Here is a 57,671-nt window from a genome sequence, read left to right as displayed (position 1 = left end):
GACTCCATCGGCGACAACATGCTCGGTCACCGCAACACGATCCCCGTCACGGTCGACGAGATGGTGGTGGCCACCCGCTCGGTGGCGCGGGCCACGAAGCGCGCGCTCGTCGTCGCCGACCTGCCGTTCGGCTCCTACGAGGCCTCACCGGCGCAGGCGCACGCCACGTCGGTTCGCCTGCTCAAGGAGGGCGGCGCGAACGCCGTCAAGCTCGAGGGCGGCCGGCACGTGACCGAGCAGGTCCGGCTCCTCACCCGCAGCGGCATCCCCGTCGTGGGGCACCTGGGCCTCACGCCGCAGGCCGAGAACATCCTCGGCGGCAAGCGGGTGCAGGGTCGCGGCGAGGACGCGGCCGACGCGCTGCTCGCCGACGCCGTCGCGCTGGCCGACGCGGGCGCCGTCGCCCTCGTGCTCGAGATGGTCCCCGCGCCGCTGGCCGCCCGCGTCACGGCGCGCCTGGCGATCCCCACGATCGGGATCGGCGCGGGCGCCGGCTGCGACGGCCAGGTGCTCGTCTGGCTCGACATGGCCGGTATGGCGGACTGGGCGCCGCGCTTCTCGCGGCGCTTCGGCGAGGTGGGCGTCGCGCTGGCCGAGGCGACCCGCGCCTACGGTGCCGCGGTGCGCAACGGCTCGTTCCCCGGGCCCGAGCACACGTACGGCGAGTAGGCGAGCTCGCCGTCGGGCCCTACTCGTCCGACCCGGCCCAGCGCCGATCCTCGGCGTCCCACGACTGCGACCGCTTGCGCGCGGTCTCGAGCGCCGCGGACGCCTCGGCCTCGGTGCGGTAGGGACCCATGCGCTGCGTCCAGGCGGACACCAGGCCCTTCTCGACCTCGCCGGACGTGAGGTTGTAGTAGTAGCCGTTCTCGGTCAGGTCCGCGTCGTCGCGGGGTGCGTCCTGGGTCATCGATCCTCCTAGACTTCCCATGCTCGCACGACGGCGTCGCTGTCGTCATGCCCGCACACCGCTCGGTCAGGAACCCACAGGAGGGCCCGTCCCATGTCCAAGAAGCAGTCGCTCGCCTTCGGCATCGACATCGGAGGGTCGGGCATCAAGGGCGCGCCTGTGAACCTGCACTCCGGCGAGTTCGCCGAGGACCGGCTCCGGATCGAGACCCCGCAGCCCTCGACGCCCGAGGCCGTCGCGCGCGTGCTCGGGGAGCTGGTGGGCTCGTTCGACCTGCCCAGGAACGCGCCGATCGGCCTCACGTTCCCCGCCATCATCAAGCGCGGCGTCGCGTACTCCGCGGCGAATGTGGACAAGTCCTGGATCGGCACGGACGTCGCCGAGGTGGCGCGTGGGGCCACCGGGCACCCGACGCTCGTCGCGAACGACGCCGACGCCGCCGGCTTCGCGGAGGTCGCCTACGGCGCCGCCAAGGACGTCAAGGGCCTCGTGCTCGTCGTGACGCTGGGTACCGGGATCGGCACCGCGATGATCTACGACGGCGTGCTCGTGCCGAACGCCGAGCTCGGCCACCTCGAGATCGACGGCCACGACGCCGAGACGCAGGCCTCCTCCGGCGTCCGCGAGCGCGAGGGCTGGACGTTCGAGGAGTGGGCGCCCCGCCTGCAGCGGTACTTCTCCCACCTGGAGTTCCTGTTCTCCCCCGACCTGTTCGTGGTGGGCGGCGGCGTGAGCAAGAAGCACAGCCAGTTCCTGCCACTGCTGGACCTGCAGACCCGCATCGTGCCGGCCAAGCTGCGCAACGCGGCGGGCATCGTGGGCGCGGCCGCGCTCGCCGCGCGGTCCGCGTCGTAGCGCGGCCGTGACGAGCGACGGCGCGCAGCCCGACCTCGCAGGCGGCGCGCAGCCCGACCTCGCAGGCGGCGCGCAGCCCGACGGCGAGCAGCACCTCGCCGCCTGGCGTGCGGCCTACGCGCTGGAGCAGTGGTACTTCCTCGCGCGCGGGTACGGCGACCAGGTGACGCCGTTCGCGCTGGAGCAGGACGGCCGCGGGTTCATCTGCGTGTTCACGACGCCGCAGGCCGCGTCCGAGTTCGGCGTCGCCTCGGGCCTCGACGAGACCGAGGCGGGCCGCCTGCTCGCGATCCCGCCGGGTGACGCGACCGAGTACCTGCTGGAGTTCGTCGCGGACGGGGTGCACGCCGTCGCCCTCGATCCGGGCACCCAGGACGAGGCCGTGCTGCTCGCGGCACTGCCGCACGTGCGGCAGCTCGTCCAGGACGAGGGCGCAGCCTGAACCAGGCTTTACATCCGCCCGGCTGCGTGCATACGGTTGACCATTCACCCGGAAGGAGACCCCATGGGTATCGACGACAAGTTCGAGGCCAAGGCCCAGGACGCGAGCGGCAACGTCAAGGAGACCATCGGCAAGGCGACCGATGACGAGCAGCTCGAGGCCGAGGGCAAGTCCGACCAGCTCAAGGCGTCCGTCAAGGAGGCCGGCGAGGACATCAAGGACGCCGCGTCGAACGTGGCGGACAAGGTGAAGCACGCCTTCGACAAGCACTGATCCACACCACGACCCGGGTGCCCCGGTCGCCCCAGCGGCGACCGGGGCACTCGTGCGTCCGGGCGGGTCTGCCGGGGCGGCCGTGACGGTGCGCCCGCGACTCGGCCGGAGCCCGCCGTGGGCAGGTATCACGAGCCGGGCCGCCGTCTCCCCTTCGGATAACCGGGCGCATCCGGCGCCGGGACCCGAGGGAGGCAGTCGTGACCACCACGTCCACACCCAGCCGTCGCCGCCGGGTCCGCGCCGCCGCGGCGTCCGACGGAGCCCAGCCGCCCGTCTTCTCACCCCGGACCCGCACGCTCGTCTACGTCGTGGGGCTCGCCGTCACCGTCGGGTCGGTCCTCGTGATGACCCTCGCCGGGGTCTGGTTCCCGGACGTCGCGGACAAGCTCATCGCGACCGCTGGCGGCATCGGCACCGCGTTCGGGGCACTCGCCTCCGCAATGGGGGTCGCCTACCGCCCGGCGAGCCTCGTGATCAGCGAGGCGAAGGCGGAGGACTGACGTCCGCTCGCCGTCGGGCGCTGGCCTACACTCGGGTGCGGATGAGCCGGCCAGGCGGCCGCGTCCCCCGAGCGCCTCGGCGTGCGGGGGCCGAGGAACGTCCGGGCTCCACAGGGCAGGGTGGTGGGTAACGCCCACCCGGGGTGACCCGCGGGACAGTGCCACAGAGAACAGACCGCCCGTCGCGCCCCTCGGGGCACGACGGGTAAGGGTGAAACGGTGAGGTAAGAGCTCACCAGCGCACCGGGTGACCGGTGCGGCTCGGTAAACCCCACCCGGAGCAAGGCCAGACAGGGAGCGAGCTGCCCGCTCGACGCTCCCGGGTAGGCCGCTGGAGGCGTGCGGCGACGTACGCCCGAGATGGATGGTCGCCACCCGCCGTCGGGCGACCGACGGCGGGGACAGAACCCGGCGTACCGGCCGGCTCATCCCCCGGCCCGACTAGACTCTCGGGGTGCTCCTGGTCCTCCCGCCCTCCCGCGGTCAGACGCCCGGACCCGACGGCGCACCTCCCCTCGACCTCGACGGCCTCGCCCTGCCCGCGCTCACCGCGCCACGACGGACCCTGCTCGACGCGCTCGCGGGCGGTCCGCACGACGTCGCCGGCTCCTCCACGGCGCCAGCCGCTGCCGTCCTCACCGGGGTCCTCTTCGCCGCCGCGGAGCTCCCGGTGCTGCTGCGCTCGCGCGGCGCGGCGGCCGCCCGGACCCGCGAGAGCGTCCTCGTGGCGTCGCCGCTGCTCGGCGTCGTGCGTCCGCAGGACCGGGTGCCGGCCAGCCGGCTCGCCATGGGCGCCGTTCCGGGGATCGGTGGCCTCGGCCCGTTCTGGCGCCCGCACCTGGAGGCGGCGCTCTTCCCGCTCGCCGCCGGTCGGCTCGTGGTCGACACGCGGTCGTCGGAGTTCGTGCCGCTGTGGCGCCCGCCGCTGGATGCGACGTGGGTTGCGGTCAAGGTGGAGCAGCAGGGCGCCGACGGGTCTCGCCGGGTGGTGAGCCACTTCGCCAAGCACTGGCGAGGCGTTCTCGTGCACCACCTGCTTACCCGCCGCGGCGCCGAACCGACAGAACTGCGTTCACTGGTGCGTGCGGCCCGGGGGCTGGTCGCCTCGGGTGCGGTGCTCGCCGTCGAGCACGACGGCGCCGCTCGCCCCGGTCAGCCCTCGATCCTCACGCTTGTCGTCGCCTGAGCCGCCGGCGCGCCGTCGGAGCGGCGCCCGAGCACCCCAGCGCATGCTCAGGCCGGCGAACCGGCGAGCGGTGCGGGCTCAGTCGTCCAGCCGGACGAGGATGTAGCCGTCCTCCTCGGAGCGCACCACCTCGTCCGCGCTGGCGGACCTGATCGCCGAGACTTCCGAGAGGGACAGGTCCAGCCGCAGCGGCTCGGTCGTCGAGCCGCGCAGGCCCAGCACCGCGAGGCCGGAGTTCTGCTTCCGGACCTTCTCGTAGAGAGCGAGCAGCCCGGCGTCGATCCCCTCGACGGCGACCGCGCGTCGCCCGGCGATCTCGTCGTGCTGCCGGTCCAGCTCGGCCAGCGCGGCGTCGCGCTCGGCGGTGGTGCGCTCGACGTCGGCGCGCAGCGCCTCGGCCTGCGCGTCCACGGCGGCCAGCGCGCTCTCGGCAGACTCGAGCCGCTCCATCACCTCGATCTCGACGTCCTCGAGAACGCTCTGACGCCGGGCCAGCGCCTCGAGCTCGGCGATCACGGCGACCGAGTCCTTCGCCCCGAACTGCCCGGCGTCGAGCCTGGCCTGGTCGCGCGTGCGTCGCGTGCGCACCTGCTCGACGTCGCCCTCGGCCTTCGCGACCTCGCGGCGCAGGTCCTTCACCTCGGTCTCGGCCAGGAGGCGGGACCGGCTCAGGTCACCCGCGCGGGCGTCGAGCTCGGCGAGCGCGGCGATCGAGGGGTGGGACCGGCGGGCGTGCGCGAGCTTGGCGAGCTGCGTGTCGAGCGCCTGGACGTCCAGGAGCCGGCGCTGGTCGAGTCGGGGGGCAGTGGTCACGCGGGCCTCTCAGGTCGATCGGTCGCCTCGGCCGCCGCGGTGGCGGCCGGATCGGCGCCCACGGACGCGGCCCAGGCATCGGTGCGGGCCGTGCTGACGTGGACCTCCAACCTAGCGCCCCGCGCCTCGGCATCCGCCCGCAGCTGGTCGGCGAGGCCCGGCAGCCACACCCACTCGCTCGCCCAGTGGGCGGCGTCGAGCAGGTACGGCTTCTCGGCGTGCGCGCGGAAGTCCGTGGCCGGGTGGTGGCGCAGGTCGGCGGTGAGGTAGACGTCGACACCGGCCTCGCGCGCCGCTGACAGGAACGAGTCGCCGCTGCCGCCGCACACCGCCACCGTCCGCACGAGCGCGTCGCGGTCCCCCGCGATCCGCACGCCCTGCGCCGTGGCGGGCAGCGCCGCCGCAACCCGGCGCGCGAAGGCGTCCAGCGTCAGCGGCTCGGCGAGCTCGCCCACCCGCCCGGTGCCGGAGCCCGGCAGCGCCGCGGGGTGCGTCGCCGGCACCAGCGGTCGGAGGGTCGCGGGATCGAGCCCGACGGCGAGCGCCAGCGCCTCGGACACCCCACCCGGGGCGTCGTCGGCGTTCGTGTGGGCCGCGTACAGCGCGCAGCCCCCGCGGACGAGGCCGGTGAGCACGCGACCCTTCGCGGTCGTCTCCGCGATCGTCGTGACCCCGCGCAGCAGCAGCGGGTGGTGGACGAGCAGCAGGTCGGCGTCGAGCTCGACGGCCTCGGCCGCGGTGAGCTCGGTGGCCTCGACGGCGAGCAGGACGCGGTGCACCTCACGCGCCGGGTCGCCGACGAGGAGGCCGACGGCGTCCCACTCGGCCGCCGTCGACGGCGGGTAGCGGTCCTCGAGGTCGGACAGGAGATCACTGAGCAGCACGCTGCGAGCCTACGACGGCGTGGCCTGCGCAGGGCGGCATCGGCACAGCTGGCCTGGGCGAGCGACCGACCGGCGAGTACCGTGACGCACGCGCGGCGTCCTCGCTCGTCCGGGCGGAGGCAGCGGATCGCGCTCGAGGGAGCTCCCATGGACGGCGCGACGAACGGTTCGGACCGGATCTCCGCCGTCGAGTTCCACCGGCGCGACGGCGTGGCGGACTGGCGAGTCACCGGCACCGGTCCGCAGGCCGTGTTCCGCGCCACGTCCCTCGTCCACGCGGCGGGCCTCGTGGGTCCGATCGTCGCGGCAGCCGAGCGGTCGGGCGTGCGTCCCGACATCGACGTGCGGCCCGAAGGGGTCGTCGTACGGATCCCGTCCGGCGACGAGAACACGATCGCGGCGGCCGTGGTCGAGTTCGCTGCCGCGGTCTCGCGAGCGGCCGCCGAGCTCGACCTCGCGCCGGATCCGGCGCGGGTCCAGACGATCAACGTGTACGTGGCCCAGCACTCCGGCGCCGACTCACGGCCGTTCTTCCAGGCCGCGCTCGGCTACGACCCGCTGGGCGACACCGACGCCGTCGACCCGCTGCGCTGCGGTCCCCAGCTGGCGTTCAACCCGATCACCGGCGACGCGCCCGGCCGGGGGCGGACTCATCTCGACGTGTTCGTGCCCGCCGACCAGGCGCAGGCGCGCGTGGCGGCGGCACTCGCCGCCGGTGGCCGGATGGCCGATGACTCCTACGCGCCCGCGTGGTGGTCGCTGGCGTCCCCGGAGAACCACGGGGTCGACATCGCGGGGTGGCCCGACACGTCGGAGTGACTCGCCGGCACGAGCCGACCGCTCGTCAGCGAACGCGCGCAAGCGAACGCGCGTCGGGCTCCGCGCCTCAGACGTTGAAACCGATGGCCCGCAGCTGCTCGCGGCCGGACTCGGTGATCTTGTCCGGGCCCCACGGCGGCATCCACACCCAGTTGATCCGCAGTGCGGTGAGCAGGCCGTCGACGGCCTGGGCCGCCTGGTCCTCGATCACGTCCGTGAGCGGACACGCCGCGGAGGTGAGCGTCATGTCCACGGTCGCGGACCCGTCGGGGTCGATGATCACGCCGTAGATCAGCCCGAGGTCGACGACGTTGATGCCGAGCTCGGGGTCGATGACGTCGCGCAGCGCCTCCTCGACGTCGGCGACGTTCGGCACGGTGACGGGCGCTGCGGGCGGGGCCGGCGCAGCGGCCACGTTCTGGTTGGTGCTGGTACTGGACTCGGTGGTCACGGGACTGTCCTCCTACGCGGTGGGGCCGGTGAGGGCCAAGGCGACGGCGTCGCGCAGGGCCATCCAGCCCAGCAGCGCGCACTTGATCCGGGCGGGGAAACGGGCGACGCCGACGAACACCGCGGCGTCCCCCAGAGTCTCCTCCTGCTCCAGCGGCAGCGGGGCGCCGCGGTTGCTCATGAGCGCGCGGAAGGTCTCCGACAGCGCGTCGGCGTCGCGCACCGAGCCCTTCTCCACGAGGTCGGTCAGGACGGACAGCGACGCGCGCGAGATCGAGCAGCCGACCCCGTCCCACGAGACGTGCTCGATGACGGGCGATCCGCCGTCGGGCGCGTCCGCGAGCTGCACGCGCAGCCTCACCTCGTCGCCGCACGTGGGGTTCACCTGGAACGACTCCCCCACCATTGCGGCGCCCGGGTCGGCGTCGAGGAGGCCCTCGCCGTGCCGCTCGCGCGCGTGGTCGAGGATGACCTGCTGGTAGAGCTGCTCGAGACCGCTCATGACGTGGCCAGGCCGAAGTAGGCGCGCACGCCCGCGAGCGCGTCGAGGAACACGTCGAGCTCCGCGGTCGTGGTCGCGACGCCCACCGAGGCGCGCGTCGAGGACGCGACGCCGAGCCGCCGGTGGATGGGCTGGGCGCAGTGGTGACCGACGCGCACGGCCACGCCGGCCGCGTCGAGCACCTGGCCGACGTCGTGCGGGTGCACGCCGTCGACCTCGAAGGCCACGACGCCGAGCCGGTCAACCGCCTGCGTCGGCCCGAGCAACCGCACGTGCGGCACCTGGGCGATCCCGGCGAGCAGGTGCGCGGTGAGCTCCTGCTCGTGCGCGGCGACGGCGTCCATCCCCAGGTCGGAGAGGAACTGGGCCGCGGCGCGCAGGCCGACGGTCTGCGCCACCATCTGGGTGCCCGCCTCGAACCGCTGCGGCGGTGGCAGGTAGGTGGCCTCGGTCATCGTCACGACCTCGACCATCGAGCCGCCGGTCGTCACGGGCGGCAGCGCCTCGAGCAGCGCACGCCGCCCGTACAGCACGCCGATCCCGGTCGGGCCGAGCATCTTGTGGCCGGAGAACGCCGCGAAGTCGACGTCGAGCGCGTGCAGGTCGACCCCGAGGTGCGGCACCGACTGGCACGCGTCGAGCACGACGAGGGCCCCGACGGCGTGCGCGCGGTCCACGACGGCGGCGACGTCGGTCACGGCACCGGTCACGTTCGACGCGTGCGTCACGGCAACGAGCCGGGTGCGCTCGCCCACCACGGTGCCGAGCGCGTCGAGGTCCAGTCGGCCCTCGTCGGTCGCGGGCAGCGGCCGGATCACGGCGCCGGTGCGGGCGGCGAGCTCCTGCCACGGCACGAGGTTGGCGTGGTGCTCCAGCTCGGAGACCACGATCTCGTCCCCCGGCGCGAGCGCGAACCGCTGCGCGGCGACCCCGCCCCGCCCTGCCGTCGCGTTCGACATGGCGTACGCGACGAGGTTGATCGCCGCCGTCGCGTTGGACGTCCAGACGATCTCGTCGTCGTCGGCCCCCACGAAGTCGGCGACGACGCGGCGCGCGTCCTCGAACAGCTCGGTGGCCTCGGCCGCCAGGGTGTGCGCTCCACGGTGCACCGCGGCGTTGGCGGTGAGATAGAAGTCCTGCTCGGCGTCGATGACGCACTCGGGCTTCTGCGACGTCGCCCCCCAGTCGAGGTAGACGAGGTCGTGGCCGTTCACCTGCCGGGTGAGCAGCGGGAAGTCGGCGCGCACGCGCGCGAGCTCAGCCGCGCGCTCGCGCGCGGACGTCGCGACGTCGGGGTTCGCCGTCGTGGTCGTCATGTCGTCTCCTTCCCGCTGATCGAGGCTCGGTCGCCTCAGAGCGCCGAGGCGAGGAAGCGGTCGTAGCCCTCCTCCTCGAGGCGCTCGGCGAGCTCCGGGCCACCCTCCTCGGCCACCCGGCCGTTGACGAACACGTGCACGAAGTCGGGGTGGATGTAGCGCAGGATGCGCGTGTAGTGGGTGATGAGCAGCACGCCAACCTCGCTGGAGCCCTTGAGGCGGTTGACGCCCTCGGACACGATGCGCAGCGCGTCGACGTCGAGGCCGGAGTCGGTCTCGTCGAGCACGGCGAAGGCGGGTCGCAGCAGCTCCATCTGGAGGATCTCGTGGCGCTTCTTCTCACCGCCGGAGAAGCCCTCGTTGACGTTGCGCTGCGCGAACTCGGGGTCCATCCGCAGCTTGTCCATCGCGGTCTTGACCTCACCGGTCCACGTGCGCAGCGCGGGCGCCTTACCGTCGATCGCCGTCTTCGCGGTGCGCAGGAAGTTCGCGACCGTGACGCCCGGCACCTCGACGGGGTACTGCATCGCGAGGAAGAGCCCCGCGCGGGCGCGCTCGTCGACGCTCATGTCGAGCACGTTCTCGCCGTCGAGCAGGATCTCGCCGTCGGTGACCTGGTACTTCGGGTGACCGGCGATGGAGTAGGCGAGCGTGGACTTGCCGGAGCCGTTCGGGCCCATGATCGCGTGGGTCTCACCGCTGTTCACGGTGAGGTCGACGCCGCGCAGGATCGGCTTGGGGCCGTCGTTCGTCTCGACGCTGACGTGCAGGTTCTTGATCTCGAGGGTGGCCATGGCCTTCTCTCTCAGGTGCGGTGGGTTCGGGAGGTCTCGGGTCGACCGGGCGCGTGCGGCCGGTCAGGTGCGGACGGGCGAGTCGACGTCCACGAGGACGATCTCGCCGTCGATGGTGACGGGGTAGGTCGTGACGGGCTGGCTCGCCGGCGGGCCGAGCGGCCGCCCGGTCGTGACGTCGAACCGGGAGCCGTGCTTCCAGCACTCGACGCTGCACACGCCGCGCTCGGTGAGGACGTCGCCGTCGCCCAGCGACGCGCGCCCGTGCGAGCACTCGTCGTCCAGGGCGTACACCGAGCCGTCCTGCGCGCGCACGAGCGCCAGGAGCAGGTCGGACCCGTCGGCGGCGGTGACCGAGACGGTCATCGCGCTGCCGGGGGCGAGGTCGTCGAGGAACGCCGCGCTCTGCGCCGTCACGGGGTGCTCACAGGCCGGTCTCCTCGAGCTCGTGCTCGATCGCCTCGACGAGGCGCTGCTCGACGGCGGGCACGCGGATCTGCTGGATGAGCTCGGCGAAGAAGCCGCGCACCACGAGCCGGCGTGCGGTCTCCTCGGGGATGCCGCGCGCGCGCAGGTAGAAGAGCTGCTCGTCGTCGAAGCGTCCGGTCGCGCTCGCGTGACCGGCGCCCTCGATCTCACCCGTCTCGATCTCGAGGTTCGGCACCGAGTCGGCGCGGGCGCCCTCGGTGAGCACGAGGTTGCGGTTGAGCTCGTAGGTGTCGGTGCCCTCGGCCTCCTTGCGGATCAGCACGTCGCCGATCCACACGCTGCGCGCCCCGGCTCCCTGGAGCGCACCCTTGTAGGTGACCCGCGAGCGGCACCGCGGCGCCGCGTGGTCCACGAACAGCTGGTGCTCGAGGTGCTGACCGGAGTCGGCGAAGTAGAGCCCGAAGAGCTCCACGTCCCCGCCCTCGGCCGCGAACGCCGCGGAGGTGTTGAGACGCACCGCGGTGCCGCCGAGGCTGACCACGGTGCCGCGCAGCCGCGCGTCCCGGCCCAGCCGCGCCACGACCTCGCCCGCGTGCACCGCGCCGGCGTCCCAGCGCTGGAGCAGCACGAGGTCGAGGTGGGCGTTGGCGGCGATGTCGACCGAGACGAACTCGGAGTACGTCGCCGTGCCGACACGGTCGATGACGAGCGTGACCTGCGCGCCCTCGCCGACCTCGACGAGGAGGTGACCGCGCACGTCGTCGCCGCGCCCGGTCAGGGTGATCTCGACGGGCTCGGTGACCTCGGCGTTGCGGGCCACGGCCAGGCGCATCGCGCCGCCGGAGTGCCGGACGGCGAGCGCGCTCGCGCGGTCGCCGGGGGCGCGCACCGAGCGCTCACGCGCCGTCTGCGCGTCGACCTCGTCCAGCGTCACGCCGTCGGGCAGCGTCGGCACGGTCCACTCGAGGTGACCGTCCGCGGCGACGTCGCGCAGCACGGGCGCGAGGTGGTCGACGGGCGAGAACCGCCACTCCTCCTCCGAGCCGGTGATCTCGCCGAACGCCTCGACGTCGAACGTCGCCAGGCGAGCGGCGCGCGACGCCTCGGGAACGGCCGGGCCGCCGTGGGTGTGCGAGGCGTCGGCCGTGGCGCGCGTGTGGTCGGTGGACATGACATCGGTGGTCGTCATCAGCCGACGGCCCCTTCCATCTGCAGCTCGATGAGGCGGTTGAGCTCGAGGGCGTACTCCATCGGGAGCTCGCGCGCGATGGGCTCGACGAACCCGCGCACGATCATCGCCATGGCCTCGGTCTCCTCCATGCCCCGGGACATGAGGTAGAACAGCTGGTCCTCACTCACCTTGGACACCGTCGCCTCGTGACCCATGTGCACGTCGTCCACGCGGACGTCGACGTACGGGTAGGTGTCCGAGCGGGACTCGGTGTCGACCAGCAGCGCGTCGCACAGCACGTTCGACTTGCTCGCCTCGGCCCCCTCGAGCACCTGGACCAGGCCGCGGTAGGACGCGCGGCCGCCGCCGCGGGCGACCGACTTCGACACGATCGAGGACGACGTGTGCGGCGCCATGTGCACCATCTTCGAGCCGGTGTCCTGGTGCTGGTCGGTGCCGGCGAACGCGATCGAGAGCGTCTCGCCACGGGCGTGCTCGCCCATGAGGTAGACGGCCGGGTACTTCATCGTCACCTTGGACCCGATGTTGCCGTCGATCCACTCCATGGTGGCGCCCTGCTCGGCCGTCGCGCGCTTGGTCACGAGGTTGTACACGTTGTTCGACCAGTTCTGGATCGTCGTGTAGCGCACCCGCGCGTCCTTCTTCACGATGATCTCCACCACGGCGGAGTGCAGCGAGTCGCTGGAGTAGATCGGCGCGGTGCAGCCCTCGACGTAGTGCACGTAGGAGCCCTCGTCGGCGATGATCAGCGTCCGCTCGAACTGGCCCATGTTCTCGGTGTTGATCCGGAAGTAGGCCTGGAGCGGGATCTCGACGTGCACGCCCTTGGGGACGTAGACGAACGAGCCGCCCGACCACACCGCGGTGTTGAGCGCGGCGAACTTGTTGTCCCCGGTCGGGATCACCGAGCCGAAGTACTCCTCGAAGATCTCCGGGTGCTCACGAAGTCCCGTGTCGGTGTCGAGGAAGATCACGCCCTGCTTCTCGAGCTCGGCGTTGATCTGGTGGTAGACGACCTCGGACTCGTACTGCGCGGCGACCCCGGCGACGAGGCGCTGCTTCTCCGCCTCGGGGATGCCGAGCCGGTCGTACGTGTTCTTGATGTCCTCGGGCAGCTCGTCCCAGGAGGCGGCCTGCTTCTCGGTGGAGCGCACGAAGTACTTGATGTTGTCGAAGTCGATGCCCGACAGGTCGGCACCCCACTGCGGCATCGGCTTGCGCCCGAACAGCGTGAGGCCGCGCAGACGGCGCTGCAGCATCCACTCCGGTTCGTTCTTGAGCCGCGAGATCTGGCGGACCACGTCCTCGTTCAGGCCGCGGCGCGCGGTGGCGCCGGCGACGTCCCGGTCGTGCCAGCCGTAGCCGTAGTTGCCGATCGACGCGATCGTCTCTTCCTGGGTCATCGGCTGGGCGGTGCCGTTCGGCACGATGCCCACGTCCGTGGTCGGAGTCGTCATGCGGTTCCTTCCTCGTGGTGGCTGGTGCGCGACTGCGCCGGTCGGGGCGTCGCGGAGTGGGTGGTGGGGGCGGACGTGTCCGGGGTCGGCGCCTCCGGGGCCGCGCGGGTGGCAACCGTCGGCACGGGGATCGCCGTCGTGCAGGCGTGCCCGCCCGCGGCGATCGTGGCCAGGCGCTGCACGTGCACGCCGAGCAGCCGCGCGATGAGGCGGGTCTCGGCGTCGCAGAGCTCGGGGAACTCGGCCGCGGCCGTCCGCACCGGGCAGTGACCCTGGCACAGCTGCAGCAGCGTGAGGCCGCCGCGCGAGGTCGACCGGGTCGACGCGGCGTAGCCGTCCGCGGACATCGCGTCCGCGAGTGCGGCGGCTCGCGCGGCGACGTCGGGACCGGCGGCCTCGACGACGGGGCGGTAGGCGCGCTCGATCTCGACGAGCCGCTCCTGCGCGAAGGACGCGACGCCGTCGCGCCCGAGGTGCGCCGCGATGTGGGACAGCGCCTGCGCGGCGAGCGCGCCGGAGCCGTCGGGCAGGTGCAGCTGTGCGGCCGCCGTCGCGACGTACTCGCGCGGCGGGCGTCCGCGCCCGCGGGGCACGTTCCCGACGGCGGGACGCTCGGCGATCTCGCCGGCCGCCACGAGCGCGGTGAGGTGACGGCGGACGCCCGCGGGGGTGAGGTCGACGATCGCCGCGATCCCCGCGGCGTCGATCGGGCCGTGCTCGACGACGAGCGTGCGCACGCGGTCGCGCGTACCGGCGTCGTCTGCTTCGGGGTGCGTCGCCGCGTCGGTCAGCGCGCCGCGGGTGACCACACCGTGCGGGCCGGCACCGGTCGTGGTGAGCGGGAGCGGGGACGCCGCACGAGGTGAGGACACGACGACCACCTCCAGCGACGACGGGCACGACGGGGCCGTGAAAACCCCCGGACTTTGGTAACAGTGTCATGCGGTAAATCCATTCCCGCTAGCAAGGCCAGCCTCACCACACCGCAGGCTGAGGCGGGTCACGTGCGCCGGTCGCGCCGCACAGGTCGCCGAACGCCGCGGCGCGCCCCACCGGCCGCCCTCACGCGAGAGGCCACCAGCAGCCGCCGGAAGGCGGCCCTGCGCCGCAGGGGGCACCACGGGTCTCGCCGCCAGGACGCCACTAGGATCGACAACCGTGCCCGCACCCGCCGCCCTCGAGGTGACCGATCTCGTCGTCACCTACGACGGCCGCCGCGTGGTGGACGACCTCACGTTCCAGGCCGAGGCGGGTCGCATCACGGCGGTCCTCGGACCGAACGGCGCCGGCAAGACCACCACGATCGAGTGCGCCGAGGGCCTGCGGCGCCCCGCCTCCGGCACGATCCGGGTGCTCGGTCACGCCCCCGGGTCGACGCAGGCACGCGCGAGGACGGGCGTGATGCTGCAGGACGGCGGGCTTCCGATGGCGCGCAGCGTCCGCGACGTGCTCGCACTGGCGTGCGCCGTCCGACCGGGGGCGCGCTCGCCCCGCGAGCTCGTCGACCTGCTCGACCTCGCCGCCGTGGAGCGCACGCCCGTCCGACGCCTGTCCGGGGGGCAGCGCCAGCGGCTCGCGTTCGCCGTCGCGATCGCCGCCCGTCCCGACCTCGCCTTCCTCGACGAGCCGAGCGCGGGCCTGGACCCGCACGCCCGGCGCGACGTGTGGTCGCTGGTGCGCGACCTGCGGGAGTCGGGCACCGCCGTCGTGCTCACGACCCATCTCCTGCAGGAGGCCGAGGAGCTCGCGGACGTCGTGCACGTCCTGGACCGCGGTCGGCTCGTCGCGGCCGGCACGCCGCAGGACCTCGTGGCGCGGTACGCGGCGACGGACACCCTGCAGATCACGTTCGCCCGGCGCCCGGCGCCCGGCGAGCTGGCGGCGCTCGGCCGCGCGGCGGCCGCCGGCGCCGTCGAGCGCGACGGCGACGCCGTGCTCGTGCGCGACCTGGGGTCCGACGGCCCGCACGTCACCGCCCGGGTCGCCGCGTGGTGCGCCGACGCCGGACTGGCGATCCTCACGCTGCGCGCCGGGGGCGGCACGCTCGAGCACGCCTACCTCGCGCTCACCGGCCGCCACGAGCTCGACGACGCCGGCTCCCCCGGGCGCCCGGGCGCCGGCGCCTCGGACGGGAGCGCGGCATGACCGCGACCCGTCGCGTCCTCGCCTACGCGCGGTTCGAGGCGATCGGCATCCTGCGCAACGGCGAGCAGCTTCTCGTCGCCGTCGTGCTGCCGGCGCTCGCGCTGCTCGGGCTCGGCGTGGCCACCGTCGTGTCGCTGCCGCTGGACGGCACGAACCGCATCGACCTCATCGCCCCGGGCGTCCTCGCTCTGGCGATCATGTCCTCCTCGTTCACGTCGCAGGCCATCGCGACCGCGTTCGACCGCCGATGGGGCGTGCTGCGCCAGCTGTCCACCACTCCGCTGGGTCCGCGCGGGATCGTGCTCGGCAAGGTGCTCGCGGTGCTCGCGGTGCAGGTGCTGCAGGTCGTCGCGCTGTCCGGCCTCGCCGTCGCCGTCGGCTGGCGTCCGGACCTCGGCGGGCTCGGCGCCGCGCTGCTCACCTGGGTGCTCGGCTCGATCTGCTTCACCTCGCTCGGGCTCCTCGTGGCGGCGCGGCTGCGCGCCGAGGCGGTGCTCGCCGTCGCGAACCTGCTCTGGCTCGCGCTGGCAGCGATCGGCGGCCTCGTCCTGCCCGCCGACGGCGACACGCGGTTCGCCGTGCCGCTCGCCTCGTGGCTGCCCTCGGGCGCGCTCGGCGATGCGATGCGCGCGGCCCTGGTCGACGGCGCGTTCGCCGAGGTCGCCCTCGTCGTGCTGGCGGCGTGGACGGTCACGTGCCTCGCCGCGGCGGCGCGCTGGTTCCGCCCGACCGAGTAGCGCCGGACCGGGCGCCGTGACCGAATCGTTATAGAACGGGATCGGCGTCATTCCTGGCCCGCCGCCCCCGTCGGCGGTGACCGACGAAACCGCCCCGTCACCACCCCTTCACACACCGTGCACGTGGTGACTTATCGTGCGGATCGTGTCCGCTCCGGGCACGACGTCGTGCCCTGATCCCTCGACGCCCTCACCACAAGTGAATCTGGAGGATCGTGTGACCTCACCTCGCACGTCCCGGCGCTGGCTCCCCTCCGTCGCCGCCGCCGCAGTCGCTGCCCTCGTCGCCGGAACCGCTGTCGGCGCGGCCGCCGACCCCACCGCCCTCCCGAGCGCGGGCGCCGTCGAGCGCCCCGACGCCGGCACCCTCGAGAAGAACCAGCTGCTCACCGACTCCGGCACGGTGACGGCATTCGTTCAGCTCGACCTTCCGACCACGCGCGACGTCGCGCCCACCGCCACGCCGAACGCGAGCCAGCAGCGCCAGGCCGACGGCGCCGCGGACGAGATCGCCTCGACCGCCGGCGACGTCGTGGCCGACATCGACGGCGACGTCGAGGAGCTGTACACCACGGTGAACGGGCTCGCCGGCGTGGCGGTCCGCGCCGACGCGGGCGCGCTCGCCGCGCTCGCCGACCGGGACGACGTCGTCTCGATCCGCCCGATCACGTCGATGGAGATCACGAGCAACGGCGGCAGCGACGTGTTCACGCGCACCGCGCAGGTCTGGCAGGACCTCGGAGTCACGGGCGAGGGCCAGACGATCGCCGTGATCGACACCGGCATCGACTACTCGCACGCCTCCTTCAACCCCGACAGCGACCTCGCCTACCCGGCCGACCTCGCGAGCGCGGGCGACTTCTTCACGCGTGACGTGACGTGGCCGCAGGGCAAGGTGATCGGCGGGTGGGACTTCGTCGGCCGCGCCTACACGGGTGGCTACACCGACACCCCGGCCGCGCCGGACCCCAACCCCATGGACGAGAGCCCGGCGGTGTGCACCGACGTGCCGGCCAGCGTCCCGATCGGCGACGGCCACGGCTCCCACGTCGCCGGCACGGCGGCCGGTTACGGCGTGTCCGCGGACGGCACCACGTTCCAGGGCGACTACACCGCGCTGAGCGGCGAGGACCTCCTCGGCATGCAGGTGGGCCCCGGCTCGGCGCCCGCGGCCGACCTCGTGGCGCTCAAGGTGTTCGGCTGCGCGGGCTCGACCGAGTACGTCGGCGCCGCGCTCGACTGGCTGCTCGACCCGACGAACGAGGTGGCCGCCAAGGTCACGGTCGTCAACCTGAGCGTCGGCTCCACCTGGTCGCCCGCGGACGACCCGGAGAACGAGCTCGTCAACCAGCTCGTCGACGCCGGCAAGGTCGTCGTCATCTCCTCGGGCAACTCCGGCGACGTGTTCGACATCGGCGGCTCGCCGGGCAACGCCAACGGCGCCCTCACCGTGGCGAACTCGGTCGGCAACCAGTTCGACCTCGCGGCCGCGAAGATCCGCACCGGAAGCGCCGACGCACCCGACGAGCTCTACGCCGGGCAGTACTCCATCGCGTACCTGTTCCCGAACGGTCCCGTCGGCCCGTCCGAGATCACGACGCTCACGCCGGGGACGCTCGCCTACAACTCCGGCTGCGTGGCCTACACGGACCAGGACAAGGCGAAGGTCGCGGGCAAGACCGTGGTCGTCGCCTGGGACGACGCGGCAGCCGTGCCCTGCGGCTCGGCAGCCCGGACTGACAACGCCGCCGCCGCCGGGGCGGCCGGGATCGTGTTCACCGGTCGCAGCGAGGTCTTCTCCGCCGGTCTGACCGGCGCCGTGACGATCCCGACGTTCCAGCTCACCGGTCCGGGGACCGAGGACCTCCTCACGTACGACCCCGCCACCGGCGTCATCGCGCTGAACGAGCCGACGTGGATCACCTACGACGACACGCTCGGCCTCTCCGTCACCGCCCCGTCGGTCGCGGACACGCTCAACGACTCCTCCTCGCGTGGCGTGCACGGCTCGCTCGGCGTCGCCAAGCCCGACGTCGCGGCGCCCGGCACCACGATCTCGTCGGTCGCCGTCGGCTCCGGCAACGGCTCGAGCATCAAGAGCGGCACGTCGATGGCGGCGCCGCACACGACGGGCATCGCGGCGCTCACGCGCGCGGCGCACCCGGACTGGTCCGCGGCCGAGGTCAAGGCCGCGGTCATGAACGGCGCGAACCACGACGTCACCCTCGACGGTGACGTGTTCGGACCCCAGCGCGTCGGTTCCGGACGCGTGGACGCCGCGAACGCCGTCGGCACGTCGGTCGTCGCGTACTCCGCCGACAACCCGACCGGGGTGTCGCTGAGCTACGGGGTCATCGAGGCGACCGGTCCGGTCTCGCTCACGAAGAAGGTGGAGATCGCGAACAGCGGTGCGTCCGCCGTCACGCTCGGGGTGGCGTACGTGCCGCAGACCGAGGTCGCGGGCATCACCTACACCGTCTCCGCCAGCTCCGTGACGGTCCCCGCGGGCGGCACGGCCACGGTCGACGTGACGCTGTCCATCCCGGACCCGAAGGCCCTGGCCAAGACGGCTGACCCGACGCTGCTGGCCGACCAGGGCCTCGGCCTCCAGCGCGAGTTCCTCGCCACGCCGCAGGGCTGGCTGGAGCTGACCGGCGCGCCGGACGTGGACGGTGCGCTCCGCGTGCCGGTCTCGGCCGTCACCAAGCCGGCGTCGGCGCTCTCGGCGTCGCGCGTCGTGTTCTCCAGCGCCCTGTCCAACGACGCGACGCTCGAGCTCACGGGCACCGGCGTGAACCAGGACGGCTACCTCTCCCTGGTGGCGCCGTTCCAGCTCGGCGCGACGTCGCCCGCGATCGAGGGTGACCTCACGCCGAGCCTGCGCGCGGCCGACCTCGCCGCCGTGGGTGTCGCGCCGTTCTCCTACCAGGCCACCGACGACTACCTCGCGTTCGGCGTGCAGACGCAGGGCCCGTGGGCGACGCTCGGCGGCTCGAACAAGATCGCGATCGAGATCGACACGGGCGGCGCCAACAGCCCGTACACGGTCGGAGTGCAGAAGTACCAGGTCGGCTCCGACTACGTCGACACGACCGTCGTGGGCGTCTGGGACAAGAACGGGAAGAACACGGGCCTGGAGCTGCTCAACAACCTCGACGGGTCGATCGACAGCAACACCTACGACTCCACCGTCGCGGTGCTCCCGGTCTCGCTCGCCTCGATCGGGCTCACCGACGGCGCGACGGCCACGTTCACGTACACCGTCCAGGGCACGTCGTGGCTCGCCAGCGACGTGGTCGACGAGATCGCCGACGTCACGTACGACGGCGCGACCAACCTCCGGTTCGGCGGTGGCCAGGGTCCGGTCTTCGTGGGCGCACCGGTCACGGGGATCTCCGTGCACCGGCCCGTCGCGACGATCACGCCCGCCGCGACGGCCCAGGGCAAGGTCGACGTCGCCGACACCGGGGTGGACGTGCTGCTGCTGTCGCTGCACAACAAGGTCGGCAGCCAGGCGACCGCGCTCGACGTCGTGGACGTCCTCCCGGCACCCCCGGTCGACAAGGTGAAGCCAGAGGTCACCCTGGTCTCGCCCGCCTCGGCCGGGCCGTTCAAGGCGCTCGACCTGCGGGTCGACGCGACCGACGCAGGTGGCCTCAAGAAGATCGTGGCCAACGTCTACCGGGACGGCAAGCTCGTCAAGAGCACGCAGACCGCGTTCAACGGCGAGACCTCCGGCAGTCACACCGCGACCGTGCAGCTGCCCTCGGGCAAGTACACGGTGAAGTACAACGCGCAGGACCTGGCGGGCAACACCTCCCAGACGAAGACCTTCTCGTTCACGATCGACTCCACCAAGCCGACTGTGTCCGTGAAGGGCTGGCCGTACACGTTCGGCTCGCGCGGGGTGTACAGCCTCGTGAGCTTCAAGCTGTACGACGCCGGCAAGATCGACAAGGTCTCCGTCAACGGGGTCGTCAAGGACCTCAGCAACAACACGTGGTCGGACCTCAACTTCGTCCGTCCGGGTGCGTTCGGGGCGATCCGCGGCACCAACACGCTCGTCGTGTACGACGTGGCCGGGAACACGACCACGGTGACCTTCCGCCTGCGGTGACCGACGGCGGTGGTGCGGTCCGCCGCACCACCGCCGGGCTCCGCGGGTCACCCCCGCACGGCACGACGGCGGGCGTCCGGTTCTCCGGACGCCCGCCGTCGTGCGTCGGCGCCCGCCGTCGTGCGTCATCGGGCGTCGTCGGGCTCGTGCGATCGCGGGTCCGGCGGCGCGTCGCCACGTAGGCTGGTGCGGTGCCCAGCCCGACCCCCGCAGCGCCCGTCAGCCCGCCGTCTTCGCCGCCGACGACCTCCTGGCGCGAGCGTCTCACCCCGCGGGTGACGCGTGTCCTCGCGACGGCGAACCTCGTCTGCCAGATCGGCATCATCCTCACCGGGGGGGTCGTCCGGCTCACCGGGTCGGGCCTGGGCTGCTCCACCTGGCCGCAGTGCGAGCCGGGCGAGTTCAGCCCGGTCCTGCACCCCGAGGCCACCTACCACCCGTTCGTCGAGTTCGGGAACCGCACGCTGACCGGTGTGCTCCTCGTGGTCGCCCTGCTGCTGGCGGCCGCCGTGTGGAACGCGCCGGCGCTGCGGACCCGGAGCCGGTCGCTGCGGCTGCTCGCGCTCACGCCGCTGCTCGGCGTGCTGGCCCAGGCGCTCATCGGCGGCATCACGGTCCTGCTGCACCTGCACCCCGGCGTCGTCGGCTTCCACTTCCTCGTCTCCGCCGTCCTGGTCTGGGCGTCCACGGTGCTCGTGGTGCGCCTGCGCGAGGGCGACGACGCCCCGGAGCCGGTGCTCAAGCCGTCGGGCACGAGCGGACGCTGGTTGCGCGCGGTGCCGGCCGTGTTCGCGGTGCTCACGCTCGCCGTCGTGGTCCTCGGCATCCTCACCACGGGTTCGGGCCCGCACTCCGGCGACGACGAGGTCGGTTACCGCTTCGCGCTCGACCCGGTCGTGCTGGCCAAGGCGCACGCCTGGACGGTCTGGCTGTTCGTCGCGGCCCTGGTCGCCACCCTCGTGGTCGTCACCCGCGCCGTCGCCGGCGGGCGCACCGACAACGCCGCCCCGGACCCGGGCTCGGCACTCGACACGGCTCGTGCGCGCGCCCTGCGCCAGTGGTGGGTCCTGCTCGCCGTGACGCTCCTGCAGGGCGCGATCGGGTACGCGCAGTACTTCACCGGGCTTCCGGTCCCGCTGGTCGCGCTGCACCTGCTCGGCTCGGCGCTTCTCGTGTCCGCGACGACCTTCGCGGTGCTCGCGCTCCGCGTGCGGAGCTGACCGTGCCGCACCACGGCGAGGACCCGCGCACCCGGTCGGACCGCCCGTGGGCCGACCCGGCGCGCCCCGTCGAGGAGCGCGTCGCGGCACTGCTGGACGCGATGACCCTGCCCGAGCTCGTCGGCCAGCTGCACCAGCCCGCGAACGTCGACCTCGAGCGCGACGCCGCGCTCCTCGCGGCCGGCGCGATCGGCTCGACGCTGCACGCCAGCGGCGCCACGGCAGGCAACGTGCGCGACGGCGGGGTCAGCCGTGACCGCGTCGACGACCTGCAGCGCGCCGCGATCGAGTCCTCCCGGCTCGGGATCCCGCTGCTGATCGCGCGCGACGTGATCCACGGGCACCGGACGGTGGCGCCGATCCCGCTGGGCCAGGCCGCGACGTTCGACGAGCAGGTGGTGCACGACGTCGCGGCCCGCGCCGCGCTCGAGGCGAGGGCCGACGGGCTGACCTGGACGTTCGCACCGATGCTCGACGTCGTCGACGACCCCCGCTGGGGCCGCGTGGCGGAGTCGTTCGGCGAGTCGCCCCTGCTCACCGCGCGCCTGGGCGCGGCCGCCGTGCGCGGCTTCCAGGCCTCGGGACTGGTGACCGCGTGCGCCAAGCACTACGTCGGGTACGGCCTGTCCCGCGGCGGCCGCGACTACGCCACCGCCGAGGTCGGCGAGATCACCCTGCGCAACCGGCACCTGGTGCCGTTCCGCGCGGCGGTGGACGCGGGGGTGGGCACCGTGATGGCCGCCTTCTGCGACGTCGACGGCGTCCCGATGCACAGCCACCACCACCTCCTGCGTGAGGTGCTCAAGGGCGAGTGGGGCTTCGACGGCGTCGTGGTCGCGGACTGGAACGGCATCGGCGAGCTCGTCGAGCACGGCGTCGCGGCCGATCTGCGGGACGCGGCACGGCTCGCGATCGAGGCCGGCGTCGACGTCGACATGGTCTCGGGCGCCTACGCGGCCCACCTCGCCGCCCTGGTCGAGGGCGGCGAGGTCGACCTCGAGCTCGTCCGCGACGCCGCGCGCCGGGTCCTGCGCCTCAAGGTGCGCCTCGGGCTGCTCGACCCCGACTGCGCCTCGCTCCCGGGCCGCGGCGACCTCGCCGGCAGCCACGGCCTCGGGCTGGATCGCGCCCTCGCCCGCGAGGCGGCGGCGCGCTCGTTCGTCGTGCTCAGGAACGACGGTGTGCTTCCCCTGCGCCCGCGCCCCACCGACACCGTGCTGCTCACCGGCGCCTACACCCGCGAGCGCGCGTCGCTCCTGGGCACGTGGGTGCTCGACGGCGATCCCGAGCAGGTGAGCGCCGTCGCCCCCGCGGTGGTCCGCGCGCTGGGCGAGCTTGCCGAGCTGGCCGAGCTGACGGCGGGAGCCGGGGACGCGGGCGGCGCGGACACCGACGGCGACGCGGTCGGCGTCGTCGCCGAGCCCACCGTGCGTCGCGTGCTGGTCGACGACGGCGCGTTCGCCGACCGCACGCTCCGCCTGGCCCGGGACGCCGACCTCACGGTGGCGTTCGTCGGCGAGCACGCGGCGCGTTCCGGCGAGGACGGCTCGACGAGCGACGTCGGGCTCCCCCCGGGTCAGCTGGAGGTGCTGCGCGGCATCGCGGCGCTCGGGTCTCGGCTGGTCGTCGTCGTGCTGACCGGGCGTCCGCTGGCGCTCGGGGAGGTGCTCGACCTGGCGGACGCCGTCGTGCTCGCCTGGCACCCGGGCACCGAGGCCGGTGAGGCCCTCGCGGACGTGCTGGTGCGCGGGGTGCCCGCGACCGGGCGGCTGCCGATGTCGCTGCCGCGATCGGTGGGACACCTGCCGATCACGCACGCCGAGCGGCCGAGCGGCCGTCCGCTGCCCGACGAGGCGCGGGGACGTGGCCGCTACATCGACGCGCCGAGCAGCGCCGGCGTGCCCTTCGGTGCCGGGGCGTCCGCGTTGGCCTACGGCTCGCTCACCGCGGCGTCGGGCGAGGTGACGCGCGACGGGGAGGCGGTCGTGACGCTCGAGGTCACCAACCGCAGCGACCGCGAGGTACGCGAGCCCGTCCTGCTGTTCCTGCGCGACGAGGTCGCCGAGGTGACCAGGCCGGTCCGCGAGCTCGTGGACGTCCAGGTCGTGACGGAGCCCGCGGGCGCGAGCGTTCCCGTCACCTTCCGCGTGCCCGCGCACGCGTTCGGCTACCACGGTCGCGACCACGCGTTCCGGGTCGACCCCGGGCGGGTGGTGCTCACGGTGGGGTGGCCGCGCGCGGACGCCTCCGCCGTCGTGCTCGACGTCGTCTGACGGCAGGCAGACGTCCGACCGGCTCCGGGAGCGACCACCCGGCGAGCCCGCAGGCCCTAGGGGGCTCGCATGAGGGCCGACCCGGGCGAGGAGCCGGCTCGACCGCCCGAGCCCCGTCGGCACGTGCGGGCCCGCCGCTGGACCGTCACCGCCCTCGCCGCGGTCCTCGCCCTCGTCGGTGCGCTCGTCGCCGCGACCGCGCTGCGGATCGTCGGCGACCTCGTGGAGCGGGGCGACGTCCAGTCGTTCTACGCCCAGCCGACCGACGCGCTGCCGGGTGCCCCCGGGTCGATCGTGAAGAGCGAGACCCTGGTGGGCGTCCCGGTGGATGCGCGGGGCTGGCGCATCATGTACCGGTCGACCGACCTGAACGGCGACCCGGTCGTCGCGACCGGCGTGGTCGTCACCCCCCTCGGGCCTGCTCCCGACGGCGGACGCACCGTGGTCTCGTGGGGCCACCCCACCACCGGTTCCGCACGCGCGTGCGCGCCGTCCCTCTTCGTCGACCCGTACCTGGGCATCGAGGGCATGCGCGTGCTCCTGGACCGCGGCTACACCGTCGTCGCGACGGACTACACCGGCATGGGCACAGACGGACCCGACTCCTACCTCATCGGCGTGACCGAGGGACACAACGTGCTCGACGCGGTCCGGGCCGCGCAGGCGATCCCCGGCGCGGAGGCGAGCTCCGACGTCGTGCTGTGGGGCCACTCCCAGGGCGGGCAGGCGGTGCTGTTCGCGGCCGAGCTCGCGCAGCAGTACGCCCCCGAGCTCGACGTCCGCGCGGTCGCGGCCGCGGCCCCGGCGGCCGACCTGGCGGCGCTCATGCGCACGCACCTCGACGACGTGTCGGGGGTGACGATCGGCTCGTACGCGTTCAGCGCGTTCGCCGAGATCTACGCCGACCGCGGCGCGAACCTCAGCGACGTCCTCACGCCCGAGGCCGTCGCGATCCAGCCTCAGATGAACGCGCTGTGCCTGCTCACACACGTCGAGGAGCTGCACCGGATCGCCGATCCCGTCGTGGGGAGGTTCGTCGTCGCGGACCCGACGACCACCGAGCCGTGGGCCACGCTGCTCGCGGAGAACTCGGCCGGCTCCTCGGCGTTCGCGGCGCCGCTGCTCGTGCTGCAGGGGCTCGACGACGAGGTGGTGCGCCCCTCCGACACCGAGGCCTACGTCGCCCGCGCCCGGTCGCTCCGGATGGACGTCTCCTACCGCACGGTCTCGATCGCCACGCACGGCACGATCGCCTACCTGGGGCTGCCCGACCTCGTGGAGTTCCTCGACCGGGTCGGGGTCTGACGGCGGACCCGTCGACTCAGGCCGGTCGGACGCCGGGCCGCAGCGCGAACGGCGCGTCGACGGGACGCAGCGAGGCGAACCCGTCCCCGGCCGCGCGGGCCGCGGCAAGCAGCCCCATGCACGCGCTCGGGTTGTGCACCCGCCCCGCGAGGACGGCGTCCGCCGCCCCGGCGAGCGGGACCCGATCGATCTCGATCTCCGCCTCCTCGCCCTCGCGCACGAAGTCCGTCGCCTCGGCGTCGTGCAGGTCGCGGGCGAGGAACACGCGCAGCACCTCGTCGGAGGCACCGGGCGTCGTCGCGTAGTCGACGAGCACGTCCCAGCGGTCGGCGGCCAGGTCGGTCTCCTCGGCGAGCTCGCGCTTGGCCGCACCGAGCAGGGTCTCCTCGTCGCCGCCGTCGAGCAGGCCCGCGGGAACCTCCCACAGGTAGGCGCCCACCGGGACCCGGTACTGCCGGATCAGCAGCACGCGATCGTGCTCGTCGAGGGCCACGACGGCGACGGCGCCCGGGTGGTGCACCATCTCGCGCGTCACCACGCCGGCCTCGCCGAGGTCGACGTCCCGGCTCACGACGTCGAACACCCGCCCGGAGAACACGGTGCGCTCGGCGCGCACGGGTCGTGCGACGAGGGCGTCGCCGAACGCCTGCGTCCCGCCGGCGGCCTCGCTCATCGGGCGGGCTCCACCTCGAGCAGGCGCGTCTCCCGCTGACGCGCGAGCGCGGCGTCGACGAGCCCGGCGAAGAGAGGGTGGGCCTTCGTGGGCCGCGACTTGAACTCTGGGTGCGCCTGGGTGGCCACGTAGTAGGGGTGCACCTCGCGGGGCAGCTCGACGAACTCCACGAGCGAGGAGTCCGGAGACGTGCCCGAGATGACCAGGCCGGCCTCCTCCAGGCGCGCGCGGTAGGCGTTGTTGACCTCGTAGCGGTGCCGGTGCCGCTCGGTGACGCGCTCGGTCCCGTACGCCTGCGCGGCGACCGACCCGCTCACGAGCACGGCCGGGTAGGAGCCCAGCCGCATCGTGCCGCCCAGGTCGCCCTCGCCGCCGACGAACGCCAGCTGCTCGGCCATCGTCGCGACCACGGGGTCCGGGGTGTCGGGGTGGAACTCCGAGGAGGAGGCCTGCGCGAGGCCCAGCTGCGTGCGCGCGTACTCGATCACCATGCACTGCAGACCGAGGCAGATGCCGAGGGTCGGCACCTGGTGCGTGCGGGCCCACGTCAGGGCGCCGAGCTTGCCCTCGATGCCGCGCACGCCGAAGCCACCGGGCACGAGCACGGCGTCGGCGCCCTCGAGCGCGCGGCGCGCACCCTCGGGGGTCTCGCACGTGTCGGACTCGACCCAGCGGATGCGGACCTTGGCGTCGTGCGCGAAGCCGCCGGCGCGCAGCGCCTCGGTCACCGACAGGTAGGCGTCCGGCAGCCCGACGTACTTGCCCACGAGCGCCACCTCGACGTCGTGCGCGGGGTGGTGCACGCGCTCGAGCACGGTGCCCCAGTTCGTCCAGTCCACGTCCCGGAACGGCAGGCCGAGGCGGCGCACCACGTAGGCGTCCAGGCCCTCGGAGTGCAGCACCTTGGGGATGTCGTAGATGCTCGGCGCGTCGATCGCGTTGACGACCGCGTCGGCGTCGACGTCGCACATCGCGGCGATCTTCCCCTTGACGCCCTCGGGCAGCGGGCGGTCGGAGCGGCACACGATCGCGTCGGGCTGGATGCCGATGCTGCGCAGCGCGGCCACGGAGTGCTGCGTCGGCTTGGTCTTGAGCTCCTTGCTCGGCCCGATGTACGGCACGAGCGAGACGTGCAGGAAGAACACGTGGTCGCGGCCGACGTCCTGGCGCACCTGGCGCGCCGCCTCGAGGAACGGCTGCGACTCGATGTCGCCGACCGTGCCGCCGATCTCGGTGATGATGACGTCCGGGGCGTCGTCGTCGAGGGCGCGTGCACGCATCCGCGCCTTGATCTCGTCGGTGATGTGCGGGATGACCTGGACGGTGTCGCCGAGGTACTCCCCGCGACGCTCCTTCGCGATCACCGTGGAGTAGACCTGGCCGGTCGTGACGTTCGCGTCCTTGTCGAGGTCGACGTCGAGGAAGCGCTCGTAGTGGCCGATGTCGAGGTCCGTCTCGCCACCGTCCTCGGTGACGAACACCTCGCCGTGCTGGAACGGGTTCATCGTTCCCGGGTCCACGTTGAGGTAGGGGTCGAGCTTCTGCATGGTCACGCGCAGTCCGCGGGCCCGCAGGAGCTGGCCGAGGGAGGAGGCACTGAGGCCCTTGCCGAGGGAGGAGACGACACCCCCCGTGACGAAGATGTGCTTCGTGACGCCGTGAGAAGCGCCTGCGGTCAGGGTCCTTCGCGAGTGTTCCACCACGGAGTTCCACCCTAACAGGTCTCCTGGGCACCTCCCGTGAGCGCCGCGTACCGCGCGCGCCACGCGGCCGTGACGTCGGCCGAGGTCGGCAGCTGCGTGAACCGCTCGCGGGCGAGCGCGCCCAGCTCGAGGCGCCGCGCGCCGTCGTGCACGAGATGGGCGACGGCGGCCGCCAGCGCCGCGTCGTCGCCGACCGGCACGAGCAGGCCGCACCCCGTGACGAGCTCGGGCAGGCCGCCGACGTCGGTCGCGACGACGGGCAGTCCGGCGGCGAGGGCCTCCTGCACGACGAGCGCGCGGGCCTCCCACCGGCTCGGCACGACGAGCAGGTCGACCGCGGCCATGAACGTCGCGACGTCGTCGCGAGCGCCCACCAGGTGCACCGGGAGCCCCGCCGTGCGGGCGGCGAGGTCGGCGCGGACGGACTCCTCGCCGTCGCCCACGACGATCCAGCGCAGGGCGGGCTCGCTCGCGAGCCGCCGCGCGGCGGCCGCGAGCACCGGCAGGTCCTTCTGCGGCGCCATCCGCGACACGGTGAGCGCCCAGACCTCCCCGTCGCCGGCCGACGACAGCCCCAGCACGTGCGCGACGGCGGCCCGCGCCTCCTGCCTCGTCCCGCGCCACGAGCCGGCCGCGGGCGCGGCGACGGGCGCGAGCTCGGCGCGCGCAGCACCGAGCTCACGCGCACGCTCGACGAGGTCCTGGGACGCGCCGGTCACCATGCTCGCCCGGCGCACCTGGAGCCGCTCGCCGAGCCCGGCCGCGACGCCGCCGACACCGCCCGTGGGCGCCGTGTTGTGCCAGCTCACGACGACGGGCACGGCGCCGCCGACCGCGGCCAGCACCGCGGCGAGCCCGGCCTGGTGGCCGTGGGCGTGCACCACGTCGGCGGTGGCCACGAGCGATCGCAGGCGCCGCATCGCCTGGTCCGCCTCGACCGGCCGCGACCACTGCGGCCACGCGCGCACCGCGGCGTCGGCGAAGCCGAACCGCTGCGCCGTGTCCGGGGGCGCCACGACCTCCACGCGCTCACCGGCGCCGGTCAGCCCGGCGACGAGGTCACGCACGTGGACGCCGATGCCGCCGGCCGCGTGGCCGACGACCTGCAGGATGCGCATCAGGACTCACCTGTCTCGATCGAGGTTGGTTGAGCGGGTCCAGCGGGCTCAGGGTTCCCGTCGGGCTGGGTCGTGTCGGCGGCGCCGGGCCGCCGCCGCGCGGTCCGCAGCGCCGTCATCGTGCTGCGGTCGCCCACGAGCACTCCCCCGGCGGTGATCGCCGCCGCGAGTCCGCCGCCGAGCAGCCCGAGCAGCACCGCGACGACGACGCCGCCGGCCGGGGCGAGACCCGCGACGGCGAGCCCGGCTCCTGCACCCACCACGCCGCCGGCCACGGCCACGGTCGCGGTGCGGGCGAGTCCGGTGAGCGCGTGCGGCCCGACGACGCCGCGGACGGCCACCGCCAGCACGGCCGCGCCGATCAGGGTGCCGACGCTGGAGGCCGCGCCGAGCGCGCGCAGCACGGCCGTCGCGTCCCCGCCGTCGGGCACGGTGGTCGCGACGAGCAGCCAGGCCGTGCCCGCGACCGCGACCCAGCCGACGCTCGTCCCCACCAGCGCGTGCCGCGCGTGCTCGGTCGCGAACAGCACGCGGCTGAGGTGGTACATGAGCGCGAGCCCGAGGACGCTCGGGGCTCCGGCCACGACAGCCTGCGCCATCCCGTCCACGCTGCCGCCGCGCGCGACCGCCGCGAAGACGTCCTGCACCCGCCACGCGGCCGCGACGAGGGCCGCGGCCCCTGCGACGGACACGAGCACGAGGACGCGGGTGGACCGTGCCGTGTCCCGCGCGAGCTCGTCCCCACGTCCGGTCGCGGCGTGCTGCGCGAGGCGCGGGAACATCGCGGTCGCGAGCGGGATCGCGAGCACCGCGTACGGCAGCAGCACCACCGCCGTCGCGTACTGGTTGACGTTGAGCGCGCCCGCGCCGCCCCAGGCGTTCGCCAGCCGCACGGTGACCACGACGCTGACCTGCTGCGCGAGCAGCCCGCCCGCTCCCGCGAGGGCGAGCGCGCGGGCGCGGCGCGCGACGCCGGGCGGGAAGTGCAGCGTCGGGCGCAGGCGCACGCCGGCGCGGTGCACCGGCACCAGCAGCGGCAGGCTGAGCGCCACCACCCCCGCCGTGGTGCCCCAGCCGAGCCACGCGACGGCGGCGCCCGAGAGCTGGCCGGGCTCGGTCCCCGCGGGCACGAGCCGCCCGACCACGTAGTAGGACGCGATGACCACGACGCTCGACAGGAACGGTGCCAGCGCCGGCCCGACGAACCGGCGGTGCGCCTGGAGCACCCCGGAGAGCACGACGCCGACGCCGTACAGCGGGATCTGCCACGCGAAGATCCGCAGCAGCGTCGCCGCGAGCTCCCGCTGGTCCGCCGGCGCACCCGAGGACAGCAGCGCCTGGACCACCCACGGCGCCGCGAGCCAGGTGAACGCCCCGACCGGGACGAGCACGAGCAGCGCCCAGCTCAGCAGGGCCGAGGAGACCCGGTCGACGTCGGCGCGCAGGTGCCGGGCCAGCGCACCGGCCAGCAGCGGGACGACGGTGCCGGCGAGGGCTCCGCCCGCGGCGACCTCGTAGAGGACGTTCGGAACGGTGTTCGCGGTCGCGTACGCGCTGCCGACCGCGTTGGGGCCGACCCAGGCGTTGAGCGCGAACCAGCGCGCGAAGCCGGTCACGCGTGCGAGCAGCGTGAGCGCGGTGATGACGGCGGCCGCGCCGGCGACGCCGGACGTCAGCCGAGCCAGCCGCCCGGTGCTCACGACCGCCCCGTCCGACTCAGGCGCCCAGCCGGCCCACGCCGTCGAGCGCGCGCAGGGCCGGGGTGCGCTCGATGACGGCGGAGAAGCTCACCTTCTCGCTCGCGAGCGTGCCCGCGACGACGACGGCGAGCGCGCCCAGGCGCACGGCCGGGAGCGGGTGCGCGGCCAGCGCAACGCCGAGGGCGGCGCCGAGCGCGTTCGCACCGGTGTCGCCGAGCATCGTGGTCTCCGCGAGGTCGCTCGGCAGCGCACCGCCCGCGGCGCCCGCCACGCCGGCCGCGACGGCGGAGCCCGGACCGCCCACGACGGCGAGCGGCGCCGCGACGATCGCGGTCACCTTGAGCGCGCGGCCGGGTCGCAGGTCGAGCAGGTTGACGAGGTTCGCGGTGCCGGCCACGAGCGCGCCGCTGGTCACGGCGTCGAGCAGCCCGGTCCCGGCGAGGCGACCACGGCCCGCGGCGAGGATCGCGCCGGCGGCGAGGCCCGCCGTCGTGATGCCCGCGAGCTTGGCCGCTCCGGTGGTCAGGCGACCCTCGCGCAGCGCGCGCAGGTGTCCGCGCAGGCCCTTGGTGGCGCGGTCCTCGGGCGCCTCGCCGAGGTCGTCCCAGGCCCCGAGCGCCGCGGCCGGGAGCACCGCGACGACGCCCGCCGTCGCGTCCCGCCCGCCGGCGCTCAGGGTGCCCGCGAGCGTGCCGACCGCCGCGGCCACGCCGCCGCCGAGACTCACGGTGCGGCCGCGGAAGTTGGTGCGCTCGAGCTGGGGCCGCGGCTCACGCCGCAGCTCCGCGAGGCCGCCCTGCACCCAGGCCGCGCCGTTGACGGCCGCGATGATCCGCCTCATGCGGCGTCCGCCAGGACGAGGCCGCGGCGCGCGGCGTCGCCGTGCCCGGCGGTGGCCGCCTGGTCGGTGAGTGCCTGGTCCGTCGCCGCCTGGTCCGTCGCCGCCTGGTCCGTGCCGGCGTCGTCGGCGTTCTCCGAGCCCTCCGGGGCGCCCTCGTCCGCACCCTCCGTGGTGGAGGCGTCGGTGGCGCCGTCCGTGGCGCCGTCGGTCGCGCCGTCGGTCGCGCCGTCGGTGGCGCCCGAGCCGTCCCCGCCGGAGGTCCCGCGCACCGGCGCGGTGAGCGTGACCGACGGCGGCGCGACCGACGTCGCGCCCGTGCCGAAGCCGTAGTCGCCGTCCTCCTCGCCCGCGGCCACCGCGGCCAGTGCGAGCGGCACCGTGAGCTGACCGACCAGCGTGTCGAGGCCGTCGACGGTGGTGACGCCGCCGGCGGACCGGACGGCGGGCACGATGTCGTCGGGCAGCGTGGCATAGCCGGCCACCACGGCGTCGGCGTAGGAGCCGAGCGGCGCCAGCGCGCCGCCCCACCCCGTGCTCATCGCGGTGATCTCGGGGTCCGGCGTCGCGTCGGCGGGCTGCTGCACCGCCTGCGGGGTCAGCACGAGGACGAGGTCGGCGGTGCCTGCCTCCGGCGCGGTCGCGAGCGGCTCCGACCCCCCGGTCAGGCGCGCGAGGACGTCCTTCGCGGCCTGCGACGGCGAGCTCGGGTCGAGCGCGTCCGCGTCCGTGAGGGCGACGGCGAGGGCCGCCGCGAGCACGTGGGCGTCGTCGGCGTCGGTGTCGACGGGCGCGACGGCGCTCACCTCGTCCCGCACGGCCCCGGCGACCTGGGAGCGCACCGCGGTCTGGCTCGGGTCCGCCCAGAGCGAGGTCAGCTCGACGCGGGCGGTCACGCTTGCGCCCGCCTGGCCCAGCCGCTCCGTGACGGTCTCGACGCTCGCCTGCGGCACGTCCGGGAGCAGCACGAGCGCCACCCGGTAGGACGGCAGCCGCTCGGCGAGCAGGTCCGGGGCGGACGCGGCGAGGAAGGCCTCGTCGTCGGCGAGCTGACCCTGCGCCTCGTCGAGCTGGACGCGCAGCGCGTCCTTCTCCGAGCGCAGCTGCTCCACCTGGCCGGTGAGCTGGTCGGAGATGGTGTCGCGCAGCGGCCCGGCACCGAGCACGATCCCGACGGCGAGCGCGAGGAAGACCGAGATGAGCGACACGAGGTGGTAGCGGAAGTCGACCACGCCTCAGCCTCCAGAGAACAGGGATCGGACGAGGGACGTGAAGTCGTCCCAGCGGGCCAGGAGGATCTCCAGGCCGGCCTGGCCCGCAGGGGTCACCGCGAGGGCGACGGTGAGGGCCGCGAGGCCGGCCAGGACGAGCAGCACGAGCTGCCACGTCGAGATCGAGGGCCGGTAGAGCCGCGAGACGCCCTTGGCGTCCACGAGCTTGCCGCCGACCCGGAGCCGGGTGAGGAACGTGCTCGCCATGCCGTTGCGGCCCTTGTCGAGGAACTCGATGAGGGTGGCGTGCGTGCCGATCGCGACGATGATCTCGGCGCCCATGTCGTCCGCGAGGAGCATCGCGACGTCCTCGCTCGTACCGGTCGCCGGGAACACGACGTGCGGTGCGCCGAGCCGCTCCACCCGCGCCTGGCCGGGGGCGCGCCCGTCCCGGTAGGCGTGCACCACGATCTCCGCACCGCACGTCAGCGCCTTGTCCGACACGGAGTCCATGTCGCCCACGATGAGGTCCGGGGTCCAGCCGGCCTCGAGGATCGCGTCCGCACCGCCGTCGACGCCCACGAGGACGGGCCGGCTCTGCCGGATCCACGACCGCAGCATCGCGAGGTCTTCCTTGTAGTGGTACCCGCGCACCACGATGAGCACCCCGCGGCCCTCGATCGGCGTGCTGACCTTCGGAACGCCGATGCCGTCGAGCAGCAGGTCGCGCTCCTTGACCATGTAGTCGAGCGTGTTCGCCGCGAACGCCTCGAGCTGGTCCGAGAGACCCTCACGGGCGGCCGCCATCGCGGTCTCCACCGTCTGCTCGTCCTGGCGCACCCCCTGCGCCACCAGCTTGGTGCCGTGGCGCACCTCACCGTCGTGGATCGTGAGCCGCGTGCCGTCCTTGACCGCCATCACGTCCGGTCCGAGGCCGTCGACGAGCACCACACCGGCGTCGACGAGGATCTGCGGGCCGAGGTTCGGGTAGCGCCCGGAGGTCGAGGCGGCCGCGTTGAGCACGGCCGCGGGACGGCAGGCCACGAGCGCCTCGGCGGAGACGCGGTCGATGTCCTGGTGGTCGATGACGGCGACGTCGCCCTCCGCCAGGCGCTTCGTGAGGGACTTGGTGCGTCGGTCCACGCGTGCCGGTCCGGCGACCACGTCCTCGGCGACGGGTTCGCGGCGTACGGAGAGTCTCATGGCGTCGCCCATCGTCCCACGTCCGAGCGTGCGAGCAGGTCGGCGGCGTGCTGACGTGCCGTGGCGCTCGTCTCTCCCGACAGCATCCGGGCCAGCTCCTCGGTGCGCTCCTCGCCGGCCACGACCCGCACGGTCGTCACGGCGCCGTCGGCCGCGGCCGGGTCCTTCGCGACGACGACCTGGCGGTCGGCGTACGCCGCCACCTGCGCGAGGTGGGTGACCACGAGCACCTGCGCCGTCCGGGCCAGCCGCGCGAGACGAGCGCCGACCTGTGCGGCCGTGCGGCCCCCGATGCCGGCGTCGACCTCGTCGAAGACGAACGTGGCGCCGTCGGCCGTCCCGCGGTGCTCGGCGAGCGCGACCTCGAGCGCGAGCATCACCCGGGAGAGCTCGCCGCCGGAGGCACCCTGGCCCAGGGGCCGCGGGGGTGCGCCGCGGTGCGGGGCGAGCAGGATCGTCACCGCGTCGGCGCCGGTGGCGCCGGGGTCGGCTGGCTCGACGGCGACAGACACCTCGGCGTCGGGCATCGCGAGCCCGTGCAGCTCCTCGGTCACGGCGCCGGCGAGCGCGACGCCCGCGGCGCGACGTGCGGCCGTGAGCCGCGCGTTCACCTCCGCGCGCTCCCGCTCGGCCTCCTGCAGCGCGGCGCCGAGGGCGTCGAGGTCGTGGCCGGGTCCGGTGAGGGCGGCGAGCCGGGCCCGCGCGCCCTCGGCCCAGGCGAGCACGGCATCGCTGCTGCCCGGCGGCGGGTCGTCGGGGTGCGGGTCGCCGAACGCCGTGCCGTAGCTGCGGGCGAGCTGGGCGAGCTGCGCGCGGCGCGCGTGCACGGCGTCCAGCCGCGCGGGGTCGGCCTCGAGGCCGCCTACGTACCGGCCGACCTCGGCGTCGAGCTCGGCCGCGGCGTAGGCGGCGTCCAGAACCTGGGTACCGAGGAGGGCGAGCGTCCCGTCGTGCTCACCAGCCCGCTGCAGCGCGCGGGCGGCGCGTTCGAGGAGCACGACGGCGCCGTCCGCCCCCTCGCTCGGATCCCCGCCCAGCGCGGTGGCCGCGTCGTGCGCGGCGAGCCGGAGCGTCTCGACGTTGTCGAGCCGGCTCGCCTCCGACCGCAGCTCCTCGTCCTCGCCGGGCAGGATCTCGGCGGCGTCGATCTCCTCGAGCGCGCTGCGCAGCGTCGCGATCTCCAGGGTGCGGGTCCGCTCGCCGGCACGTGCGTCCTGCACCGCCGCGGCGAGCTCGCGCACGCGGGCGTGCGCGGCGCGCACCTGGGCGAGCAGCTCGGGCTGGTCCGGTCCCGCGAAGGCGTCGACCACCTCGCGCTGCCGGCTCGGCGAGCGCAGCTGCACCTGGTCGGACTGACCGTGCACGGTGACGAGGTGCTCGGCCAGCTCGGCGAGCACGCCCTGCGGCACGCTGCGACCGCCCAGGTGGGCGCGCGACCGGCCGCCCGACACCGTCCGGGCCAGGATGAGCGCGCCGTCGTCCAGCTCGCCACCGGCGTCGGCGGTGCGCTCCACCACGGCCTGCGGCAACTTGACGAACCGACCTTCGACCTCGGCGCGCTCGGCGCCGGCGCGCACGAGGGCGGCGTCGGAGCGCCCGCCCAGCAGCAGACCGAGCGCGGTGAGCAGCATCGTCTTGCCCGCCCCGGTCTCGCCCGTCACGGCGGTGAACCCGGCGGTCGGCTCGAGGCGCGCGCTCGCGATCACGCCGAGGTCGCGAATCGCGATCTCCTCGATCACGGCCGGCTCCCGCGCCAGCCGACCACGGGGAGGGCGAACTTGCGCACCAGGCGCGAGGTGAACGGGCCCGGGCGCAGGCGGGCGAGCGCGACCGGCTCGGCGCCGCGGCGCACCTCGACCCGGCTGCCCGGGGAGACGGGCACGGTGCGCCGACCGTCGCACCACATGGTGGCCCACGTCCCGGTCCGCTCGAGGAGCTCGACCTCCAGCACGCTGTCCGGCCCGACGACGAGCGGCCGGGCGAACAGCGCGTGCGCGCTCAGCGGGACGAGCAGCAGCGCCTCGACGTCGGGCCAGACCACCGGCCCACCCGCGGAGAACGCGTAGGCGGTCGAGCCCGTGGGCGTCGCGAGCACGATCCCGTCGCACCCGAAGGTCTCCAGGCCACGCCCGTCGACCCCGATGGCGAGCTCGATCATGCGCTCGGGGCGGTCCTTCTCGACCGACGCCTCGTTGATGGCCCACGTCCGGTGCTCCGTGCCGTCCGCGGTGCGCACGAGGACGTCGACCGTCATCCGGTGCTCCACCGTGTAGTCGCGGCGGGCGATCTGCGCGACCGCGTCGCCGATCTCGGACTCGTCCAGCTCCGCGAGGAACCCGACGTGCCCGAGGTTGATACCCACGACCGGGACGCCGGTCCCCCGGACGAGCTCGACGGCCCGCAGGATCGTGCCGTCCCCGCCGAGCACGACGGCGACCTCGACCCCCTCGGGCAGGACGACGGCGCCGTCGGGCCCGGTGTCGAGGTCCTCCTCGCGCAGCGCGCTGAGGCCGTGCTCGACGAGCTGTCCCTCGAGCTCCGCCCGCGCGGCGAGTGCGCGCTCGTGGGTGTGGGACACGACGAGGACCCGGCGCGGTGAAGACATCACGACCCCCATTCTGCGACCACGAGCTCCCCGGCCGCGGCACCGAGCGCCAGGCGACGGTGCTCGGCGTCGGCCTCGAGCGGCACGCCGGCCTCGTCCCGGCGCAGCCAGACCACGATCTCGTGGTTGCCGTGCGTGCCGGCGAGCGGGCTCGGCAACGCGGCCAGGGCGCGCAGGCCCTCGGCCGAGCTGGCGGCGAGCACGCGCTCCACGGCGTCGGCGCGCGCCGCCTCGTCCGTCACGACCCCGCCGCTGCCGAGCCGGTCGCGGCCGACCTCGAACTGGGGCTTGACCAGCAGCAGCGCGTCCGCGGTGGGCGCGAGCGCCGCCGCGAGCGGAGCGAGCACGAGGGTGAGCGAGATGAAGGAGAGGTCCGCGACGAGCACGTCGGGCGCGGGCGCCACGAGGGCGGGGTCGAGCGTACGGACGTTGGTGTGCTCGAGCACGCTCACGTCGGGCCGGCCACGCAGCCGGGCGTCCAGCTGCCCCGAGCCGACGTCGACGGCCACCACGTGCGCCGCTCCGCGCCGGAGCGCCACCTGCGTGAAGCCCCCGGTCGACGCGCCCGCGTCGAGCACGCGGCGACCCGCGAGCACCGGCGCCCCGCACGGCGCCTCGGCGAGCCGGTCGAGCGCGCCGGCCAGCTTGTGGGCGGCGCGCGAGACGTAGTCCTCCCCCGCCTCGACCGTGATCGGCGTCGAGGGGTCGACCCGGGCGGAGGCTCGCTCGGCGACGCGTCCGGCGACGTGCACCCGGCGCTCGGCGACGAGCCGTTGCGCCATCGAGCGCGAGGCGGCGAGCCCGCGCTCGGTGAGCTCGACGTCGAGCCGCGCCATCAGCGCTCCGCGTCGTCGAGCAGCTCGACGAGGGAGCGGTGGACCTCCTCGAACACGGCGACGTGCTCGCGCACCGGTCGTTCCTCGAGCGACTCCGGGGTGGGGACGAGCTCGGCGACGTCGGCGCGCTGCGTCAGGTCCGCGTCGTCCAGATCGAGGGCGTCGCCGCCGTCCGACTCGAGCGCGTCACCGCCGGGGTCGAGAGCGCGCGGCGGCCTGGGTCGGGAGAGCCAGTCCCCCGGCCTCGGCCGCTCGACCTCGCCGGGCTCGGTCATGGCGCCGGCGTCACCGTGGCGGGCACCGCCGCGAGCGCGGACCGCTCGACCGGCGTCCCGGCGTCGGCGGCCGCCCACACCGCGACGCACAGCGCACGCAGCTCGTCGAGCGTCAGGTCGGCGAGTCGTTCGCCCGGCACGAGCGTGCCCTCGCGCACGACACCCCAGGCGTCACCAACCGCGATGGCGCGGGCGTCGCCGCAGCGGTACCCCTCGCCGTCGCGCACGACGGCGGGGTGCACCTCGAGCAGGCCACGCAGGTCCGTGGCGAGGTACGCCGGGCGCTCGTGCGCTCCGGCCACGAGCAGGTCCGGGACCTGACTGACGCCCGTGAGGACGTGCAGTCCGGGAATCCCGGCGGCGCGGGCGCCGGCGAGGTCGGTGTCCAGCCGGTCGCCGACGGCGATCGGCCGGGTCGCCCGCACGAGATCGGCCGCCTCGTGGAAGATGCCGGCCTCCGGCTTGCCCGAGCTGGTCGGGCGGACACCGGTGGCGTTGACGACGGCGGCGACGAGCGAGCCGTTGCCCACGGCCATCCCGCGCTCGGTCGGCAGGGTCGCGTCGAGGTTCGTCGCCACGTAGCGCGCACCGGCGGCGACGGCGTACGCCGCCTCGGTCAGCTCGGCCCAGCCGACCTGCGGTCCGAAGCCCTGCGCGACGGCGTCGGGCCTCTCCTGCGCGGACGTGACCACGCGGAACCCCGCCGAGCCGACGGCCTCGTGCAGGCCGGGGCCGCCGACGCAGAGCACCGTCGCGCCCGCGGGCAGCGTCTTGCGCAGCATCGCTGCGGCGGCGAGCGACGCCGTCATGACGTGCGCGGGATCGGTCGGGATGCCGAGCGAGGTGAGCTGGTCCGCGACGACCGACGGCGGGCGTGCCGCGTTGTTCGTGACGTAGACGGGCGAGGCGCCCGCCGCGGCGACCGCGGCGATCGCGCCAGCCGCATGCTCGACGGCGAGCGCGCCGCGGTACACGACGCCGTCCAGGTCGAGCAGAACCGCGTCGTGCGCCCGGACGAGGGGGATCTCGCTCGAGGCGAGCGTGGACTCGACCATCAGAACAGTCGCCCTTCCTCGTCCTCCGTGACCGGGCCCTCGGCGGAGACGTCCGCCGACTCGGGCACGTCCTCGGTGGCCTGGGCCTCGACGGGGTCGGGATCGTCCGTCCCGGGGGCCACGGAGATGTCGACGTCGTCCGGGACATCCTCCGACTCCTCGTCCACCTCCAGCACCTCCACCGGAGCGTCAGCGAGGTCGGACGCGGAGTCGGCGCTGTGGAGCTCGTCGTCCGCGTCGGTCGTGTCATCGGGCTCGCCGGCGCTGTCGTCCGCCTCATCGGGCTCGCCCGCGACGCCGCTGGCGTCGTCGGGCTCGTCGGCCGACACGGCCACGGGCTCGAAGACCTCGTCGGACTCGTCCTCCGACGCGTCGACGTCGTCGATCTGGTCGCCGTCCGCGTCCTCCGACTCGTCGAGGTCGAACACCTCGACGTCCTCGTCGACCTCGATCACGCCGACGTCCTCGGTCGCTGCGGCCACGGCGTCGGCCTCGTCCGCACGACCGAGCGCGCGCAGCGCCGGCTCCTTCGCCGCCTCGACCCGTGCGGCGAGCTCACCGAAGCGGGCGGGCACCGTCAGCTCGTCGAGCAGCAGCAGCGCGACCTCGGCCTCGCCCATGTCGATCCGGGCCCCCGCCTCCACGATCGTCAGCTCGATGGACTCCGCCGTGGTGACCTTGCCCGCGGCCTCACGGACGATGGCGATCGCCCGCTCGGGGCGTCCGAGGCCACGCTCGGCGTCCGCCTCGAGGGCCCGATGCCCGTCGACCCCGCTGAGGCGACGAGCCGTGCGGATCTCGCGCAGCGTCTCGGCGTAGCGACCGGTGGCATAGGCCGTCAGCGCCATCGCCTCGCGCACGACGTCGATTCGCGCCGCGCGCCGACCCGCGGCCTGGGCGTGCTCGTACGCAAGCTCGGGGTCGACGTCGAGCAGGCGCCCAGCCATCACGAGGTGCAGGCCGACGCGCTCGGCGTTCTCCTTCGTCAGCCCGCGCAGGGAGCGTCGCACCTCGCGGTCGAGCATCGAGAACTCGATCTCTTCCGGGAGGAAGGGCTCCTGCGGGCGCTCCGCGCGCCGGTCCTGACCGGGACGCACCGCGCGTTCGCCCGAGCGCGCGAACGAGGACCGTGCGCTCGATCCGCTGGGGCGCTCACCACGCGGCTGATAGGGGCGGCGCTCGCCATCGCCCGAGCCGCGGGACTGGTATGGGCGACGGTCGCCGTCGCGCTTCTCGTACGGGGGACGCCGGTCGCCGTCACGCTCACCACGGGACTGGTACGGCCGACGCTCACCGTCACGCTTCTCGTGCGGGGGACGCCGGTCACCGTCGCGCTCACCGCGCGGCTGGAAGGGGCGGCGCTCGCCATCGCCCGAGCCGCGGGACTGGTTCGGGCGCCGATCGCCGTCGCGCTTCTCGTACGGGGGACGCCGGTCGCCGTCACGCTCACCACGGGACTGGTACGGCCGACGCTCACCGTCACGCTTCTCGTGCGGGGGACGCCGGTCACCGTCACGCTCACCGCGGGACTGGTACGGCCGACGCTCGCCGTCGCGCTTCTCGTACGCGGGACGCCGGTCACCGTCACGCTCACCGCGCGGCTGATAGGGACGACGCTCGCCATCGCCCGAGCCGCGGGACTGATTCGTGCGACGGTCGCCGTCGCGCTCACCACGCGGCTGATAGGGACGACGCTCACCATCCCCCGAGCCGCGGGACTGATTCGTGCGACGGTCGCCGTCGCGCTCACCACGCGGCTGATAGGGACGACGCTCACCATCCCCCGAGCCGCGGGACTGATTCGTGCGACGGTCGCCGTCGCGCTTCTCGTACGGAGGGCGGCGGTCGCTGTCGCGCTTCTCGTAGGGACGACCTCCACCGCGAGCTCCGGAGGGACCACGGTCGCCCGGTCCGCGTGACGACGGCCGCTGACCACCGCCACGTGCCCCACCCGAGGGGTTCGATCGCCGGCGGTCCTGCTCGTCGCTCACGAAACTGTGCTCCTGTCCCGGTCACGACCGGCTCGGTACGCCCGTCGACCGGACACCTGCACGACGATACTGCGGCGCGTGCGGGTGCGGTACGGGTGGGGATGTGTTGAAGCCCCCGGTCACTGGTGTGGCCGGGGGCTTCAACGAATGGGTGTTCGGCGGTGTCCTACTCTCCCACCCCGTCTCCGGGGCAGTACCATCGGCGCTGAGGGGCTTAGCTTCCGGGTTCGGAATGGGTCCGGGCGTTTCCCGCCTCGCTATGGCCGCCGTAACTCGTGTGAACTTGTCAACACACGCTGCCCCACATTTTGGGTGTGTGTTGGTGGTTCGGGAACCGCACAGTGGACGCGCACAAAATTTGTGTCTTTGTTGTTGTGGTGAAGTGGTCGGCTTATTAGTACCGGTCAGCTGCACAGGTCTTTCGTCCCTGCTTCCACTTCCGGCCTATCACCCAGTGGTCTACTGGGAGCCTCTCCACCCTCAAGGGGTGATGGAAACCTGATCTCGAAGCAGGCTTCCCGCTTAGATGCTTTCAGCGGTTATCCCTTCCCAACGTAGCTAACCAGCAGTGCTCCTGGCGGAACAACTGGCACACCAGAGGTTGGTCCGTCCCGGTCCTCTCGTACTAAGGACAGCCCTTCTCAAGTTTCCTGCGCGCGCAGCGGATAGGGACCGAACTGTCTCACGACGTTCTAAACCCAGCTCGCGTGCCGCTTTAATGGGCGAACAGCCCAACCCTTGGGACCGACTCCAGCCCCAGGATGCGACGAGCCGACATCGAGGTGCCAAACCATGCCGTCGATATGGACTCTTGGGCAAGATCAGCCTGTTATCCCCGGGGTACCTTTTATCCGATGAGCGACGGCGCTTCCACAAGCCACCGCCGGATCACTAGTCCCGACTTTCGTCCCTGTTCGACCTGTCGGTCTCACAGTCAAGCTCCCTTGTGCACTTACACTCGACACCTGATTGCCAACCAGGCTGAGGGAACCTTTGGGCGCCTCCGTTACATTTTGGGAGGCAACCGCCCCAGTTAAACTACCCACCAGGCACTGTCCCTGGTCCGGATCACGGACCGAAGTTAGATGTCCAAAGCGACCAGAGTGGTATTTCAAGGACGACTCCACCCCTACTGGCGTAAGGGCTTCACAGTCTCCCACCTATCCTACACAAGCCGCTCCGAACACCAATACCAAGCTATAGTAAAGGTCCCGGGGTCTTTCCGTCCTGCTGCGCGTAACGAGCATCTTTACTCGTAGTGCAATTTCGCCGAGTTCGCGGTTGAGACAGCGGAGAAGTCGTTACGCCATTCGTGCAGGTCGGAACTTACCCGACAAGGAATTTCGCTACCTTAGGATGGTTATAGTTACCACCGCCGTTTACTGGGGCTTAAATTCTGAGCTTCGCGCATGTGCGCTGACCCGTCCTCTTAACCTTCCAGCACCGGGCAGGCGTCAGTCCGTATACATCGTCTTGCGACTTCGCACGGACCTGTGTTTTTAGTAAACAGTCGCTTCTCCCTGGTCTCTGCGGCCCTTGCCCGCTCACCCCAGCTGGTGGGGATCACGGTCCGGGCCCCCCTTCTCCCGAAGTTACGGGGGCATTTTGCCGAGTTCCTTAACCACGATTCTCTCGAACGCCTTGGTATTCTCTACCTGACCACCTGAGTCGGTTTAGGGTACGGGCGGCTAGTCCCTCGCGTCGAGGCTTTTCTTGGCACCATAGGATCACCATATTCCCGCGTTCGCGGTCACCATCACCTCTCAGCCACGTGACAGGCGGATTTGCCTACCTGTCGGCCTACGGGCTTGGAAGGAGTCAACCATCGCTCCAACTGGCTACCTTCATGCGTCACCCCTGTTAACACGCTTACCTACTACCAGTGTCGGTCCCACGCACCCACACCCCGGTGCCACCCGAAGGTGACGATGAGGTACGGGTAGATGGTTAGTACCACCGATTCGGTATGGGCGGTCCTTCGCCGGTACGGGAATATCAACCCGTTGTCCATCGACTACGCCTGTCGGCCTCGCCTTAGGTCCCGACTTACCCAGGGCGGATTAACCTGGCCCTGGAACCCTTGGTCATTCGGCGGACGGGTTTCTCACCCGTCTTTCGCTACTCATGCCTGCATTCTCACTCGTGTAGGCTCCACCACTGGATCACTCCGCAGCTTCACTGCCCACACGACGCTCCCCTACCCATGCACGCCCCTGGACCACGAAGGCCTGGATCAATGCGTGCATGCCACAGCTTCGGCGGTGTGCTTGAGCCCCGCTACATTGTCGGCGCGGAATCACTTGACCAGTGAGCTATTACGCACTCTTTCAAGGGTGGCTGCTTCTAAGCCAACCTCCTGGTTGTCTGGGCAACTCCACATCCTTTCCCACTTAGCACACGCTTAGGGGCCTTAGCTGGTGGTCTGGGCTGTTTCCCTCTCGACTACGAAGCTTATCCCCCGCAGTCTCACTGCTGCGCTTGGCTTACCGGCATTCGGAGTTTGGCTGACGTCAGTAACCTGGTAGGGCCCATCGGCCATCCAGTAGCTCTACCTCCGGCAAGGAACACGCAACGCTGCACCTATATGCATTTCGGGGAGAACCAGCTATCACGAAGTTTGATTGGCCTTTCACCCCTACCCACAGGTCATCCCCCAGGTTTTCAACCCTGGTGGGTTCGGTCCTCCACACGGTCTTACCCGCGCTTCAACCTGCCCATGGGTAGATCACTTCGCTTCGGGTCTAGAGCACGCGACTGTATCGCCCTGTTCGGACTCGCTTTCGCTACGGCTTCCCCACACGGGTTAACCTCGCCACGCACCACTAACTCGCAGGCTCATTCTTCAAAAGGCACGCCGTCACCCCAACCAAGGAGGCTCCGACGGATTGTAGGCAAACGGTTTCAGGTACTATTTCACTCCCCTCCCGGGGTACTTTTCACCTTTCCCTCACGGTACTTGTCCGCTATCGGTCATCAGGTAGTATTTAGGCTTAGCAAGTGGTCTTGCCAGATTCACACGGGATTTCACGGGCCCCGTGCTACTCGGGAACACTTCCAGGAGGCCATGCCGTTTCGTCTACGGGGGTCTCACCCTCTACGCCCACCCATTCAAGAGTGCTCGACTACGACACGACTTTCTCACTCCTCCTCCACTGCGGCAGCATGGATAGGAAGGTCCCACAACCCCGCATACGCAACCCCTGCCGGGTATCACACGCACACGGTTTAGCCTGATCCGCTTTCGCTCGCCACTACTCACGGAATATCTCTTCCTGCCGGTACTGAGATGTTTCACTTCCCGGCGTTCCCTCCACACACCCTATATATTCAGGTGCGGGTCGCACGACATGACTCGTACGGGGTTTCCCCATTCGGACACCCTCGGATCACAGCTCGTTTGCCAACTCCCCGAGGCTTATCGCAGGCTACCACGTCCTTCTTCGGCTCCTGATGCCAAGGCATCCACCGTTTGCCCTTAAACACTTGACCACAAAAGATCAAAGATGCTCGCGTCCACTGTGCAGTTCTCAAACAACCAACCCCACCCACCACCCCCCACCACACCCCACAGGGCGAAGCAGCAGGCAGCAGAGGCAACCAGACACAACAACCAGCACAAGACCAGTGTGTTGTCTCAGGACCCAACAGTGTGCGTGACCGTGACGTTCCACCCAAAAACGAAGCACCAGGCACCCCACCCCCACCACAACGATGAAGGCTTCGACCCACACACCCCACCACCCCCACCCCCACCAACAGGCAGGAGAACAGGGACCAGTACGGGGCGTGAACAATGCTCCTTAGAAAGGAGGTGATCCAGCCGCACCTTCCGGTACGGCTACCTTGTTACGACTTAGTCCTAATCGCCGATCCCACCTTCGACAGCTCCCCCCACAAGGGTTGGGCCACTGGCTTCGGGTGTTACCGACTTTCATGACTTGACGGGCGGTGTGTACAAGGCCCGAGAACGTATTCACCGCAGCAATGCTGATCTGCGATTACTAGCGACTCCGACTTCATGGGGTCGAGTTGCAGACCCCAATCCGAACTGAGACCGGCTTTATGGGATTCGCTCCACCTCACAGTATCGCAACCCTTTGTACCGGCCATTGTAGCATGCGTGAAGCCCAAGACATAAGGGGCATGATGATTTGACGTCATCCCCACCTTCCTCCGAGTTGACCCCGGCAGTCTCCTATGAGTCCCCACCATCACGTGCTGGCAACATAGGACGAGGGTTGCGCTCGTTGCGGGACTTAACCCAACATCTCACGACACGAGCTGACGACAACCATGCACCACCTGTGCACGAGTGTCCAAAGAGACCACCATCTCTGGTGGCTTCCCGTGCATGTCAAGCCTTGGTAAGGTTCTTCGCGTTGCATCGAATTAATCCGCATGCTCCGCCGCTTGTGCGGGCCCCCGTCAATTCCTTTGAGTTTTAGCCTTGCGGCCGTACTCCCCAGGCGGGGCACTTAATGCGTTTGCTACGGCGCGGAACCCGTGGAATGGACCCCACACCTAGTGCCCAACGTTTACGGCATGGACTACCAGGGTATCTAATCCTGTTCGCTCCCCATGCTTTCGCTCCTCAGCGTCAGTTACGGCCCAGAGACCCGCCTTCGCCACCGGTGTTCCTCCTGATATCTGCGCATTCCACCGCTACACCAGGAATTCCAGTCTCCCCTACCGCACTCTAGTCTGCCCGTACCCACTGCACGCCCCAGGTTGAGCCTGAGGATTTCACAGCAGACGCGACAAACCGCCTACGAGCTCTTTACGCCCAATAATTCCGGACAACGCTTGCGCCCTACGTATTACCGCGGCTGCTGGCACGTAGTTAGCCGGCGCTTCTTCTGCAGGTACCGTCACCGCGAGCGGCTTCTTCCCTGCTGAAAGAGGTTTACAACCCGAAGGCCGTCATCCCTCACGCGGCGTCGCTGCATCAGGCTTTCGCCCATTGTGCAATATTCCCCACTGCTGCCTCCCGTAGGAGTCTGGGCCGTGTCTCAGTCCCAGTGTGGCCGGTCACCCTCTCAGGCCGGCTACCCGTCAAAGCCTTGGTAGGCCATCACCCCACCAACAAGCTGATAGGCCGCGAGCCCATCCCAGACCAGAAACCCTTTACAACCCCCACCATGCAGCAGGAGATGGATATCCAGTATTAGCCCCGGTTTCCCGGAGTTATCCCAGAGTCTGGGGCAGGTTACTCACGTGTTACTCACCCGTTCGCCACTAATCAAACCAGCAAGCTGGTCATCATCGTTCGACTTGCATGTGTAAAGCACGCCGCCAGCGTTCGTCCTGAGCCAGGATCAAACTCTCCGTCAAAAACAAACCCCACCACCACACCCACACCCCAAAGAGCACAAGCAGACAGCAGAGTATGAACCATACGAAGAAAACCCTGACCCACCCACCCCCAGCCCATCAGAAACGAGGAACCAACAAACCAGGAAGTGAGAAGATCAAACAAAACACCACAACCACCACACCCAACCCCACCCCCAAAGGAGACAAGACCAGAACATGGAAGCCATGGCAATGGCATCACAATCACAAACACACTGTTGAGTTCTCAAACAACACACCACACCAGCCACACCAACCCACCAGGGCCAGCACCACCGGGGCAACCTCTCCAACTTACACCGGCCAGTTCGTGACTGTCAAATCGTCATTCGCTGATCTGTGTGAGTGGTGGATCTCCGTCCGGCTCGAGGCCGTCAGTTCCGATCCTGGCTGCAGCTCTCGAGTCCGGCTTTCGCTCGACCTCTCGGCGCAACGGGATGAAAACTTACGCGGTGATTCGCGCTCCCGCAAATCGAGTGAATCTCGGGCGTGTCGCGCACCCTCGACCACTGCTGACCTGCACGGATGCCGCCGGCGCCGGCCTTGGCGGGCGGCCGGCCGCACCGCCGTCGCGCTGACGGGGGCGTGTGGCGCGGACGACACTCCTACGACCGAGCGCGCCTGCTGCGCGCGCCGGCCGCGTCCCACCAACGTCACCGGTCGGTCCGCACTCCCGTCGAGCGCCCTCCGTGCGCCGGGTGGAGCGCGCGCCGGCGCTCGCACTCCACCCGGCAGGGCCTCGCTCGCTCAGGCGTCGGCGCGCGTGAGCACCCCGAGCGTGCGGCGCCCGCGGCGAACGAGGACGTGGCGCCCGTGCAGCAGGTCGTCCGCGCCGAGCGCGCGCTCGCCGTCGTCCTGCTTGACGTTGTTGACGTAGGCACCGCCCTCGGCGACGGCACGGCGAGCGTCGTTCCGTCCCCGCACCACGCCGGAGGCGACGAGCGCGTCGACCACGGTCGTCCCGGGCTGCCACGTCCCGCTCGGCAGCTCGGACACCGCGGCGTCTAGCACCCCCGCGTCCAGCTCACGCAGGTCGCCACGGCCGAACAGGGCCTGGCTCGCGCGTTCCACCGCCTCGGTGGCCGCGGCCCCGTGCACGAGCGTGGTGACGTCGCCCGCCAACGTGCGCTGGGCCAGGCGCGCGGCCGGCCGCTCGGCGTGCTCGGCGGCGATCGCCTCCAGCTCCTCCCGCGGCCGGAAGGTGAACGTCCGGAGCCAGCGCACGGCGTCGTCGTCGGCCGCGTTGACCCAGTACTGGTAGAACGCGTAGGGCGTCATCATGTCCGGCGCGAGCCAGACGGCTCCGCCCTCGGTCTTGCCGAACTTCGTCCCGTCCGCCTTCGTGATGAGCGGCGTCGTCCACGCGTGGACCGCGTGACCCTCCGCCTTGCGCACGAGTTCGACGCCGGCCAGGAGGTTGCCCCACTGGTCGCTCCCGCCGGTCTGGAGCGTGACGCCGTGCCGCCGGTACAGCTCGAGGAAGTCGTTGCCCTGGAGCAGCTGGTAGGAGAACTCGGTGAAGGAGATCCCCTCCTCCGACGCGAGCCGCCGGGCGACCGTGTCCTTCGCGAGCATCGTGCCCAGCCGGAAGTGCTTGCCGATGGTGCGCAGCAGGTCGATCGCCGTGAGGTCCCCGGTCCAGTCGAGGTTGTTCACCATCCGAGCCGCGTGCGGTCCGGTGAAGTCGAGGAACGGCTCGATCTGCGCACGCAGGCGGTCGGCCCAGCCCGCCACGACGTCGGCGGAGTTCAGCACGCGCTCCCCCGACTGGCGCGGGTCCCCGATGAGCCCCGTCGCCCCACCCACGAGCGCCACGGGGTTGTGCCCGGCGAGCTGCAGGTGGCGCAGCAGGATCAGCTGGACAAGGTGGCCGTGGTGCAGGCTCGGCGCCGTGGGGTCGAACCCCGCGTAGTAGGTCACCGGCCCGGCCGCGAGCGCGGCGCGCAGGGCGTCCTCGTCGGTGGTCTGCTGGAGGAGACCGCGCCAGCGCAGCTCCTCGATCAGGTCGGCGCCGGGGCGGGCGGCCTCGGCGGCGTGGTCGCCGTCGGGCAGGGCGGTCTCGGGCGTGGTGGTGGGGGCGTTCGTCTCGGTCATCTCGGTTCTCGTCGTCAGGAAGGTCACGGGGGCAGGGGTCGGCGGCGGCTAGACGGCGCGATATCGCGACACGGTCGTCTCCCCTGACAGCCAGTACCGCCAGGGGTACTCAGCACCGCTGCCGCCTGCGCCGGAGACACCGGTGCGCGGTCCGTGCTGCCACGGCCCCGGGCGCACCTCCGGCACGCGCAGCGAGGCGCTCACGTGTCCGGGCATCACGTGCCCGTCCTCGGCGTCGACGCTCGTACCGTCGTGCAGGCCAGTGAGGCCGAGCGCGGCGGCCAAGCGCGCGGGACCGCTCGCGAGGTCGCGGTCCTGCTTGGACGTCACGCGGCGGTGCCGAGCGAGCTCGTCGCCCCCGACCACCTCGCCGGCGCGCAGCAGCACGGCCGACGCCGTGCCCTCCGGCCCGGTCACGAGGTTGACGCACCAGTGCATGCCGTAGGTGAAGTACACGTAAAGCCGACCCGGCGGTCCGAACATGCTCGCGTTGCGCGCGGTGCGTCCGCGGTAGGCGTGCGAACCCGGGTCGTCCGAACCCCCGTAGGCCTCGACCTCCGTGAGCCGGACGGTCACCGTGCCCTCGGGCGAGGTCACCGAGAGGTGGGCCCCGAGCAGGTCGGGGGCGACCTCCAGGACGCTGCGCGCGTACCACGACCGCCCCGGCACGTAGAACGAACGGGGGGTCACCTGGCTCACGGCAGCGTCCTTCCTCTCTCGCTCTGCGGCCCGCCCGAGACCGGCAGAAATGACCCCGGCATCCTCCCACAGCAGCCGGGCGCGCCCTCCCATCGTCCGCCCCACGACCGCTCCGCCGGGGCCGCCCTCACGAGGCGGGCGGCCCGTGCACCCGGTCCGGCCACGGGCGCCCGCCGCCCCAGCGGACCACGGCGCCACGCTCGTCGAGCACGACGTCCGCCCTCGCCGTCGTGCCCTCGCGCGCCTCGAGCGTCGCCTCGTCCGCCATGAAGGCACGCCAGCTGGCCTCGAGCGCCTCGCCGTCGCGCGCGATCCCCCGGGCGAGACGCACGTCGTCGGGCGCGACCACGCGCACGACGAGCGCGGCGACGTCGTCGACCCCGCGCGGGGCGCTCCCGCACCCCTCGAGGATCACGACGGCGCAGCGCGGCACGCGCACGTGACCTCGCCATCCGCCCTCGATCCAGTCCCAGCGGCGGGCCTGGCCGTCCCGGCCGGCCGCCAGCGGGTCGACGACCTCCCGCAGCACGGTCTGCCCGACGTCGAGCAGACCCGTCCAGCCCTCGTACAGGTCGTCGAGGTGGACCACCGCGACGTCGGCGCCCGCGTCTGCCCACGCCTCGCGCAGCCGCTCCGCGAGCGTGGTCTTGCCCGCCCCGGCCAGGCCGTCGACGCAGACCAGGCGCGTGCCGGGGGTGATCTCGGGGCCGCGGGCGGCGAGGGCTGTCAGCGCAGCAACGACCTCGGCCGGCGCGCGCGGATCCTCGGGTCCGCCGGCGGCGCCGTCGGTCGCGCCGGTCGCCGGCGTCGCGCCGGGCGGAGGCACCGGCAGCGTCATGCGGATCGCCGCGCGGTCACTCGGCGTCGGCCCACTCCCGCAGCCACGCGGCGGCGTCGCCCGCGCTCGCGAGCTGCTCCACCACGCGCAGCGGCGCGGTGCCTCCCCGGCCGTTGCGCGAGGCGATCGAGCCGGCGACCGTGAGCACCTCGCGCACCTGCGGCACCAGGCGCGGGGAGATGGCGGCCAGCTCGGCGTCGGCGAGCTCCTCCAGACCGATCGGCGGGGTGTGCGCCTCGCACGCGCGCACGCACGCCCCGGCGAGCTCGTGCGCCTCCCGGAACGGCACGCCCTGGCGCACCAGCCACTCGGCCACGTCGGTCGCGAGCGAGTAGCCCTGGGGGGCGAGCTCGGCGAGCCGGTCGGTGTGGAACGTGAGCGTCGCGACCATCCCGGCGACGGCGGGCAGCAGGACCTCGAGCTGGTTGACCGCGTCGAACACGGGCTCCTTGTCCTCCTGCAGGTCGCGGTTGTACGCGAGCGGGAGGCCCTTGAGAGTCGCCAGGAGTCCGGTGAGGTCGCCGATCAGTCGCCCGGCCTTGCCACGCGCGAGCTCGGCGATGTCGGGGTTCTTCTTCTGCGGCATGATGCTCGACCCGGTCGAGTAGCCGTCGTCCAGCGTGACGAAGCCGAACTCCTTCGTCGCCCAGAGCACGACCTCCTCCGCGAGCCGGGACAGGTCGACGCCGATCATCGCCGCGACGAACGCGAACTCGGCCACCACGTCGCGTGCGGCCGTCCCGTCGATCGAGTTCTCCACGGACGTCGTGAAGCCGAGGTCGCGTGCCACGGCCTCGGGGTCGAGGCCGAGCGAGGACCCGGCCAGCGCGCCCGAGCCGTACGGCGAGACCGCCGCGCGGGCGTCCCAGTCGACGAGGCGGTCGACGTCGCGCAGGAGCGGCCACGCGTGGGCGAGCAGCTGGTGCGCGAGCAGGACGGGCTGGGCGTGCTGAAGGTGCGTCCGGCCGGGCATGGGCGCGTCGGGGTGCGCCGCGGCCTGGTCCACGAGCGCGTCCACGACGTCGAGCACACCGCCTGCGATCGTGCGCGCGTGGTCGCGCAGGTACATCCGCACGAGGGTGGCGATCTGGTCGTTGCGCGAGCGGCCCGCGCGGATCCGACCGCCGACCTCGGCGCCGACCCGTTCGATGAGGATCCGCTCGAGGGCCCCGTGCACGTCCTCGTCACCCGGGTCCGGGGTCAGCACGCCGGAGGCGACGTCGGCCGCCATGGCCTCCAGCGCGGCCAGCAGCGTGGCGAGGTCGGCGTCGGTGAGCAGGCCGGCGCGGTGCAGCGCGCGAGCGTGGGCGCGCGAGCCGGCCAGGTCGACCTCGGCGAGGACCCAGTCGAACTGCGTGCTGCGCGACAGCGCGGCGAGCGCCGGGCTCGGGCCCGAGGCGAACCGGCCGCCCCACAGGGCGCCCGTGTTCGTGGTGCCGGGGGTCGCGGGGCCTGACTGCGCCGGCTCGTCGGCCGTCTGGTCGGCCGTCTGGTCAGCCCTCTGGTCGGCCGTCTGGTCGGCCGTCTCGTCGGTCGTCACGCGGTCGTCTCCTGGTGCTGGGCGGGGTCGGATGCGGGCGGCGCGCCGTGCGGCGCCGTCTCGGGTGCGCCGGTCGGTGCGCCGGCCTCGTCCGCGACGTGCGCCGCGAGCTCGAGCAGCCGCTCGACGACGAGCTGGGCGACGTCGGCGTCGCGCGTGATGACGAGCACGGTGTCGTCGCCGGCGATCGTGCCGAGGACTCCCGGCAGGATCGAGTGGTCGATCGCCGAGGCGAAGAAGTGAGCGGCGCCAGGCGGCGTGCGCAGCACGGCGAGATTGCCGCCGAACTCCGCGGACACGAGGAGGTCGGCCGCGAGACGCTCGAGCCGGCGGGCCAGCACGGTCTCCTGCTCCGCCAGGCGTGGGCCGTGGTAACCACCGCCCTCGGGCGGCAGCGTGTAGACGAGACCCTCCGGCGTGTGCACCTTGAGCGCGCGCAGCTCCAGGAGGTCGCGCGAGAGCGTGGCCTGCGTGACGCTCACGCCGTGCTCGGCGAGCGCCTGCGACAGGTCGCTCTGGGACCGGATCGTGCCCCGCACGATCGCCTGGGTGATGAGGGCCTGACGGGCCGCCTTCGTCGCCGGGATCTGACTCACGGCTCCTCCTCGAGGCCCGGACCTCGCGCGCCGGCCACCGTCGCTCCGGCCGCCGAGGCCGCCGAGTCCGCCGAGTCCGCCGCGTCCGCCGCGTCCGCCGCGTCCGCCGCGTCCGCCAGGCTGCGGCGCGCGAGGAACGTGAGCACCGCCTTCTGCGCGTGCAGCCGGTTCTCCGCCTCGTCCCACACCACCGCGCGCGGCCCGTCGAGCACCTCGGCCGAGATCTCCTTGCCGCGGTAGGCCGGCAGGCAGTGCAGCACCACGGCCGAGGGGTCGGCCACGTCGAGCAGGTCCTGGTCCAGCCGGAACGGCACGAACGGCGCCTCGCGCAGCGCGGCCTCACTCTCCTGGCCCATCGACACCCACGTGTCGGTCGCGACCGCGTCGGCGCCGGCGACGGCGTGCCGCGCGTCGTGGTGCACCGCCACCGCGGCGCCCGTCTCGGCCGCGATGGCCTCGGCCCGGGCCAGGATGTCCGCCCGAGGGGCGTACTCGGGCGGGCAGCCGATGTGCACGTCCATCCCCGCGAGCGCGCCCGCGAGCAGGTAGGAGTGCGCCATGTTGTTGCTGCCGTCCCCGACGTAGGCGAACGTCCGCCCGGCGAGCGCCGGGCCGCGCGCCGTGAGGCCCCCGGTGTGCTCCGCGACGGTGAGCAGGTCCGCGAGGCTCTGGCACGGGTGGAAGTCGTCGGTGAGCGCGTTGACCACCGGCACGCCCGAGAAGCACGCCATCTGCTCGAGGTCGCGCTGGTGGAACGTGCGCCAGACGATCGCCGCGACCTGACGCCCCAGCACCCGCGCGACGTCCTCGACCGACTCGCGCGTCCCGATCCGCGCGAGACTGCCGTCCACCATGAGCGGGTAGCCGCCGAGCTCGGCGACGCCCGTCGTGAACGACACCTGGGTGCGCAGGGTCGGCTTGTCGAAGATGATCGCGACGCTGCGCGGCCCGGCGTAGGGCTGCTCGGCGTGCCGGTCGGACTTGAGCACGAGCGCGAGCTCGAGCACCTCGCGCTGCTCGGCGCTCGTGAGGTCGTCGTCCGCGAGGAACGAGCGGACGGCGGGCCGCGCGAGCGCCTGCGCCTGCGTCGAGTCGTCGGTCATCGCGTCTGCTCCTGGTCCGCGGCCCGGTCGAGCACGCTGTCGAGCGCGGCGGGCAGCGCCGCGGTGAACGAGGCCGCCTGGGCGGCCGTGAGGATGAGCGGCGGCGCGAGGCGCAGCGTCGTCGGCGTCGGGGCGTTCACGATGAAGCCCGCCTCGAGCAGCGCGGCCTGCACCGCGGGTGCCACCGCGGCGCCGAGCTCGACCCCGATGAGGAAGCCCTCGCCGCGCACATCCCGCACCGCTGAGTGGGCGGCGGCGAGCTCCTCGCGCCAGGACGCGCCCAGGTCGCGGACGTGCTCGAGCAGGCCGTCGCGCTCGATGACGTGCAGCGTCGCGAGCGTCGCCGCGGCCGCCACCGGGTTGCCCCCGAAGGTCGTGCCGTGGTTGCCCGGGCCGAACAGCGCGCCGGCCGGCCCGAACCCGATCGCCGCACCCACCGGGAAGCCGCCGCCGAGGCCCTTGGCGAGCGTCACGACGTCGGGCGTGACGCCCTCGCCCACCTGGGGCAGCTGACTGGCCAGCCACGCGCCGCACCGCCCGACGCCGGTCTGCACCTCGTCGAGCACGAGCAGCGCGCCGCTGCGACGGGTCAGCTCGCGCGCCGCCGCGAGATACCCGGCGCGGTGCGGCCGCACACCCGCCTCGCCCTGGATCGGCTCGATCACCAGCGCCGCGACGTCACCTGCCGCGAAGGCCGCCTCGAGGGCGGCGACGTCGCCGAACGGCACGAACTCCACGCCGCCCGGCAGCGGCTCGAACGGCTCGCGGTACGCGGCCTTGGAGGTGAGCGACAGCGCCCCCATCGACCGACCGTGGAACGCCCCCTCGAGCGCGAGCACCCGGTGCGTGCCCGTGGCACGCCCGTGCAGCCGGATCATCTTGAGCGCGGCCTCGTTCGCCTCCGTGCCGGAGTTGCTGAGGAACACCCGGGAGCCGTCCTGCGCGCCCGCGCCGGTCAGGTCGAGGAGCCGCTCGGCCATGGTGACCTGGGTGGGGGTCGCGAAGAAGTTCGAGACGTGCCCGAGGGTGCCGAGCTGGGCCGAGATGGCCGAGACCAGCGTGGGGTGGGCGTGCCCGAGCGCGTTCACCGCGATGCCGGCGAGCAGGTCGAGGTAGCGTCCGCCGTCGGCGTCCCACACGTAGGCGCCGTCTCCGCGCACGAGCACGCGCTGCGGTGCGCCGAAGGTGTTCATCAGCGCTCCCGCGTACCGCGCCCCGATCTCCGCACCCGATCCGCGGACCGCTGTGCTCGCCGTCGTGACCTCGCTCATGCGAGCCCTCCCGTCTGTACCGACACGGCGTCCGCGCTCTCCAGCTCGGCCGGGCGCGAGCCCGGCAGCACCATCGTGCCGACGCCGTCGCTCGTGAAGATCTCCAGCAGCAGCGCGTGCGGCGCGCGCCCGTCGATGACGTGCGCGCGGCCGACGCCGCCGGTCACGGCCCGCAGGCACGCCTCCATCTTCGGCACCATGCCGGAGGACAGCGTCGGCAGCATCGGGGCGAGTTCGACGGCGCCGATCCGGCGCACGAGCGAGCCGCGGTCCGGCCACGCGGCATAGAGCCCCTCGACGTCGGTGAGCACCACGAGCTTCTCGGCACCGAGCGCGACGGCGAGGGCCGCGGCCGCCGTGTCGGCGTTGACGTTGAGGATCTGGGTCGGGTCGGACTCGTCCACCGCGATCGTGGACACCACCGGGATCCGGCCCGCCGCGAGCAGGTCCGTGACCGCCGCCGGGTCGACGCTCGTCACGTCCCCCACGAGGCCGACGTCGACCTCGACCCCGTCGACGACGGCGGAGCGCCGCGACGCGCGGAACAGGCCGGCGTCCTCCCCGCTCAGGCCCACGGCGAGCGGGCCGCGCGCGTTGAGCATCGTGACGAGGCGGCGCTGCACCTGACCGGTGAGCACCATCCGCACGACGTCCATCGCCTCGGGCGTCGTCACCCGCAGGCCGCCGCGGAACTCCGAGGCGATCTGCAGCCGGGCGAGCATGTCGCTGATCTGCGGGCCGCCGCCGTGCACCACGACGGGCCGCAGGCCCACCCGGCGCAGGAACTGCACGTCCTGGGCGAACGCCCGCTCCAGCTCGGCGTCGACCATGGCGTTGCCGCCGAACTTCACGACGACGACGGCGCCGGCGAACTTCTCCAGCCACGGGAGCGCCTGCACGAGCACCTCCGCCTTCTGGTAGGCGAACAGGTCTCGCTCGGTGTCGAAGTAGAAGTCGGAGCTCTCGCCCCCACCGTCGTCGTCGCTCACCACCGTCTGCGCGGCCATCCCGGTCTCCGTCCGTCGCGTCACGTCGAGTAGGCGCTGTTCTCGTGCACGTAGTCGTGCGTGAGGTCGTTGGTCCACACCGTCGCCTCGCTGTCGCCGGCGTGCAGGTCGATCCGGATGTGCACCTCGCGCGCCGCGGCGAGGTCCACGAGCGAGCGGTCCTCGCCGACGCCGCCCGCGCGGCACACCTGGACGCCGTTGATCGCGACGTCCAGCGTCAGCGGGTCGTACGGCGCGACCTCCTCCGACACCGTGCCGACGGCCGCGAGCACGCGGCCCCAGTTCGGGTCGTTGCCGAACACGGCCGCCTTGAGCAGGTTGGACCGGGTCACGGCCCGCGCGACGGCCACGGCGGCCTGCTCGCTCGAGGCGTGCACGACCGTCACGGCGATGTCGTGGCTCGCGCCCTCGGCGTCGGCCACGAGCGCGCGGGCGAGCTCGCCGCACGCCCGCTCGAGCGCGACGGCGAACGCGGCCTGGTCAGGCGTCTCACCGCTGGCTCCCGAGGCGAGCAGCAGCACCGTGTCGTTGGTCGACATGCAGCCGTCGGAGTCGACGCGGTCGAACGTGCGCGCCGTCGCGGACCGCAGCGCCGCGTCCGCCTGCTCGGCGTCGAGCACGGCGTCGGTGGTGAGCACGACGAGCATCGTGGCGAGGCCGGGCGCGAGCATCCCGGCGCCCTTCGCCATCCCCCCGATCGACCAGGACGCGCCGTCGGGCGCGGGCACGTGGGTGCGCTTGGGCACGGTGTCGGTCGTCATGATGGCCGTCGCGGCGTCGTCCCCGCCGTCGGGCGAGAGCGCAGCCGCGGCCGCGTCGACCCCGGCCAGCAGCGTGTCCATCGGCAGCCGCTCGCCGATCAGGCCGGTCGAGCAGACGAGCACGTCGCCGAAGTCCACGCCGAGCGCCGCGCCCACGTGCTCCGCGGTGCGGTGCGTGTCGGCGAACCCCTCGGGACCCGTGCACGCGTTGGCGCCGCCGGAGTTGAGCACCACGGCGCGCGCCACGCCGTCGCCCACGGCGACGCGCGACCACGTCACGGGGGCGGCGACCACCCGGTTGGAGGTGAACACGCCGGCCGCGACGGCGAGCGGACCGTCGTTCACGACGAGCGCGAGGTCGGGCCGGCCGGACGGCTTGAGGCCGGCGGTGACGCCGGCGGCCCGGAACCCGGCGGGGGCGGTGACGGTCATGCGGTCCTCCTGGTGCGCGTGCGCGAGCGCGTGCGCGAGCGCGTGCGCGTGCGCGTGCGCGTCGAGCGTGTCACGGGGCCACGCCGAGGAGCGGCAGGCCCGCCGTCTCGGGCAGGCCGAGGGCGAGGTTGAGGGACTGCACGGCGGCGCCGGCGGTGCCCTTGACGAGGTTGTCCAGCGCGCAGGTGATCACGGCGCGGCCGGCCCGCTCGTCGAGCGCGACCTGCACGAGCACGGTGTTCGCCCCGACGACCGACGCGCTGGTGGGCTGCTGCCCCTCCGGCAGCAGGTGCACGAAGGGCTCGTCGTCGTAGGCGGTGGCCCACGCGTCGCGCAGCTGCGCCGCGGTGGTGCCCTCGGCGACGGGCGCGGTGACGGTCGCGAGGATGCCCCGGGACATCGGCACGAGCACGGGCGTGAAGGACAGCCGGACCTGCTGCGCGCCCGCGACCTGCAGGTTCTGCACGATCTCGGGGTTGTGCCGGTGCGTGCCGCCCACGCCGTAGGGCACGGCCGCTCCGTGCGCCTCGCTCGCGAGCAGGTGGGTCTTGGGCGCCTTGCCGGCGCCGGAGTACCCGACGGCGAGCACGGCCACGACGTCGTCGCTCGCCACGAGGCCGGCGGCCACGCCGGGCTGCAGCGCGAGCGTCACCGCGGTGACGTTGCAGCCCGGGACGGCGACGCGGCGCGTGTCGGCGAGCAGCGCGCGCTGCGCGCTCGCCGTCCGCTCCCCCGCGTGCAGGAGCTCTGGCATGCCGTAGGTCCAGGTCCCCGCGTGCTCGCTGTGGTAGTAGTCCCGCCAGGCCTGGGGGTCCACGAGCCGGTGGTCCGCGCCGACGTCGAGCACGAGGACGTCGGGGTCGACCTCGGCGAGCGCGGCGGCCACGGCACCGGAGGCGCCGTGCGGCAGGGCAAGGAACACGACGTCGTGCCCCGCCAGCGCGGGCGCTGAGGTGGCGTCGAAGCGGCGGCCGACGATCGCGGGGTGCGCTGCGAGGTGCGGCTGGTGCGCCGCGACGCTCTCGCCCGCGTTGCTGTGCGCCGTGAGCGCACCGAGACTCAGGTCCGGGTGGGCCAGGACGAGGCGGGCGATCTCGCCGCCGGCGTAGCCACTGGCCCCGGCGATCGCAACGGATACGGTCACGCGCATAACTATACACACGAGGGTGGGCGGCGCCGTCAGGGTACGCCGAGCAGCGCGGCGGCGCGTCCGCGGGCTGCAGACCCATCGAACGCCGGCTTGCGGCTACCGGACGGCACCGAACGCTGGGTTGTGGCCACCCGGGAACCCCACGGTGACCACAAGCCAGCGCTCGCTCGCGCACCGTGACCACAAGCCAGCGCTCGCTCGCGCACCGTGACCACAAGCCAGCGCTCGCTCGCGCACCGTGACCACAAGCCAGCAGTCGAATCGGCCGATCGGGCGGCCACCCGGCACGCGTCGGCGTGGTCGGAACAGTGGCACGGCCGACACGTCCCACGGAGTGAGCCACCCCGATTGGGCGCCCCGCATCGTGGGCACGCGCGTAGGTTGACGACCATGAAGGCGATCCAGGCCCGCGCGGCGGGCGACCCCGACGTCCTTGCCCTCGTCGACCTCCCCGACCCCGAGCCCGGCCCGGGCGAGCTGCTCGTCGAGGTGGCCGCGGCAGGCGTGAACTTCATCGACACGTACCGGCGCTCGGGCGTGTACCCCGTGCCCTTCCCGCACGTCCCGGGCAGCGAGGGCGCCGGCCGCGTGGTCGCGGTGGGCGACGGCGTCGCGGACGTCGCGGCCGGGGACCGGGTGGCGTGGAGCGATGCGGCCGGCTCGTACGCCGAGCGGGTCCTCGTCCGCGCCGACCGTGCGCTGCCCGTGCCCGACGGCGTGCCGGACGACGTCGCGGCCGCACTCCCCCTCCAGGGCATGACGGCGCACTACCTCGTCGCGTCCACGTTCCCGCTCGAGCCGGGTCACCAGGTTCTCCTGCACGCGGGAGCCGGCGGGGTCGGCCTCCTGCTCACCCAGCTCGCGGTGTCCCGTGGAGCACGTGTGGTCTCCACCGTGTCGACCGAGGAGAAGGCAGAGCTCGCGCGCGCGGCGGGTGCCGCGGAGGTCATCCGGTACGACCAGCTCGAAGACCTGACCCGCGAGCTTCCGCCGCTCGT

At 72.8% G+C, this 57,671-nt stretch carries 49 protein-coding genes, 3 rRNA genes and 1 other RNA gene (2 of these 53 only partly in view); 16 read left to right on the top strand and 37 right to left on the bottom strand.

Going from position 1 to position 57,671, the window contains the following annotated elements; all coding sequences use genetic code 11:
* A protein-coding gene (gene panB, locus AC3AQ1_RS15715) for a 3-methyl-2-oxobutanoate hydroxymethyltransferase (protein WP_108719758.1) crosses the window boundary here: on the top strand, window positions 1-669 show its 3' portion. 183 nt of this gene lie to the left of the window's left edge; the window shows 669 of its 852 coding nt (coding positions 184-852); the start codon falls outside the window, past its left edge; the stop codon is at window positions 667-669.
* Window positions 670-688: 19 nt separating this feature from the next.
* Here the strand turns inward: panB and AC3AQ1_RS15710 are convergent, their stop codons facing one another.
* Window positions 689-910, bottom strand: coding sequence for a hypothetical protein (locus AC3AQ1_RS15710; protein ID WP_108719757.1), 222 nt, complete (start codon window positions 908-910; stop codon window positions 689-691).
* 93 nt (window positions 911-1,003) lie between these two features.
* Here AC3AQ1_RS15710 and ppgK point away from each other — a divergent pair, with 93 nt between their 5' ends.
* The 6 genes from ppgK to AC3AQ1_RS15680 all read left to right on the top strand — a co-directional run bounded on the left by ppgK (window position 1,004) and on the right by AC3AQ1_RS15680 (window position 4,169).
* Entirely contained in the window at window positions 1,004-1,765 is a 762-nt protein-coding gene (gene ppgK, locus AC3AQ1_RS15705; RefSeq protein WP_108719756.1) for a polyphosphate--glucose phosphotransferase, read from the top strand.
* Window positions 1,766-1,772: 7 nt separating this feature from the next.
* Complete coding sequence (locus tag AC3AQ1_RS15700; RefSeq protein WP_108719755.1) at window positions 1,773-2,207, top strand: hypothetical protein; 435 nt, start codon at window positions 1,773-1,775, stop codon at window positions 2,205-2,207.
* 63 nt (window positions 2,208-2,270) lie between these two features.
* Complete coding sequence (locus tag AC3AQ1_RS15695; protein WP_108719754.1) at window positions 2,271-2,480, top strand: CsbD family protein; 210 nt, start codon at window positions 2,271-2,273, stop codon at window positions 2,478-2,480.
* A gap of 200 nt (window positions 2,481-2,680) precedes the next feature.
* A complete protein-coding gene (locus AC3AQ1_RS15690; RefSeq protein WP_108719753.1) occupies window positions 2,681-2,983 on the top strand; it encodes a hypothetical protein in 303 nt (100 codons plus the stop codon).
* A 42-nt stretch (window positions 2,984-3,025) separates the two neighbouring features.
* An RNA gene (gene rnpB, locus AC3AQ1_RS15685) (RNase P RNA component class A) lies at window positions 3,026-3,415 on the top strand.
* 22 nt (window positions 3,416-3,437) lie between these two features.
* Entirely contained in the window at window positions 3,438-4,169 is a 732-nt protein-coding gene (locus AC3AQ1_RS15680) for a YaaA family protein (RefSeq protein WP_108719752.1), read from the top strand.
* Between the two features lie 78 nt (window positions 4,170-4,247).
* Here AC3AQ1_RS15680 and AC3AQ1_RS15675 read toward each other — a convergent pair whose 3' ends face one another.
* Together AC3AQ1_RS15675 and AC3AQ1_RS15670 are read right to left on the bottom strand one after the other, a co-directional pair.
* On the bottom strand, window positions 4,248-4,982 hold the full coding sequence (locus AC3AQ1_RS15675; protein ID WP_108719751.1) for a zinc ribbon domain-containing protein: 735 nt from the start codon (window positions 4,980-4,982) through the stop codon (window positions 4,248-4,250).
* Complete coding sequence (locus AC3AQ1_RS15670) at window positions 4,979-5,866, bottom strand: Nif3-like dinuclear metal center hexameric protein (RefSeq protein ID WP_108719750.1); 888 nt, start codon at window positions 5,864-5,866, stop codon at window positions 4,979-4,981. Before AC3AQ1_RS15670 ends, AC3AQ1_RS15675 begins: the two co-directional genes overlap by 4 nt.
* A 147-nt stretch (window positions 5,867-6,013) precedes the next feature.
* Here AC3AQ1_RS15670 and AC3AQ1_RS15665 point away from each other — a divergent pair, with 147 nt between their 5' ends.
* Entirely contained in the window at window positions 6,014-6,685 is a 672-nt protein-coding gene (locus tag AC3AQ1_RS15665) for a VOC family protein (protein ID WP_108719749.1), read from the top strand.
* 67 nt (window positions 6,686-6,752) lie between these two features.
* Here AC3AQ1_RS15665 and AC3AQ1_RS15660 read toward each other — a convergent pair whose 3' ends face one another.
* The 8 genes from AC3AQ1_RS15660 to AC3AQ1_RS15625 all read right to left on the bottom strand — a co-directional run bounded on the left by AC3AQ1_RS15660 (window position 6,753) and on the right by AC3AQ1_RS15625 (window position 13,697).
* Window positions 6,753-7,100: a metal-sulfur cluster assembly factor gene (locus tag AC3AQ1_RS15660; RefSeq protein WP_199916627.1), complete on the bottom strand. Its 348-nt coding sequence runs from the start codon at window positions 7,098-7,100 to the stop codon at window positions 6,753-6,755.
* A gap of 48 nt (window positions 7,101-7,148) precedes the next feature.
* The gene (sufU, locus tag AC3AQ1_RS15655; protein ID WP_108719747.1) at window positions 7,149-7,637 is read right to left on the bottom strand and encodes a Fe-S cluster assembly sulfur transfer protein SufU; all 489 of its coding nucleotides are present in this window, start codon (window positions 7,635-7,637) and stop codon (window positions 7,149-7,151) included.
* Window positions 7,634-8,953, bottom strand: a complete 1,320-nt coding sequence (locus AC3AQ1_RS15650) for a SufS family cysteine desulfurase (protein ID WP_108719746.1) — start codon at window positions 8,951-8,953, stop codon at window positions 7,634-7,636. Before AC3AQ1_RS15650 ends, sufU begins: the two co-directional genes overlap by 4 nt.
* A gap of 35 nt (window positions 8,954-8,988) precedes the next feature.
* A complete protein-coding gene (sufC, locus tag AC3AQ1_RS15645) occupies window positions 8,989-9,747 on the bottom strand; it encodes a Fe-S cluster assembly ATPase SufC (protein ID WP_108719745.1) in 759 nt (252 codons plus the stop codon).
* A 63-nt stretch (window positions 9,748-9,810) separates the two neighbouring features.
* Window positions 9,811-10,164, bottom strand: coding sequence for a non-heme iron oxygenase ferredoxin subunit (locus AC3AQ1_RS15640; RefSeq protein WP_108719744.1), 354 nt, complete (start codon window positions 10,162-10,164; stop codon window positions 9,811-9,813).
* Window positions 10,165-10,171: 7 nt separating this feature from the next.
* Window positions 10,172-11,365: a Fe-S cluster assembly protein SufD gene (gene sufD, locus AC3AQ1_RS15635; RefSeq protein ID WP_108719743.1), complete on the bottom strand. Its 1,194-nt coding sequence runs from the start codon at window positions 11,363-11,365 to the stop codon at window positions 10,172-10,174.
* Window positions 11,365-12,825: a Fe-S cluster assembly protein SufB gene (gene sufB, locus AC3AQ1_RS15630; protein WP_108719742.1), complete on the bottom strand. Its 1,461-nt coding sequence runs from the start codon at window positions 12,823-12,825 to the stop codon at window positions 11,365-11,367. Before sufB ends, sufD begins: the two co-directional genes overlap by 1 nt.
* Window positions 12,822-13,697, bottom strand: coding sequence for a helix-turn-helix transcriptional regulator (locus AC3AQ1_RS15625; protein ID WP_199916486.1), 876 nt, complete (start codon window positions 13,695-13,697; stop codon window positions 12,822-12,824). Before AC3AQ1_RS15625 ends, sufB begins: the two co-directional genes overlap by 4 nt.
* Window positions 13,698-13,983: 286 nt before the next feature.
* Between AC3AQ1_RS15625 and AC3AQ1_RS15620 the strand changes: the two genes are divergently transcribed.
* From AC3AQ1_RS15620 to AC3AQ1_RS15595, 6 genes are all read left to right on the top strand, one after another.
* The gene (locus AC3AQ1_RS15620; protein ID WP_108719741.1) at window positions 13,984-14,970 is read left to right on the top strand and encodes an ABC transporter ATP-binding protein; all 987 of its coding nucleotides are present in this window, start codon (window positions 13,984-13,986) and stop codon (window positions 14,968-14,970) included.
* A complete protein-coding gene (locus AC3AQ1_RS15615) occupies window positions 14,967-15,707 on the top strand; it encodes an ABC transporter permease (protein WP_108719740.1) in 741 nt (246 codons plus the stop codon). The genes AC3AQ1_RS15620 and AC3AQ1_RS15615 overlap by 4 nt, the downstream gene beginning before the upstream one ends.
* A gap of 217 nt (window positions 15,708-15,924) precedes the next feature.
* Window positions 15,925-19,824, top strand: coding sequence for a S8 family serine peptidase (locus tag AC3AQ1_RS15610; protein ID WP_108719739.1), 3,900 nt, complete (start codon window positions 15,925-15,927; stop codon window positions 19,822-19,824).
* Window positions 19,825-20,015: 191 nt separating this feature from the next.
* On the top strand, window positions 20,016-21,044 hold the full coding sequence (locus AC3AQ1_RS15605) for a COX15/CtaA family protein (protein ID WP_108719737.1): 1,029 nt from the start codon (window positions 20,016-20,018) through the stop codon (window positions 21,042-21,044).
* Between the two features lie 2 nt (window positions 21,045-21,046).
* Window positions 21,047-23,317 (top strand): glycoside hydrolase family 3 N-terminal domain-containing protein, encoded by a 2,271-nt coding sequence (locus AC3AQ1_RS15600; RefSeq protein ID WP_108719736.1) that lies wholly within the window; start codon window positions 21,047-21,049, stop codon window positions 23,315-23,317.
* A 69-nt stretch (window positions 23,318-23,386) separates the two neighbouring features.
* A complete protein-coding gene (locus AC3AQ1_RS15595; protein WP_108719735.1) occupies window positions 23,387-24,622 on the top strand; it encodes an alpha/beta hydrolase in 1,236 nt (411 codons plus the stop codon).
* 16 nt (window positions 24,623-24,638) lie between these two features.
* Here AC3AQ1_RS15595 and AC3AQ1_RS15590 read toward each other — a convergent pair whose 3' ends face one another.
* The 13 genes from AC3AQ1_RS15590 to AC3AQ1_RS15530 are packed head-to-tail and all read right to left on the bottom strand — an operon-like array spanning window position 24,639 to window position 38,936.
* Complete coding sequence (locus AC3AQ1_RS15590; protein ID WP_108719734.1) at window positions 24,639-25,295, bottom strand: NUDIX domain-containing protein; 657 nt, start codon at window positions 25,293-25,295, stop codon at window positions 24,639-24,641.
* Window positions 25,292-26,995 carry a CTP synthase gene (gene pyrG / locus AC3AQ1_RS15585; RefSeq protein WP_234417993.1) on the bottom strand — a complete coding sequence of 568 codons (1,704 nt, stop codon included), beginning with the start codon at window positions 26,993-26,995 and terminating at the stop codon, window positions 25,292-25,294. The genes AC3AQ1_RS15590 and pyrG overlap by 4 nt, the downstream gene beginning before the upstream one ends.
* A 14-nt stretch (window positions 26,996-27,009) precedes the next feature.
* The gene (locus AC3AQ1_RS15580; protein ID WP_108719733.1) at window positions 27,010-28,116 is read right to left on the bottom strand and encodes a glycosyltransferase family 4 protein; all 1,107 of its coding nucleotides are present in this window, start codon (window positions 28,114-28,116) and stop codon (window positions 27,010-27,012) included.
* Window positions 28,116-29,816, bottom strand: coding sequence for a murein biosynthesis integral membrane protein MurJ (murJ, locus tag AC3AQ1_RS15575; protein WP_108719732.1), 1,701 nt, complete (start codon window positions 29,814-29,816; stop codon window positions 28,116-28,118). The genes AC3AQ1_RS15580 and murJ overlap by 1 nt, the downstream gene beginning before the upstream one ends.
* A gap of 16 nt (window positions 29,817-29,832) precedes the next feature.
* A complete protein-coding gene (locus tag AC3AQ1_RS15570) occupies window positions 29,833-30,657 on the bottom strand; it encodes a hypothetical protein (RefSeq protein WP_108719731.1) in 825 nt (274 codons plus the stop codon).
* Window positions 30,654-31,886, bottom strand: coding sequence for a copper transporter (locus AC3AQ1_RS15565; protein WP_199916485.1), 1,233 nt, complete (start codon window positions 31,884-31,886; stop codon window positions 30,654-30,656). The genes AC3AQ1_RS15570 and AC3AQ1_RS15565 overlap by 4 nt, the downstream gene beginning before the upstream one ends.
* A gap of 3 nt (window positions 31,887-31,889) precedes the next feature.
* Window positions 31,890-33,068, bottom strand: a complete 1,179-nt coding sequence (gene steA, locus AC3AQ1_RS15560; RefSeq protein ID WP_108720294.1) for a putative cytokinetic ring protein SteA — start codon at window positions 33,066-33,068, stop codon at window positions 31,890-31,892.
* Window positions 33,065-34,807, bottom strand: a complete 1,743-nt coding sequence (gene recN / locus AC3AQ1_RS15555; protein ID WP_108719730.1) for a DNA repair protein RecN — start codon at window positions 34,805-34,807, stop codon at window positions 33,065-33,067. Before recN ends, steA begins: the two co-directional genes overlap by 4 nt.
* Window positions 34,804-35,673, bottom strand: coding sequence for an NAD kinase (locus tag AC3AQ1_RS15550; protein WP_108720293.1), 870 nt, complete (start codon window positions 35,671-35,673; stop codon window positions 34,804-34,806). The genes recN and AC3AQ1_RS15550 overlap by 4 nt, the downstream gene beginning before the upstream one ends.
* Window positions 35,673-36,509, bottom strand: a complete 837-nt coding sequence (locus AC3AQ1_RS15545) for a TlyA family RNA methyltransferase (protein ID WP_108719729.1) — start codon at window positions 36,507-36,509, stop codon at window positions 35,673-35,675. Before AC3AQ1_RS15545 ends, AC3AQ1_RS15550 begins: the two co-directional genes overlap by 1 nt.
* Window positions 36,509-36,784 carry a hypothetical protein gene (locus AC3AQ1_RS15540; protein WP_108719728.1) on the bottom strand — a complete coding sequence of 92 codons (276 nt, stop codon included), beginning with the start codon at window positions 36,782-36,784 and terminating at the stop codon, window positions 36,509-36,511. Before AC3AQ1_RS15540 ends, AC3AQ1_RS15545 begins: the two co-directional genes overlap by 1 nt.
* Complete coding sequence (locus AC3AQ1_RS15535) at window positions 36,781-37,839, bottom strand: HAD-IIA family hydrolase (protein WP_108719727.1); 1,059 nt, start codon at window positions 37,837-37,839, stop codon at window positions 36,781-36,783. The genes AC3AQ1_RS15540 and AC3AQ1_RS15535 overlap by 4 nt, the downstream gene beginning before the upstream one ends.
* Window positions 37,839-38,936 carry a hypothetical protein gene (locus AC3AQ1_RS15530; RefSeq protein ID WP_108719726.1) on the bottom strand — a complete coding sequence of 366 codons (1,098 nt, stop codon included), beginning with the start codon at window positions 38,934-38,936 and terminating at the stop codon, window positions 37,839-37,841. The genes AC3AQ1_RS15535 and AC3AQ1_RS15530 overlap by 1 nt, the downstream gene beginning before the upstream one ends.
* A gap of 210 nt (window positions 38,937-39,146) precedes the next feature.
* Here AC3AQ1_RS15530 and AC3AQ1_RS15525 point away from each other — a divergent pair, with 210 nt between their 5' ends.
* Complete coding sequence (locus AC3AQ1_RS15525; protein ID WP_108719725.1) at window positions 39,147-39,758, top strand: hypothetical protein; 612 nt, start codon at window positions 39,147-39,149, stop codon at window positions 39,756-39,758.
* A 225-nt stretch (window positions 39,759-39,983) separates the two neighbouring features.
* Here AC3AQ1_RS15525 and rrf read toward each other — a convergent pair.
* The 13 genes from rrf to argC form a co-directional block, all read right to left on the bottom strand.
* A 5S ribosomal RNA gene (gene rrf / locus AC3AQ1_RS15520) occupies window positions 39,984-40,101 on the bottom strand.
* Window positions 40,102-40,204: 103 nt separating this feature from the next.
* Window positions 40,205-43,319 (bottom strand): 23S ribosomal RNA (locus AC3AQ1_RS15515).
* 315 nt (window positions 43,320-43,634) lie between these two features.
* Window positions 43,635-45,161 (bottom strand): 16S ribosomal RNA (locus AC3AQ1_RS15510).
* The 16S, 23S and 5S rRNA genes sit together here, the layout of an rRNA operon.
* 768 nt (window positions 45,162-45,929) lie before the next feature.
* Window positions 45,930-47,276 carry a tyrosine--tRNA ligase gene (gene tyrS / locus AC3AQ1_RS15505; protein WP_108719724.1) on the bottom strand — a complete coding sequence of 449 codons (1,347 nt, stop codon included), beginning with the start codon at window positions 47,274-47,276 and terminating at the stop codon, window positions 45,930-45,932.
* Between the two features lie 48 nt (window positions 47,277-47,324).
* Entirely contained in the window at window positions 47,325-47,966 is a 642-nt protein-coding gene (locus AC3AQ1_RS15500) for a DNA-3-methyladenine glycosylase (protein ID WP_234417992.1), read from the bottom strand.
* A gap of 136 nt (window positions 47,967-48,102) precedes the next feature.
* A complete protein-coding gene (locus tag AC3AQ1_RS15495; protein WP_234417568.1) occupies window positions 48,103-48,813 on the bottom strand; it encodes a uridine kinase family protein in 711 nt (236 codons plus the stop codon).
* Window positions 48,814-48,829: 16 nt separating this feature from the next.
* Window positions 48,830-50,230: an argininosuccinate lyase gene (gene argH / locus AC3AQ1_RS15490; protein WP_108720290.1), complete on the bottom strand. Its 1,401-nt coding sequence runs from the start codon at window positions 50,228-50,230 to the stop codon at window positions 48,830-48,832.
* A 119-nt stretch (window positions 50,231-50,349) separates the two neighbouring features.
* Window positions 50,350-50,949 (bottom strand): arginine repressor, encoded by a 600-nt coding sequence (locus AC3AQ1_RS15485; protein ID WP_108719723.1) that lies wholly within the window; start codon window positions 50,947-50,949, stop codon window positions 50,350-50,352.
* Complete coding sequence (gene argF / locus AC3AQ1_RS15480; RefSeq protein ID WP_108719722.1) at window positions 50,946-52,052, bottom strand: ornithine carbamoyltransferase; 1,107 nt, start codon at window positions 52,050-52,052, stop codon at window positions 50,946-50,948. The genes AC3AQ1_RS15485 and argF overlap by 4 nt, the downstream gene beginning before the upstream one ends.
* Window positions 52,049-53,323: an acetylornithine transaminase gene (locus AC3AQ1_RS15475; RefSeq protein WP_108719721.1), complete on the bottom strand. Its 1,275-nt coding sequence runs from the start codon at window positions 53,321-53,323 to the stop codon at window positions 52,049-52,051. The genes argF and AC3AQ1_RS15475 overlap by 4 nt, the downstream gene beginning before the upstream one ends.
* Window positions 53,320-54,330, bottom strand: coding sequence for an acetylglutamate kinase (gene argB / locus AC3AQ1_RS15470; RefSeq protein ID WP_108720289.1), 1,011 nt, complete (start codon window positions 54,328-54,330; stop codon window positions 53,320-53,322). Before argB ends, AC3AQ1_RS15475 begins: the two co-directional genes overlap by 4 nt.
* 20 nt (window positions 54,331-54,350) lie before the next feature.
* Window positions 54,351-55,523 carry a bifunctional glutamate N-acetyltransferase/amino-acid acetyltransferase ArgJ gene (gene argJ, locus AC3AQ1_RS15465; RefSeq protein ID WP_108719720.1) on the bottom strand — a complete coding sequence of 391 codons (1,173 nt, stop codon included), beginning with the start codon at window positions 55,521-55,523 and terminating at the stop codon, window positions 54,351-54,353.
* A gap of 70 nt (window positions 55,524-55,593) precedes the next feature.
* Window positions 55,594-56,673 carry an N-acetyl-gamma-glutamyl-phosphate reductase gene (gene argC / locus AC3AQ1_RS15460; protein ID WP_108719719.1) on the bottom strand — a complete coding sequence of 360 codons (1,080 nt, stop codon included), beginning with the start codon at window positions 56,671-56,673 and terminating at the stop codon, window positions 55,594-55,596.
* 390 nt (window positions 56,674-57,063) lie between these two features.
* Here argC and AC3AQ1_RS15455 point away from each other — a divergent pair, with 390 nt between their 5' ends.
* Window positions 57,064-57,671: the 5' portion of a quinone oxidoreductase family protein gene (locus AC3AQ1_RS15455; protein WP_108719718.1), read on the top strand. Its footprint extends 373 nt past the window's final position; only the first 608 of its 981 coding nucleotides appear in the window; it begins with the start codon at window positions 57,064-57,066; its stop codon lies off the right edge, out of view.

The sequence above is a fragment of the Miniimonas sp. S16 genome, assembly GCF_057748195.1.
The sequence above is the reverse complement of the archived record's forward strand: the minus strand, read 5'-3'. Positions and strand labels throughout refer to the sequence as shown.

What these genes read in the sequence shown, in the direction of transcription:
- AC3AQ1_RS15710 (WP_108719757.1), bottom strand. Translation starts at nt 910, where the DNA reads ATGACCCAGGACGCACCCCGCGACGACGCGGACCTGACCGAGAACGGC.
- ppgK (WP_108719756.1), top strand. Translation starts at nt 1,004, where the DNA reads ATGTCCAAGAAGCAGTCGCTCGCCTTCGGCATCGACATCGGAGGGTCG.
- AC3AQ1_RS15695 (WP_108719754.1), top strand. Translation starts at nt 2,271, where the DNA reads ATGGGTATCGACGACAAGTTCGAGGCCAAGGCCCAGGACGCGAGCGGC.
- AC3AQ1_RS15665 (WP_108719749.1), top strand. Translation starts at nt 6,014, where the DNA reads ATGGACGGCGCGACGAACGGTTCGGACCGGATCTCCGCCGTCGAGTTC.
- sufU (WP_108719747.1), bottom strand. Translation starts at nt 7,637, where the DNA reads ATGAGCGGTCTCGAGCAGCTCTACCAGCAGGTCATCCTCGACCACGCG.
- AC3AQ1_RS15650 (WP_108719746.1), bottom strand. Translation starts at nt 8,953, where the DNA reads ATGACGACCACGACGGCGAACCCCGACGTCGCGACGTCCGCGCGCGAG.
- sufC (WP_108719745.1), bottom strand. Translation starts at nt 9,747, where the DNA reads ATGGCCACCCTCGAGATCAAGAACCTGCACGTCAGCGTCGAGACGAAC.
- sufD (WP_108719743.1), bottom strand. Translation starts at nt 11,365, where the DNA reads ATGACGACCACCGATGTCATGTCCACCGACCACACGCGCGCCACGGCC.
- sufB (WP_108719742.1), bottom strand. Translation starts at nt 12,825, where the DNA reads ATGACGACTCCGACCACGGACGTGGGCATCGTGCCGAACGGCACCGCC.
- AC3AQ1_RS15615 (WP_108719740.1), top strand. Translation starts at nt 14,967, where the DNA reads ATGACCGCGACCCGTCGCGTCCTCGCCTACGCGCGGTTCGAGGCGATC.
- AC3AQ1_RS15595 (WP_108719735.1), top strand. Translation starts at nt 23,387, where the DNA reads ATGAGGGCCGACCCGGGCGAGGAGCCGGCTCGACCGCCCGAGCCCCGT.
- AC3AQ1_RS15590 (WP_108719734.1), bottom strand. Translation starts at nt 25,295, where the DNA reads ATGAGCGAGGCCGCCGGCGGGACGCAGGCGTTCGGCGACGCCCTCGTC.
- AC3AQ1_RS15580 (WP_108719733.1), bottom strand. Translation starts at nt 28,116, where the DNA reads ATGCGCATCCTGCAGGTCGTCGGCCACGCGGCCGGCGGCATCGGCGTC.
- AC3AQ1_RS15570 (WP_108719731.1), bottom strand. Translation starts at nt 30,657, where the DNA reads ATGAGGCGGATCATCGCGGCCGTCAACGGCGCGGCCTGGGTGCAGGGC.
- steA (WP_108720294.1), bottom strand. Translation starts at nt 33,068, where the DNA reads ATGAGACTCTCCGTACGCCGCGAACCCGTCGCCGAGGACGTGGTCGCC.
- AC3AQ1_RS15550 (WP_108720293.1), bottom strand. Translation starts at nt 35,673, where the DNA reads ATGTCTTCACCGCGCCGGGTCCTCGTCGTGTCCCACACCCACGAGCGC.
- AC3AQ1_RS15545 (WP_108719729.1), bottom strand. Translation starts at nt 36,509, where the DNA reads ATGGCGCGGCTCGACGTCGAGCTCACCGAGCGCGGGCTCGCCGCCTCG.
- AC3AQ1_RS15540 (WP_108719728.1), bottom strand. Translation starts at nt 36,784, where the DNA reads ATGACCGAGCCCGGCGAGGTCGAGCGGCCGAGGCCGGGGGACTGGCTC.
- AC3AQ1_RS15535 (WP_108719727.1), bottom strand. Translation starts at nt 37,839, where the DNA reads ATGGTCGAGTCCACGCTCGCCTCGAGCGAGATCCCCCTCGTCCGGGCG.
- tyrS (WP_108719724.1), bottom strand. Translation starts at nt 47,276, where the DNA reads ATGACCGAGACGAACGCCCCCACCACCACGCCCGAGACCGCCCTGCCC.
- AC3AQ1_RS15495 (WP_234417568.1), bottom strand. Translation starts at nt 48,813, where the DNA reads ATGACGCTGCCGGTGCCTCCGCCCGGCGCGACGCCGGCGACCGGCGCG.
- argF (WP_108719722.1), bottom strand. Translation starts at nt 52,052, where the DNA reads ATGACCGACGACTCGACGCAGGCGCAGGCGCTCGCGCGGCCCGCCGTC.
- AC3AQ1_RS15475 (WP_108719721.1), bottom strand. Translation starts at nt 53,323, where the DNA reads ATGAGCGAGGTCACGACGGCGAGCACAGCGGTCCGCGGATCGGGTGCG.
- argB (WP_108720289.1), bottom strand. Translation starts at nt 54,330, where the DNA reads ATGGCCGCGCAGACGGTGGTGAGCGACGACGACGGTGGGGGCGAGAGC.
- argJ (WP_108719720.1), bottom strand. Translation starts at nt 55,523, where the DNA reads ATGACCGTCACCGCCCCCGCCGGGTTCCGGGCCGCCGGCGTCACCGCC.
- argC (WP_108719719.1), bottom strand. Translation starts at nt 56,673, where the DNA reads ATGCGCGTGACCGTATCCGTTGCGATCGCCGGGGCCAGTGGCTACGCC.